Here is a 57,671-nt window from a genome sequence, read left to right on the forward strand (position 1 = left end):
AGAGCATATTGTGCAGGCGTGGGAACAAATTAAACATGACTATAATATCAGTCCTATAGAGACGATATATTTTACTAGTTATGATTGGCACGATGAAGATCATCAAACAGTTCAATTTTTAAGAAGCTATTGTTTAGATCAACCAACGGATTATATAGGTATACAAGATATCGTTGTTGCAGATGATGGTATATATACGCAAAATGGTGAACGAATTCATTATTTATATAGACTATATCCAATTGAATATTTAGTTTCAGATACCGATAAAAATGGGAAAAGAATTGGACTTCAGCTTTTAGATCATATGGCGCAAGGAAGAGTGGAAATTATTAATCCACCTGCTGCTTTTCTTATGCAAAATAAAAGTGTACTTGCATTAATTTGGCAACTTTACGAAGAAGGAGTCTTCTTTGAGGAAGAAGAGAGAAGAATCATTCAGAAATATTTCCTACCAACATATTTTACAAATAAACCGTTTATAGAACGAAATGAATCATATGTTTCTAAACCTTTATACGGCCGTGAAGGCGGAGGGGTATCTATATACGAAAATGATGAACTATTAGCTGAAGATAAAACGGAGTATTACTTTGAACAACGGAAAATATATCAGCAATACATAGAAATGCCTGACTATACAATTGACACATGGGATGGTCCGTATACTGGTAAACTATTAGTTGGTTCACACTGTATTAGCGGGAGAGCCGCAGGGTTATTTTTACGTGTAGGCGAGAAAATAACGGGAAACTTATCGATGTTTACAGGGGTTACAATTGAAGGGTAATTAAAACGGAAGAGCTTATCAGTTGTGATGGGATCTTTCGTTTATATATAGTGTTTGTATTGTTTTGACGTATCACTTTTATTTTTCTTCATACTGAAAAAACGTATGCAATTAAGCAAATTAGTTCAAATAGTAGAAAAGGGAATAAAGTTTTTTTTATTTATCTGCTATTGTTATTTGAGATCGATAAATTGTCATTTGATTATTATGCATGTGAATATATAACCTTTTTTTGTAGTGACAGAAATGATTAAGTTAAAAATTAAGAAAAATATGATAATATATGTATGTATTAGTTTTAAAAATGGGGGAACAATCGTGAAAATGAATGACATAGTGGCAAGTACACAATTGCCAAATACAATCAAAACAATTACAAATGATTTAAGAGAATTAGGGTTAGAAAAAGGAATGACGGTTATTGTGCATTCTTCGCTCAGTTCTATTGGCTGGGTATCTGGCGGAGCCGTTGCGGTAGTAGAGGCGTTAATGAAAGTTATTACGGAAGAGGGAACAATTATTATGCCAACTCAATCTTCGGATTTATCTGATCCGAAACATTGGTCAAGACCACCTGTACCTGAAGAATGGTGGCAAATTATTCGAGATAACGTCCCGGCGTTTGAGTCACATATAACACCAACAAGGGCAATGGGAAAAGTAGTTGAATGTTTTCGTACATATCCGAATGTAGTACGTAGCAACCATCCATTAGGAAGTTTTGCTGCATGGGGGAAACATGCGGAAGAAATAACGATGAATCAGTCGCTATCAATGAGTTTAGGAGAGGAATCTCCATTAAGAAAAATATACGATTTAGATGGATACATATTATTAATTGGTGTTGGATATGATTCCAATACGTCTGTACATTTATCTGAAGTACGTACTGGTGCATGTGAGTTAATAAAAGTAGGGGCACCAATTATAGAGAATGGTGCAAGAGTATGGAAAGAGTTTGTTGATATGGATTACGATTCTGATAAGTTTGTAGAAATCGGTGTAGAGTTTGAGCGAAAAGGAACTGTAACAAATGGAAAAATAGGAAATGCAACGTGCCGTCTTATGAAGCAACGAGATATAGTTGACTTTGGAACAGAATGGTTTCGTAAGAAAAATCAGTAAGGGATGGTTACAATGAAGGGGAAAAAGGTATTAATTACGAGTGGTGGTTGTTTAGAAAAATGGGACCAAGTGCGTGGTCATACGAATATGGCAAAAGGAACAATTGGTAGAATAATCGCTGAAGAGTTTATAAGTAAAGGAGCACATGTTATATATTTACACGGTTATTTCGCTGAGAAACCGAACGATGTAAACAATCAATTAGAATTACACCCATTTGAAGGAATTGTTGATTTACAAGATAAAATGAAAAGTATAATTACACATGAAAAAGTCGATGCGGTCATTATGGCAGCGGCTGGATCAGATTGGGTTGTAGACAAAATTTGTGATCAAGATGGTAATGTTCTTAATATGAATGGGAAAATTTCAAGTGATATAGCGCCAATTATTCATTTTCAAAAGGCTCCAAAAGTATTAAAGCAAATAAAAGAGTGGGATCCAGAAACCGTACTCGTTGGCTTTAAACTTGAAAGTGATGTAAATGAAGAAGAATTGTTTGAAAGAGCGAAAAATAGAATGAAAGAATCTAAGGCAAATGTAATGATTGCAAATTCACCACATTCTTTATATTCACGCGGAGCGGTGCACTACGTAATTGGACAGGACGGTAAAGGGAAGTTATGTAATGGGAAAGATGAAACGGCGAAAGAAATTGTCAAAAGGTTAGAAGTACTATGTAATCACATTACTGCTTTATAATTTTAAGTATTTGGATAAGAGTGAATCCGCATAGTATATATAGGTAAGCGAAACTTTAATTTATGGGAATTTTACTTTTACACAAATGTTAACCATTCAAGATGGATACATAAAATAATTGGTGAGGAGTGGATTCTATGGAACATTTATTAAAGCAAGCGATTAAACTAAGAAATGAAAAGAAATATGCGCAATCTAGAGAGATACTTATGGGGTTAACCAATTTTACGCGGGATGCAGAAGTGCTTTTTCAATGTGCCTGGATACATGATGTAATGGGACTTGAAACAGACGCTGTGCCGTATTATGAACAGGCAATTGCAAATGGTCTTGATGGGGAGTCACTTTGCGGTGCATATATCGGTCTTGGTAGTACATATCGTTGTATAGGTGAGTATGACAAAGCAATTACTGTTTTAGAAACAGGTTTGCAGCAGTTTCCGGATAATGCCGTGATGAAAGTATTTTTGTCATTAGCAAAATATAACGTTAACGATTATGAATCCGCGATGAAATTATTACTTGAAACGGTTATAAAAGTAGACGAAGTTAAAGAATTTGAACGTGCCATTACATTTTATAAAGATCATTTAAACGAGGTTTTTAAATAGAGGAGTGAACGTATGAATGACTCACTATCGCGAAGGCGAAAAGGTATTTGGGTTGGACTCGTATCTTTCATCTTGTTATCAAACTATTTATTGTATGCCCTTCCGATTGTACCAGCCGCTCCGAAAGAAGTAGTGCTTGGTTCTTTATTAGATTGTATGTTTGTAATTCCGGTTATTACATATTTCTTTATTATTCGAAAAGGATACTCGCTAACGTATATATTTCCTGTCGTAATAGCTGGATATATATTTGCGAGATTTATTATTCCAAGTGACTATTTACAAGCTTTTTCAAACGTTTCTTATATTATAGTTGCGGGAGAAATTGCTTTTGTAGGTCTAGAATTATTCCTTCTCTATAAAATCGTTAAAGTGCTTCCTGAAACAATCAAACGATATAAAGAATATAGAAGAGAATATTCTTCATTTTCTTATGCGATTGATGCAGCGTTTGATGCTACTATAAAAAGAAATAAATTAGTAGATATCATTGTAACAGAGTGTAAGTTAATCTATTATGCATTTTTATCGTGGCATATAAAAGTACCGGAAGGTGAATCCGTATACTCATATCACAAAAAGACAGGTGCAATAGGTGTATATATCATGATCATTCATGCGACCATAATAGAAAGTATTGGTTTTCATTATTTACTTCATCAATGGAATCCAGTAGTAGCATGGATTTTACTTATTTTAAACGCATACGCAATGTTTTATTTTTTAGCTGAAATACAAGCAATGCGTAAAAATCCAATTATTGTTACAGAAGAACGAGTAATCATTCAAATCGGATTAGGAAAGAAAATTGTTATACCATTTACACAAATTGATAAAATTGCGTTTTATAAAGGCAAACCTTTAAAGAAAGAAGAAGAGAAAGAGGTTCTTGACGCAACTGTGATGGAATTTATAAAGGAACCTCCAACATTTGAAATAACGCTAAAAGAGCCAGTGAAAGCACAATTGTTATATGGATTTTCTAAAACAGTAAGTCGTGTTCACTTAAATGTTGATGAGGAACGGAAGTTTTATGATGCGGTTATAGAGAAGTTGAAGCATGAATAATGCTACTAATTTTCATCGTGCGTTTGGTGTGTATGGCATTTGTATCGAAAACAATAATTTATTAGTAATTGATAAAATAAAAGGTCCATATAGAAATCGTAATGATCTACCTGGTGGTAGTTTAGAAGATGGAGAATCATTATTAGCTGGACTTCATAGAGAGATTAAAGAAGAGACTGGGCTAAATGTAACGGTAGTAAAACAAGTAGGTACAATTGATTTTCAATTTCCATCAAAATTTAAGGAGTACACACATGTACATCATATCGCAGTTTTTTACTTTGTAGAAAGGTGCGGAGGTGAATTCAAAGTACCGGAACAATTTGGAGAGCAAGATTCATTAGGAGCTAGATGGATTCCAATAGAAAGTATTACTGAAGATAATTCATCTCCTCTTGTATGTAGTGCTGTAGAGTGGTTAAAAGAATCTAAGTTTAGTTTAGAAGTAAAGGCTTACAAATCATGGGTTATAAAATAATAATAATAATAATAATACTGGAGTTCCTTCTAATTTAGAAGAGGCTTTTTTGTGAAGTAGAAAATGAGATTATATAAATATTAACTTAAAAAAATGAATGAATTGACTGAACGCTTTCTTAATGGAAATATAAAGGGATATAATGAAAGAACTAAAATAAAAGGGGAAATAAAAAATGAGTTGCTTACGTACGTCAGACATTGAAATTATTGAAAGGAAAATCCGATATGATGGTACAACTATAGATCATGCATGTTTACTAATAGAAGCGCAGCAGGACAAAATTATTTTATATCATGAAGTACAGTATTCTTTTACAATGGCAGCAAACGATAAGAAGTTAACAATCCCGAAAGGAAGTTATACAGTTGCATATTACTGGGGAAATCGTCCATATAATTTATACGTTTGGAGAGATCAGGATGGGAGGTATCTAGGTTCGTATTTTAATATTGTAAAGAATACATGTATAACGGATGAAGTGGTATCCTTTGAAGATTTAATCCTTGATATTATGATACTTCCAAGTGGAGAATTTTTTATATTGGATGAGGATGAATTACCTAAGTCGTTAGAACGATTTGAAGACGGGTATGTAGAAAAGGCTCTTCATACAGTCAAAAACACAATTCAAGAGTCACTTCCAAAAATCATTTCAGAAACTGCTACTCTTTATAAAAAAATAAATATCGTTCATTAAAACCTAGTTGACTCATCGGAAATATTTGTATAATATGTAGTTAATTCTATAACGTTTAGCTGATTGGAAAAACCAAAGGCATTTTATCTATTGATAAAATGCCTTTGGTTTTTTTATTATACAAATGCTGAATCTATTCATTTAAATGAATCATTTCAAGGAGGGGAAGAAGTGACTGTTTCAATTGATGGGGTATCAAAATATTTTTCGAAACAAACCGGTACGGTTCAAGTATTAGAAGATATTAATTTTCAATTAGAGAAAGGGGATTTTGTCACTGTAATTGGACCGAGTGGTTGTGGGAAAAGTACACTTTTGAAAATTGTTGCGGGATTAGATAACGAATTTGAAGGTGAAGTTATCATCGATGGAGAGAAAATTGTAAAACCGAGTAAGAAACAAGGTTTTATTTTTCAAGAACATCGTTTATTTCCGTGGTTAACAGTTGAAGAAAATATTGCTGCAGATTTGTCGTTAAAAGATAAGTATGTAAAAGACAAGGTAAAGGAATGGGTTGAAATCGTTCGATTAGATGGTTTTGAAAAATCATATCCGAAAGAAATTTCAGGCGGAATGTCACAACGTGTTGCGATTGCGAGGGCTTTATTAAGAGATCCGAATGTATTATTACTTGATGAACCATTTGGGGCACTGGATGCTTTTACTCGAAGTCATTTGCAAGAAGTGCTGCTGAACATTTGGGAACAAAAGAAAACGACAATGATATTTGTTACTCATGATATAGACGAGGCGATATATCTTTCAAACCGAATTATCATCATGAGTGCAAATCCTGGGAAAATACATAAAGTTATTGAAAATAGTTTACCTTATCCGCGAAATAAAACTTCTCAATCGTTCCAACAACTTCGAACGAAAGTGCTACATCAGTTTGAACACGGGGGACTGATTCAAACAAGTATATAGGAAAAGGGTGGATTATATATGTATAAAAAATGTAAGGTTCTTTCTTTTGCACTAGTTATATCTTTATTTTTATTGGGATGTGAAAAAAGCACTGCAAGTAGTAAGAAAGAAGAGGTCACAATACAAATTGGTATACAGCAAGGATTAAGCCCGCTCTTACTGGCACAGAAAAAAGGGTGGTTTGAAGAGGAGTTAAAAAAAGAAGGAGTTAAGGTGAAATGGACAGAGTTTCAAAGCGGACCTCCTTATTTTGAGGCAATCGCATCAAATCGGTTGGATTTTGGTGAAGTGGGGAACTCCCCAGTTATTTCAGCGCAAGCTGCAGGTATTGAATTTACTGAAATTGCCAATACAAGTTATGCGAGAAAAGGAACAGGGATTCTTGTACAAAAAGATAGCAAGATTATGAGTGTAAAAGATTTAAAAGGTAAAAAAATTGCAGTAGCAAAAGGAAGTAGCGCATTTAATTTATTATATCGAGCATTAGAAAAAGAAGGTATAAATGCGAAAGATGTAAATGTCATTCAACTGCAACCAGATGGAGCGCAGCCGGCATTTGAATCCGGATCAGTAGATGCATGGGCCATTTGGGATCCATTCATTTCACTACATACGTTAAATAAAGGGGCAAAGGTTATTGCAGATGGTGAACTATTAAATGTTTCTTCACCAGAGTTTTTAATTGCGAGAACAAAATTTGCGAAGGAACATCCAGAATTAGTTGAGAAATTCCTTAAAGTTTATGAAAAAGCACGTGTATGGCAAGAGTCAAACTTAGATGAAGCGATAAAAATATATACTTCTGCAAAGAAAATAGATGCCGAAATTGTAAAAGAAGTGTTTGATCACGACAAACCAATTTTAGTTCCGGTAACGAAAGAAATAATAGCCGAACAGCAAAAGACAGCGGATTTTCAATATAAGCTCGGCTCTATAAAGAAAGAAATCAAAACAGATAAAGTTGTAGATAATTCTTTCGTAGAAAAAGCATTAAAGGCGAAATGAAAAGAGGTTTTGTAAATTGGAGAATACGAAAGCTGTTATGAAAAGGGCGAGTATAACGATTGGAAAAAACAATGTAAAGAAAGTGCGAAAGACGAATGTAAAAGTGCTAGTAAGAGCGATTACTATACCGATTATCGTATTAATTATTTGGCAGTTAGCCGGCGTATTCGATTTAGTTTCTAAAACAGTTTTACCAACGCCATTAGATATATTACTAGCTTTTCAAGAACTTATTAAAACAGGAGAGTTATTCGGTCATTTAAGTATCAGTGTATTTAGGGCTGCGGCTGGTTTCTTTATCGGCGGGAGTTTAGGAATTATTTTAGGAACGATTGTTGGATTTTCAACGAGAAGTGAGCAATATTTAGATCCATCTGTACAAATGTTAAGAACTGTACCTCATTTAGCTCTTGCGCCACTTTTCGTATTATGGTTCGGTTTTGGAGAAACATCGAAAGTATTATTAATTGCGGACGGTGCATTTTTTCCTCTATACGTAAACGCGTTTTTAGGGATACGAGGTGTAGATTCAAAGTTATTCGATGTTGCCAGAGTGTTAGAGTTTAGTAAAAGAAAATTAATTACAAAATTAATTTTACCAGCAGCATTGCCGAACCTATTACTAGGAGCAAGATTATCATTAGGAGTTGCATGGGTGAGTTTAGTAGTAGCAGAACTTATGGGGTCTACAGAAGGTATCGGCTATATGATTATGGATGCAAGGCAATTTTCAAATACAGATATCGTATTTATCGGCATTATTATTTTTGCATTCGTTGGAAAGTTTTCTGATTCACTCGTACGTTTACTAGAAGTGAAGTTTTTAAGATGGCGAGATAATTTTAAAGGAGAGACAGGGAATTAACATATAAAGTGAAACTTTAATCAGTAGGGGACATCCCCCACTGATTATCAGTCCTCACCAATCGGGATCTTACTGCCCACAAATAGCGGGGGAAATTATTAGGGGTAATTTATATAGAGTATGTTAGTATACGTTTCAAAATAAATAAGGGGTGTGTAAAGATATGGAATTATTATGGTTTATTCCGGCTTATGGAGATGGTCGATATTTAGGAACGACAAAAAGAGGAAGAGCAGCTGAATATGGTTATTATAAGCAAGTTGCACAGGCAGCTGATTATTTAGGATATACTGGTGTATTACTTCCAACTGGTCAAGGTTGTGAAGATCCATGGGTGTTAGCATCAGCTCTTGCGGCTGAGACAGAGAAATTAAAATTTTTAGTAGCAGTTAGACCAGGGTTAATGTCACCGACAGTTGCAGCGAGGATGGCATCTACATTTGATAGAATTTCAGATGGGAGATTACTTATTAATGTAGTAGCTGGAGGAGATCCTGTTGAATTGCAAGGTGATGGATTGTATCTTGAACATGATGAAAGATATGAAGTTGCAGATGAATTTTTAAAGGTTTGGAAGTCAGTATTACAAGGTGAAACAATCTCTTTAGAAGGAAAACATATTAAAGTTACGGAGAGTAAAGTTGTATTTCCTCCGGTTCAAACACCGTATCCACCAATTTATTTTGGCGGATCGTCCGCTGCAGGTAAAGACGTTGCGGCTGAACATAGTGATGTATATTTAACTTGGGGAGAGCCACCAGAGCAAGTGAAAGAGAAAATAGATGAAGTAAAAAAACTTGCGGAAGAGAAGGGGCGTAACGTACGATTTGGTATTAGACTACACGTAATTGTAAGAGAGACAGAAGAAGAAGCATGGGAAGAGGCTGAAAGGTTAATTCAATATGTAGATAATGAAACAATTGAGATCGCTCAAAAAACATTTGCAAGATATGATTCAGTTGGACAAAAACGAATGACACATTTAAATAAAGGAACGAGAGAGTCGTTAGAGATAAGTCCTAACTTATGGGCTGGAATTGGGCTTGTAAGAGGTGGTGCTGGTACTGCGCTTGTTGGAGATCCGCATACAGTAGCAGAAAGAATAAAAGAATATGAAGCGTTAGGAATTGATACGTTTGTATTATCGGGATACCCCCATTTAGAAGAGGCATATGAAGTGGCAGAACTGTTATTTCCTTTATTGAAAGACGAGAAGAAACAAGAAAAAAAAATTGTTGGTGAAATGATAGCTGATGCATATGCATTAAAAAAATAGTGAGAAATAAAGTTGAACCAATCGGCCATTAACAGGCAGTTTCACCTATATTTTGCTTCATTTTGTTTACTGCCTGTTAATACGGGATAAAAAAACTCGCAAGCATTTCACTTGCGGGTTTTCGTCGTAAACTATTAGAAAATATGGTAAAATTAAATAGTAACTTAAGGTACGGTTGGTTGTTCAATTATCACTTCTCCAAATAGGAGGGGGGTGATAATACGTGAGTGAAATAGCGTTGCTACTGCAGGGTGGACTGTTTCTCGTTGCATTGTTAACGTTCGTCGTCGTTTTAATAGACAAGCTCAAAAAATAACAACCCACCTATGCCAATAGAATGTGGGTTGTTTTGTTTGTAAGAAACAAATAGGATAAATGAACAATCCAATCTGCTAAGTTACGTGGACTAGTGTGTAGCCGCACACTGGTCTTTTTTATTTATTTACAATTAATAATTGGTTTATGTGATTGTATTGTTCTTTTCATACTTATTATAACACAGTGTCTTTTCGTCAAGAAAGGAGACCGTATGTTCTGATTTCGATTAAATAGTAGGTTTTTTTTCTTTAAATAGCCCATCCATATACTGTTTTAAAGTTTGGACATAAAATTCCTGCCTATTTACATCATTTACGCCGACAATTGGAGATGAAAGTTCATATCTTTTTTCTGATAAATGAACGACAACGTCAAATATATCAAATAGACGAATGAAACAGAACAGGCCATCTTTATCACTTAATAAAATAAAGTAATGGTTCTCGCTATTTGTATTTAATGTATTCCATAAAGAACTTTTACTTAAATCGCGAACTATACTTTTTTCTTTTAATTCCATAAAATCGGCATTTGATAGAATGTTAGAAATAACAATCGCATCTGGATCTTCAAAATAGCCATCAACAGCTTGTACAGCGAAAGTATAAGCTGTTTTTAATACACTCATTTTGTATTTACGGTTATCTAAAAGTAATTCACGTTGAATAGAGCTAGCTACTTTCGTTACACGTTCTTCTTTCCAAATTTCATTATGTAGCGAAATATCGTGCTTTTTACATAGTTTCATAATTAATGCATTGGAATAAAGTATTTCATCACTTACTTCAACAACATCTGTCTCAGCAGCCGCAAGTTCCTCACCATGTTCATTCGTATAGAGCGGGGAATCAATTTGTTTTTTCATTTGCTCAATCTTAAATTGACTTAATTTATGCCGAATTAAGGGGCGATCAATATTTGTTGTCATTTGTTCATGGCAAGTATCACAAATTGAGTTTGTGAAATAATATCCACATAATATTTCGGGGATGACATATTGTTCACTAAGTTCTTTCGTATCTTTTCTGCATATGATGCATTGTGTCATTTTTATCACCTTTACCTGCAAATTTGTATGTAATCTCATTGTAGTGTATTTATTGGTATTTTGGAATATTGTAAAGGAAAATATTATGTGAAATTCTTGCTTATTTTGGTACAATGAAGAGAAGTGCTAGTTTAAAGGAGGACGTTTTTTTGAAATCGAAAGTGCACTTTTGGACATTAGAAGTGCTAATGGTTGTAGCGATCATATTTATTTGCACAAAAATATCGTTTCTATTTCAACCGATTGGTATCTTCATATCAACGTTGTTTTTCCCAATCTTAATCGCGTTATTTTTATACTTCATATTTAACCCATTGTTAGTCTTTTTGGAGAATAAAAAAGTACCTAGAAATTTAGCGATTTTACTGTTATATCTTTTTATTATAACATTAACTGCAGTTGGAGTTGGGGTAGTTGTTCCAACGATCTCGCAACAGTTAATGGATTTAGTAAAAAATATGCCCGGTTATATTAAAGAGGGAAAACTATACATACAAGATTTATCCCATCACAGATTATTTGAATGGTTATCTACACAAAACTACGTTTCCATTGAAACAATTGAGAAAAACGCTATTGAATACTTAAAGGATATACCAAACACGATTACGTCGAGTGCAACGGCTTTATTTGGTATTATCACAAACGTTGCATTAGTTATCTTCACAGTACCGTTTATTTTATTTTATATGTTTAAAGATGGACATGCGTTTCCAGGGAAAGCAGTTAGTCTATTACCTGAGTCTTACCGTGAAGAAGGACTTCGTATCATTAAGGAAACGAACGAAACATTATCTGCATATATTCAAGGGCAAGCGCTCGTTTGTATATTTGTAGGTGCTTTTACTTTTATCGGTTATTTAATTATCGATTTACCGTACGCTTTCGTTTTAGGAATTATAGCAGCATTTACAAATATCATTCCTAACTTAGGTCCATTTATCGGTGCAGCACCAGCTGTTATTGTAGGTCTGTTCGTATCTCCGATGCAAGCGTTGTACGTAATTATTATCGTAACAATTGTACAACAGTTTGAAAGTAACATCATTTCACCGCGTATTATGAGTTCAAAATTAAATATCCATCCGTTAACAATTATTATTTTAATTTTAGGGGTAGGTAACTTTGCGGGAATTATCGGAATGATTTTGGCAGTACCAGTTTATGCAGTAACAAAAACAGTTGTATCGAACTTAGTGAGATTGTTTAAGACGAAACGAAGTAATCGAAAATAGTATAAGTTGAGAAAGATACACCGCTTTTTAAGTGGTGTATCTTTTGTTTGTTAATCAATGTAAAAAAGTGTATGCATAAACTATTATTATATATTTATTACATATCAAATATAACGATAAACTTGTATGATATAGCCTCTATAAAACTATGTGGAATCCCTCTGAACTATCCAAATCATTTCCTTACAGCGTGCTAGCAACATCATAATCGACCCCTTTCAAATTTTATATTTTTAAAAGATTATAGATGAGAGTAGTACTTGCTTCTACGATCTCGAATTTCGTCTATAACCTGTTTATATTGTTGTTCTTGTTTTAATTCCGCATCAGAATAGTTTTTTTTCTGAATTGTAATTGTTAAAAAGAAAAGGTGAAACTTCATGATACATTCCTCCTTTCGAAAGGAATTATAGATGGCTACAGTAGTGACTTTGACGTTCTTTTACATCCTCCATAGCTTTATTAATTTGATGGTCATGCAATATCTCACTGTCTGAGAACTTAGTTTTTTGAATGGTGATCGTTAAAAAGAATACTTTAAATTTCATTTGTTTTTTCCCCTTTAAAAGTTATTTAGAAAAGACGGCTATAATAAGAGGCTTGACGCTCTTTCACTTCGCCCATAATAGTTTGAATGTGTTGCTCACGCAAAATCTCACTTTGAGAAAGCTTACGTTTTTGAATGGTGATTGTTAAAAAGAATGCTTTGAATTTCATGAAGGTATTGCTCCTTTAAAATATATTTTTAATACATTTGCGTATAGTATGAACTTTTAATGTCAGTCATTTTATCAGTCAGTTGTTTTAATTGTTGTTTACGAATGATTTCATCTTCAGATAAAGTGTTTTTCTGAAGTACAGTTGTAAAAAAGAAAATATGAAAAGTCATAAATGAATTCCTCCTTTCGAAAAGGAATTACAGGTGATCACAATAAAGCGCTTGGCGCTCCTTAACATCATTCATAGCTTTTTCAATTTGCTCATTATGAAAAATTTCATCTTTGGAAATTGTATTTCTTTGAATCGTAATACTTAAAAACAATACGCTAATAGTCATCGAATGTTGCTCCTTTCTTTAAAAAATAATATAAGAAGCTAAAAAATCGCACAAAAAAGCCACAGGAAGATATAGTTCTCCTATGGCTGGGCGTCAAAAAGCCACAGGAAAGTATACGACCTCCTGTGGCGAATTTATGAATTAATAGAAATAAAGTGCGATTTTCAATTCTCCATTAGGGTGGTCGAATTCATATTTAATTGTCCGAAAAACAAAGGTGCAGTTAACGCTAAAGTTAAAGCATGTAATTGTAATTTCATCATTTCCTTCGACCTCCTTTTAGAATTTTTTCTTACGTTAGTAAGTATATACAATTAATGGATAATTGTAAACATAAAAATTGAAAATTTTTAATTTTGATTAAAATGCGTATATTTTAAAGGGTTTTGAGAAGAAGTATTGTAATGAACGAAATATCGATAAAAATGGGGGATGCTAAATGAAATATATGCATCGTATTGTGGTTGTTATGCTAACAATTTTTTTATGTATTACTGCTTGTTCTAGCGGAGAAAGAATAAAAGAAATATCTGATGTTGAACCTGGTGACTTTAAGAAATATGCTGGGACATACGTTGGTAATAACTCAGATGTAGTTGCAATTGTTAATCATTTACCCGGTGGTGATACATTTCAAAGTATTAGTTTGGAGAATGAAAGTATAAAGGTAAACTATGGTGCAAATGGAACTCTGACAGAAGACATGGTTGAGACGTATTGGCTTGATGGCAAGGACAAAATGGAGAAGAATTTTCTCTTTAACGTTATTTATCTAGCGATTTTAGTACCAAATACGAAAAGTTACGAGTTTCAAGTAGAAAATAAAAATTTCACGATAAAAAGAGAAGATATACTATCAATCTTGTATGAAAAATTTGATGATTTTCCAAAAGAAAATGATATATGGGATAAAAAGAAAGTAGTAAAGTTCCTTAACGATAATAATGAAAAAATTACAATGCTTATAAATGAGAAAGAGTTTCGGAAATCTATATTTGTTAAATATCCAGTGCAGTAGTTGAAATGATAGGAGGAGAAAAGGTGGAAGTAGTATACAAAATTATCTATCATAGAATGCAGGATCATTATTTACCTAAGCTAGTACATGCAATAAGGCTCATTAATGAAGAAGATTTGTGGAAACAAGGGGACTCTATTAATTCAATTGGTGGAATCGTACTGCATATTTGTGAACATTTACAGAGAAATACAAAACATTATAAGAATCCAAATATAGTATTTGAAAATGGAATGGAGGAGTATTTTCCAGTAAAGCGACAACGTACTGAAGTTTTGCTACAGTACGTTGAAGAAGTATTTGATGAATGGAGAAAAGCATATTTACAAGCATGCGAAGAAAAAAAGCATATGGATCTTCATAGCTTATTACATTTAGTGGAGCATACAAGTTATCATTTAGGGCAAGTAGTAGATCGTACAAAGTCCATAAAGGGACAACAACTTAACTTTTGTCAAAATGGTATAAATGAAAAAAGTTTGAGAACAAGAGTTGAAAACTCGAAATTTTAGTAAGAGAGTCACTCTTAAACGAATGACTCTCTTTTTTTGTAAAAGAAATTTATGGAAATAAATAATTTAATGTGATATGGTTAATTACATAAGTAATGAACCTATGAACCTAAGGTGGTGAAATTGTGAAACCTACTCTGGAGCAAAATAAATTAATATACTTACAAATTGCAGAAACGATTGAATCTGATATTTTAAAAGACATATTACTTGAAGAAGAACAAGTACCATCAACAAATCAATTTGCGAAGATGTTACAAATAAATCCAGCTACTGCAGCTAAAGGGGTAAATGTATTAGTGGATGAAGGGATTCTATATAAAAAGAGAGGGATCGGGATGTTTGTTGCAAAGGGAGCGAAAGAAGTTGTACTAAAAAAAAGACAAAATACTTTTATGACCGAATATTTACCTAAAGTATGGGAAGAAGCAAAAGTATTAGAAATATCCAAAGACGAATTGATGGATATGATTCAAAAAATTACGAAGGAGGGGAAATAGGGATGATTGCACTTGAAACAAAAGACGTAACGAAAAAATATAAAAAGAAAATAGCAGTAAATGAAGTGACGATTTCTTTGGAAGAGCATAAAATATATGGTTTGCTCGGTAGAAACGGAGCAGGAAAAACGACACTATTAAATTTACTTGCAGGTCAAATTACTTCAAGTAGTGGAAGTGTATCAATATTTGGTGAAAATGTTTTTGAAAATAGTAAAGCGATGCAAAATATTTGTTTTGTTAGAGTGAAAGAAGAAGCGCATTTAAGCTATAAAGTAAAAGAAATTTTTAAGATGTGTAGCATGTTTTATAAAAACTGGGATCAAAAGTATGCTGAAGAACTTGCGGGTAAATTTCAGCTTAATATGAAAGAGAAATATCATAAACTATCTCATGGCATGCAAACAGTTGTAGGCATTATTCAAGGTCTAGCAAGTCGAGCAGCAATTACTATTTTTGATGAACCGACTACAGGTTTAGACGCAGCACATCGGGAGTTATTTTATAGTTTACTGCTTGAAGATTACGGTGAATATCCACGAACAATTATACTATCAACACATTTGGTAGAAGAAGTAACCCATGTTATTGAAGATGTAATTATCATAAAAGAAGGAAGATTAGTTGTTCAATCATCGGTGGAAGATTTATTGCAACAAGCTCATATTATTTCAGGGAAAAAAGATAAAGTAGATGAATTTTCGATTAATAAAAAAGTAATAAATCGAGAAGTTTGTGGAAATAAGGGGATTGCTGTTATATGGGAAGAGTTTACTAATGAAGATTATTACTCTCTTGAAAAAGAAGGTTTAGTAATTGATAGAATTACATTACAAAAACTATTTATTCACATAACTGGTGGTGAAGTGAAATGACGATGTTAATGAAGCAATTGAAGTTACATATAAATTTTCATTATAAAGCAATTATAATATTTTGGATTGTAGCTTTATTAATAAAAGGGGCTTTAAATGCTGCTCATTTAAATGGAGCGAACATTGGTTATTTACCTGAAATTATAAATAACCCTTCAATAGCAATTATGTTATTTATAGTAGGGAGTGTTTTCATCATACAAGATGAGCTATTTCGTTTAGCAGTTTCATTCGGTGTAACGAGAATACAATATTTCATCGGAGCAATTTGTTACATTGTACTTCAATCTGCATTATTTTCATTTCTTCAAGTTATACTTTTACAAGATTTAAAATATAACTTAGTAAATGTTAATTTTGGGCAGCAATCGGTACAACAATTTATTTTGCAATTTTTATTTTATGTTACAACAGCATGTTTCTTCCAAGTGGTAGTAGTTTTTAAACAACGATTTCAATGGATCGGTCTTATGATTGGTGGATCCCTTTTCTTATCAACGAATAGTGTGCTTTATGGGGAAGCAGGGGTAACCGGTTTATTATTTACGAGTGATGGATCTTTAGTAGATATTCCATATTTTACTGTTATTTCAATTGGATTAACTGTTCTTTATATCATAACTAGTAGTGTATTTATTCGTAAAGTATCATTCGAAAAATCGATTTAAAATATTATTAGATTACTATAGAGAGAAGGATAGCAAATGGGAGACACATCTTCACTCATTACAGTTTTTTTATGCATTGCACTACTAATCTTTTGGCGTCGTTATCGATCTATGTATAAACCTATAAAGGGAACCGGGCTACGTATTTTGTGGCCATTATTATTTTTAACACCGGGTGTTTTATGGTTTTTTGGTCCCGTACATCCAGCTATAGTACAAGTAGTTATAGCAGTATCGATTGGAATTCTTCTCGCCGTACCACTTATAGTTTTAACAAATTATGAACGAAGAGATGATGGGAATATTTATACGAAAAAAAGTGCAGCTTTTTTAATTACTTTTATTGCACTTGTCTTTTTAAGATATGGTTCAAGACAATATATTGTTGACTTAGATCAACAAACAATTGGTTTATTATTTTATGTTGTTGCTGTTTCGTATATTATTCCTTGGAGAATTGCTTGTTATATAAAGTTTAGGAAAGTTTGGCGGGAAAATAATAATCATGCTTTATAAGAAAAAATTTTTCTTTTGAGAAGTTTTTTCTTTTTATATGTAATTGAAATCATTTGTTGAAGTGCAAGCTACCATACAATATGATGAATATAAAAAGAGAAAGTAGGGGATATAAAAATGCGTACAATTTTACTTTTTCTAAACGACATGTCTATTAATGAAATAGAGGACATTAGGAAAAAACATAATCCTTTATTTGGTTTAATCCCACCGCATATTACAGTTGTATTCCCATTTGAAAGCTCGATTTCAAATGATGAGCTGAAATTACATATTTTAAAATTATCAAAAGGGATACAAGAGATAGAAATTGAATTTGCGAATCAAATTACGGGTGAAGGGGAATATTTATTTTTACGAGTTGAAAAGGGGCAAAAACAAATAGAAAAACTACATGACTTGCTATATAGAGGAGCCTTATTACAATTTTTGAAAGAAGATATTCCGTATATACCGCATGTAACAGTCGGGAGAAAAGAACGTACTGAGTTAGCTACTGAAGCAGCTAAGGATATGCATAGTTTCCCTGAAAAGTTACAATGTGTAATTGATAGAATTAGTGTAGAGCGAATTGGAGAGAACGGGGAATCAATTATTGAATTTGAAGTACCGTTGCAAAAAAGCTGACAAAAGTCAGCTTTTTTTATTCGTAACATGAAGTAAAGCACCAATCGCACCGCTATTACCACCATCTCGTAAAAAGATTGGTGTTTTATTTTGATATTTTGTGTAGTTACTAATAATATTTTGAAGGTGTACGTTATTACATAGAGTGGAACCAATATAAATAATATGGTCAATGTTTTTTGTTTCGGCGAATTGAAGGCTTAATGCAGTAACGACTTCACCGACAAGTCCTTGCACAGTTGCTAGTATATCAGCACTACTAAAATTTGAATCTGTTTTGGTAGCTTTACCAAAATTGCTTGCAGTTAAGCTATTATCAATAGGAGAGAGAATGCCACCATAAATATCACCGACCGTAATATCTAGTTCTTTTCTAGAACCTAATTTGGTTAAAGGAATCACATCTTCAAAATGATCTATATTTGTTAACAATTTTGAAAGCCCCATAATAGTACCACCGCCAACACCCGTTCCACCAGCTCGAATATATTTGTCATTATAAACGTAATGAATGGAAGTACCTGTACCTATATTTGTTAAAATAAAGTTGTTTATATCATATTGCTCTTCTTTTAATATGTATCGGACACCTACAAGAGTAGCTTCAAATTCGTTTAGTTCTACTATATTATATGAGTCTGAAAGTAGTTGCTGTAATTGTTTTGCTTTACCACCTGTTATACATATTTGTTTTATACGAGTGCTTTTCTTAAGCCAATCTATTATTTTATCTTGTTCATTTGAATAAAATTTTTCAAAAGCTAATTGCTTTTGTTCGTTCAAATAAGCAATTTTCGTTAATGTTCCACCAGCATCGATACCGATAGTACTTTCCATTTTCCTGCTCCTAACCAAGTAATTTGTTTACTCTGTTCATGTTGGTGAGACGAATTTGTAGGAGGGAGATATCCTGACGAATTACATCGTCTCTATTCTGCTTGATATATTAATAGCTTTTCTATAGTTACAATCGGCTGATCGTTAATAGTTGCAGTACCTTTACCGAGAATAAAACCTCGACGATTGCGAGTAAGCTTATAATGTAAATCAAGTTTATCACCGGGATATGCGTTTCCGTGGAATTCAACCCTATCCAACGAAGAGAGGAAGCCTAGACCTTCAGAGTCACTTGTATTTACAAATGCACTAAGTTGAGCAAGTGCTTCTACAATTAACATATGAGGCATATGTTTTTGATTATCATTTATAAACCACTCATTATTTGAAATCAGTTTATATCCCGTAACGGATTCACCATGTTTTACATTTGTTACTTTATCAATCATTAAAAAAGGATAACGATGAGGAAGAGTGTCTTGAATATGCATATGAAAGTACCTCCAATAAATAATACCCCTGCTACAGTTAAGCAGGGGAGTTATCATTAATTTTTAACTAATTCATTTACTTTTTCAAGAGAAAAAATACCGCTATTTCTAATGTTTTCAACAACTTGTTGTAACACTTCTTTATCTTGAACAAGTGCAATACGTACAAAGCCTTCTCCATGAGGTCCAAATGCATGACCTGGTGTAACAACGACATTCGCACGATCCATTAATGCATAAGCGAAATTTATCGAAGTCCAGCCTTTCGGAATTTCGGCCCAGACGAACATACTACCAGCTGGTTTATCAACATTCCAACCAAATGTTCGGAATCCATCAACTAAAGTATCTCTACGTTCTTGATAAATACCGCGATTTTTCTCACAAAACGCAGCGCCATTTCTTAGTGCCGCTGATGCCGCTTTTTGAATTGGTAAAAACACACCATAATCTGTATTTGATTTAAATTGAGTAAGTGCACGAACAATTTCTTCGTTTCCAATCATATATCCAATACGGCTACCTGCTAAACTATAACTTTTTGATAAAGAGTTGATTTCTACTCCAACTTCTTTAGCACCAGGTACAGAGAGGAAGCTAATTGGTTTATTGCCATCAAAATAAAATTCAGCATAAGCAAAATCATGGACAACAATAATGTTATGCTTTTTCGCGAATGCAATTACCTCTTTAAAGAAATCTGCATGAGCCATTGCTGGAACCGGATTCCCTGGGAAGTTTAAAATCATCATCTTCGCTTGATCGGCAATTTCTTCAGGAATTAGCTCTAAGTTAGGTAAGAAATCATTTTCTTTCTTTAATGGCATGTAGTAAGATGTTGCACCAGCCATTTGAATTCCAGTTTCATAAGCTGTATATCCTGGATCCGGAACTAATATAATATCTCCCGGATTTGCATAAACCATAGGTAAATGAACGAGTCCGTCTTGTGAACCCATTAATAATAAAACTTCTTTATCGGCATTTAATTTAACGTTATGAGTGTTGTTGTAATATTCAGTTACAGCTTGGTGAAATTCTTGAATACCACTTAATGTGTATCCATAGCTTTCTTTTTCACTTGCTGTATGTACCATTTCTTCTCTTACGAAGTCAGCAGGCGGCATATCAGGATTCCCGATACTTAAATCAATCATTTTGTGACCTGCTGCAATTTTTTCTTTTTTATAAGCCCCTAATTCACTAAATATAGAAGATTGGAATGCTTTCATTCTAGTTGCTAACGTGTAAGTCATCAAAACCCCTCCTAAAAACAGTGTTTTCTTTCTGCGTTTTTAATTATTCTGAAAACACATGTTTATATTTTATCATTTTTTTATGAAAATTAAAACGATTGACAAATTTAGAGGGAGGATAATAAGGAGAAACATAAAAAACGCAGAAAATATTTTCTGCGTCTTATATGAAGTGTAATCATTTCTTTTTATATGTACATAACTTTTCCACTGCATAAAAGTATACATTTAATTTGCCATCGACAACTTTTAAAGTTTGATCCGATGTAAATGAGTTACCATAATCAATGTGATATACATTAGAATTCTTTACAAATGAGCCTTTGTATAAATCTTCTTTTTCCTTTGATGTTTGCATCTCCACTAAATATTGAACAATTTTTTCTTTCTTTTCTTCTTTTACAACTGTTTCAAATTTATAAGATGCAGGGCAAAGACCATTTTTGTTGTCAACGACTTCCCAAGAACCGTATATATCATTATTGCTACATCCGCTAAGTAGAACGATGAATATTGGAATAATTAATAGAACCTTTTTCATTTTGTACTCCTTTCTTTTCATTTTTAATAAACGTGCGAATACGATACGAATATTGTAATAAATAAAGTTTAAATTTTTATAAAGAATTATTTAATTTCATATAAAAATTTAGGTGGAATTGAAAAAGCATGAATCTAGTGTAAAGTCAGATCCATGCCGAGTACAGTAGCCTATGTTATGTCTCTTTTGAGGAAAAATAAAGAGGAAAATAGGATTACTATCCCATTTAAAATATATATAATTGCAACAATGAAGGCTAGCCCACCTGCGCCAAATCCAGCTTTATCAAATATAGAAGCGAATGCTACGGTAGCAAAAAAAACAATAGGAGTTAGTAGTAAAAAAATGAAACCTGCCATAATTCTTCTTTTAAGGTTACTAGATAAGGAAATTGCTAAAAAGTCTATGATGCTAAACAGAGCTAATACAAAAATAAAGATACTAAATAACTGCATACCATCAGACAATTTCGCACCTCCTGTATATATCATGTTAGTATACTGTATTCGAAAGTGAAAGAGGGTACTCCTTTAAATAATTATAATAAGCGTAATAAATAAGGCTTTATATAACAAAGACGCATGGATTAATCTAATATGGTCCATGCGTCTTTATTTATGCTATAAATTCGCAGATTGCGAAGGTTGTTTTTCATATTGTTTCTGTTTAGATAATGAAATGAAAATAATTAATAATGAAATCACACCGAAAATGAGAACCATATATTGCAATCCAATCGTATCTAAGAAGAAGCCTGTGCCGAGTAAGACAATTTGGAACATAACTCTCTCAAACATATTACGGAATGAGAAGAGACGACCATGATAGCTTTTTTCCACTTTCGTTTGGAAAATTGTCGACATAATAGGGAAGAAGCAACCAACACTAAAACCAAATAAACCAAATGATGTAAGAGACATCCATTTTATATCGCTAAAGAACAAGGAAAGGTGTGCAAAAGCGGTACAAACAGCGAAGAAATATAATAATTTTTCAGGTTTGAAATGGTCAGATAAACGTTTAATAACGAAGGCCCCTAACATAAATGCGACGCCTTCAATGGTATATATAAAGCCTTTAATCGTTGGATCATGTTGCATTTCACTAATGTTGATTACCATTAAATTAAATCCGGCTATAAATAATAGAGGGATAATACTTAATATAAGTGCTGTAAAAGCAATAGGAATTCCTTTTAAAATACGAAATACTTCCATAAAGCTATTATCTTTCGCAGCTTGTTTACTTGGTGTTGTTGATTTCTTATCTTCGAATTGTAGGAAGAAAGTTGAGAGGAATAATAAAGCGTATGCTGCCATTGAGAAGGCATACATATACTGTAAACTCATTACAACTAAAAGAATTCCACCTAGTGAAGTACCTGCAATACGAGCGATTGTACCTACATTCATATGTACACCGTTCATCTGTAATAACTCATGCTCATGTACGATGAGTGGAATTACAGATTGTAATGCAGGGAAGTAAAATGCTGCAGAAATTTGAAGAGCAACCATAAATGCAATCATGAAGGCAATACTTTCAAATTGGATAGCGAAAAACATAAAAATAACACTAATAACGCGACCGAACCCAGCATAAAGAAGAACTTTTTTCTTTTCATACTGATCGATAATACGACCAGCCATAGGACCAACTAGTACACCAGCTAATAGTCCGATAAATAATATAACTGATTTCATAAAATCAGAAGGGACATACTTTTGCATAAATTCAAGGTTGCCAAGAATACCAAGCCATAGCCCTAGACCAGCAATAAACTCCCCAATTAACACAATCCAAACATTTTTATTACGCCACATAATGTAAAACCTCTCCGTCTTTTAAAATGAAAAAATCGTATATAAAACCTCCTTATTTTATGTATAATTTATAACGAACTTTTTTAGAGTCAGAGTCTATATTACGTGTTTCATGAGTGGATTTCAATCTTTTTGATTTGTTAAAAATTTGATGTGTTAATAGATGAAACAAGTAAGTCGAAATGTATAAAATCAATGATTACATATTCAGTGAAATTAAGGATAAATAAAATAAAAGCATCAAGAAAATATCACTATTAAATGATATTTTTCTTGATGCTTTTAATACATCAGGCCGAATATTCTTCTTTACGTACTTCGAAAAATTCATTACGACGTAAGTAATTATAAACTTTCTCGGAAACCTTTTCTTCTTCAGACATTAAGAAACGATGATCAAAAGCATAGAATGATTGACCTTTAATTAATTTTACGTAGTATATTTTACACGCCTCCTCTAGCATAATTGGAACTTAATTAATATTATGATGGCCTATATGCTTGTGAATCATACTTGGAGTTTCAAAGGATAGAAACTAAACAAATTACAAAAGATTACAAAACTGTAATGTTGTTGTCACGTTTTCCGATAGTTAAAAATAACCAATCTCTTCTATACTACAAATAAGTTATATAAAATAAGGGGGAAAAAAGATGGATGAAGTAATTGGAGAAGTTGTAGCAGGTATTTGTGAATTTGTAGTTGAAGTAACGGCAGATGCTGTTGGAAATTTAGTTTCTAGAAATAATGAGGAAAAAGAAACGATATAAAAATATTTGTTTGTTAGGATGGAGATGAAACCAATATAGGAGGTAATTAAAATAAATATGCCGAGTTTGGGATTAGATTTATCTAATTCTCGTTTAATTATGGCGAATGTAGACGAAAGGGAATATCATTTTATTATACGTGAACATCCGATTTTAGGGAAAATTATATCGCTACTTGAAAATGGAAAAGAATACGGCTTAATGGATAAACAAATCGCTAATAAAGATAAATTTATAAAATCGGAGCTTATTAAATTAGATTATTTTAACATAGATGTTCTACAGCATACACCTGGATGGATATGGATTGGTATGGATCAATTTGGTTTACATGCTCGTGAGGCTACTTATAACGAAGTAGACGTTATTATGAAGTTGAAAGAGGATTTATATTATATAGATGTATATGAAAAAGTAAAAATGTAATAAATATTTAGTCAGGTTAGGGGACAAGTTCCCGTAGCCTTTTTTGTTTAGTAATAAAACGTAAAATTAATATTATATTGATGATAGGACAGCATGATAAGAAGAAAGCTGAAAAGAGGATTTGAAAATACATAAAGAGAACTTTAATTATTATATGAATCCTATATGTAAATAACAATAGAAAGCAGATGATAAAATGAGTAAAGAAGAGCTTGTAAAACAACAGTTTGGTAATAATGCGGAAAAATATGTGAAAAGTAAAATTCATGCTAATGGACCAGACTTACAATATGTAGTTCAACAAGTTGAGTCTCGTCATAATAATCGTCTTCTTGATATTGCTACTGGCGGTGGACATGTTGCGAATATATTAGCTCCATTGTTTAAAGAAGTAGTTGCCTTAGACTTAACAGAAAAAATGTTAGAGAATGCGAAAAATTTTATTATCAGTAATGGACATGAAAATGTATCTTTTGTTGCTGGAAACGCTGAAAGTTTACCGTTTGCTGATGTTTTTTTTGATACAATTACGTGCCGAATTGCAGCACATCATTTTACGAATCCACCTCAGTTTATATATGAAGTAAATCGTACGTTAGAACATAATGGATTGTTTATTTTAATAGATAATGTTTCACCGGAAAATAATGAATACGATACATTTTATAATTTTATAGAAAAAAAGCGAGATCCGAGTCATGAACGAGCGCTGAAAAAAACAGAATGGATTACCTTGTTAGAAAAAAACGGTTTGCAAATGCAGTCATGTCTTACTTTTGACAAGAAATTTGAATTTGACTGGTGGTGCGATATGATGAATGTACCTTTGCAGAAACGTATGAAATTAACAGAGTGTATGATGAAAACACCAGTTGAAATGCAAGAATTCTTTAATATTCAAATTGAAAATAATAAAATAAATTCGTTTTATACTGAAATGGCATTGTTTGTATGCAAAAAAAGCGCGACATTAAAAAGATAAATTTCTTGCAGTCTTTTCAAAGTACGTTATACTTAGTACAGAGAAATTGAGAATTGAGGAAATATAATAATGATTCGCGTACGTATTGAAGGAACTGAAGAAGAAATGCTTGAATTTATGGAGAAAATGCCGGACATTCCTGGATTTGAAAAAACACATATGAGAGAACCGAGAAAAGGAAATAATCCAAAATACGATTCAAGTAAAAATGTACTAGCATATTTATCTTATAAAAAGATTGAAGTCGCCAATAAATAGGCGGCTTTTTTAGTTTGCACTGTTTCACAGCCTTGTCTTTTTCACATAATAATAGTAGTAGATTATGCTGAAGAGGGGTGAGGATAGTTAATAAGAAAATCATCTTTTTTGGAGACTTTGGTATTGACGATGCTGTGGCGTTAATTTATGCAAATAAAACATGTAAATTAGATATTATAGGTATTGTTGCTGAATATGGGAATGTATCGCGAGAAATCGTAACAGAAAATGTGTATTTTTTAGAAAGATACTATGCTACAGAAGTGAAAATCATTGAGGGTGCAGCTAGACCAATGACAGCTGAAGAACCATTGTTCTTCCCCGAAATTCATGGGGATCATGGTTTGGGCCCAATTATTCCACCTGATATGAGGATTTGTAAACGGGAAAATTTTTGTGAATTAATTAAATTAATTGAACCTTGTCCAGAAGATATTATTATCGTAGCGACAGGACGATTAACAACTTTGGCGACGTTATTTTTATTATATCCAAATGTAATGGATAAGATATGTTCTTATTATATTATGGGCGGTGCGTTTTTATTTCCTGGTAACGTTACTCCTGTATCAGAAGCAAATTTTTATGGAGATCCAATTGCCGCAAATATTGTAATGAAATATGCAAAGAATGCGACTATTTTTCCGTTAAATGTAACGCAAGAAGCCCTCATTACTCCTGAAATGGTGGATATTATTAATAAAGAAGGAACAGGACAGGCGAAACTTATTAAACCGATGATTGATTTTTATTATGAGAACTTTTATAAAAAAGAATACCCGGGTATTGCTGGAAGTCCGATTCATGATTTACTTCCGTTCATTTCCTTTATTAATGATGATATTTTTGAATATAAAAAGTCAGCAGTTTGGATCAGTACGACAAATGACGTAACTAGAGGACAAAGTGTGGCAGATTTTAGAAAAATAGCCGAGCCAACAACATTTGATAATAGACCAATTCAAAAAATTGCAGTTGGTTTTAACTATCCTGCATTTAAAGAAGAGTTTATGCGGACAATATTAAAGCCTGACTGTCCTTAATATGTGTATTACGAATAACATCAACCTCGAGTCGAAAAACTGGCCGTTCATTATTTTGAAATAATCTAGTAGTTGATCTGTATGAATAACTATTGAAAAATGTAACATAACTAATGGTAAGCAATTGTTTCTAATTATATTTTGATTGGTAAAATATAAAGGAGGTTATCATATGATTTGGTCTTTAATCGTCGGTGGTATATTAGGATGGCTTGCGAGCTTAATTACTGGAAAGGACGTACCTGGTGGTGTAATTGGTAATATTATTGCTGGTATTATCGGTTCTTGGATTGGTTCGAAATTACTTGGTAGTTTTGGTCCAGTCATTGGCGGATATGCAATTATTCCAGCTTTAATCGGTGCGATCGTTTTAATTTTCATCGTAAGCTTCTTATTACGAGCAATGCGAAAATGAATGTAAGGACTGTTTACATTTGTAAGCAGTCCTTTTTATATGTTATGCTAGTATTATACAATCAGGAGGTGTCAGCATTGAAAACATTTACAGTAAATTTCCATCAAGAAGATAATGCTAAAGCGACAACAGTACATAAATTAAGTGAAGAGGACTTCAATAAAGCAACAGAAAAAGGCACTCGTCATCTATTTGATTTAGATACAAACGTTGGATTCTTCGTATTCTTTGACGCAGAAGATGCAGAAGGTAATGATCAATACTTAATGTTACAATACGAAGGGGATCATGAAGAGCCAACTGCGTGCTACGGATTTGATTTAAAACTATACTATCAATTTTTAGCACTATACTTAAATGATCTTGAATTCCACGGTGAAACAGATGAGGAAGAGGAAGAGTATGGCCCAATTCATCATTTAGCTCACTTACTTTATCATATTGTTGAAGATGGTAAGTCAATCGAAGTGTAAAAATACATATGTAAAGCTGTCCTTTTTGGACAGCTTTTTTTATTATTATGATGAATGTTATGGTTTGCATTATGGTAAATGGATTTCTGATGGTGATAAATGGTTTGATTAAACAGAAAAAGCAACAAAGAAGACTCATCTTTCTTTGTTGTTTTTTCTACGTTTCAGGAAGGATTGCAGTGTAAATGGCGAGAAGGGATATATAAGGAGATGGAAAAAATGATAAATAATACAATTCCAAGTTTTTTAAAATTATGGGAAAGTAACGATGTAGAATTAGCAGTCCTCAACCAATACTTTACTTCGCATCCAGAGATATTTGAAGAATACTTTAAGTATCATTGTCCACATACGAGAGAACGAGTTTCTAATGCCATTAAACGATATCCCGCAAAAATAGAAGAAATTCGTATCATTGCAGAAACATTACCGACTATTATTCAAGAGATAACGAATGAATATCATTATAAATATAACTTTGATGTAAATATGAATTTTCATCTATTTGTTGGAGGGTTTGGCTCTAATGCATTTGTAGAAAGGGAAATTATTGGGGACATATTTTTTGCGGCAGAAAAATTATCTCCAGATGTAAATCACCTTCGTGTTATTGTCGCTCACGAAATAGGACATATATATCATAATGTTATGTTACACAATGATGGAATGGATTGGACGAAAGCTGAGTGGACTGACGCGGCAGTTACTTTGTATCGTGAAGGTGTTGCAACATATTTATCAAAGCAAATTATAAAAGGCGTAAATGAATCAGTGTACTACTCATATAACAATGATGGTGAACGTTGGTTACAATGCTATATAGAAAATGAAAAACAAATAAAGAATCGTTTTTTGGAAGATTATATAGAAGGATGGACGTTCGAAAAAGAGAAAGAGTGGTTCCGGTTATCGGGAGGACAGTATTTTGGATACAACCGACTCGGTTATTTTTTAGGAACAGCTTTTGTAGAATATGTTGTACAAGCATTGGGAGAGAGTGAAGTATTTATTTTTTGGAACAAACACAATTTGAAAAGTGGTGTCATGGATTGGTTATCGAAAGGAATAAGATTATAATAGGGGGCTGAAATGTATGAAAGTGTATGTAAAGATAGCTATGTTATTTCTCGCTTTTACATGCATATTTGCATTAGTAGCATGTAAAGGGACAGACGAAAAAAAGGAAACAAACCCAACCTCTGAAAATAGTAAAAACGAACAAAATAATTCTTCTGAAGAAAAGAAAGAGCCTGAAGCAAAATCAAATAATGAAGGATCAGCAAAACCAAAGACAGATTCAAGCACGAAAGATACAGTAATAAATCAAAAATCAATTAACCACATTAAAGATTTGTTTGAACTAGCGAAAGAAGGAAAAGTACCTAATGTTCCGTTCGCAGCTCATACAGGAGATATTGAAGAAATAGAAAAAGCGTGGGGAAAAGCAGATAAAACGGAACAAGCAGGTAACGGAATGTACGCTACCTTTACAAATGAAAATGTTTCCTTCGGTTTTAATAAAGGATCACAAGTTTTTGATGTACGCTCCTATCATGCAGAGCTAAAATCAATTACATTACAAGAAATAGAGAAAGCATTAGGAAAACCAGCTTTAGTTAAAGTAAATGGGGAAGATAAAATATACGTATATAAAGTAAACAATCAGTTTGAGTTGAAATTCATTATTCCAAAATCAACTGGTAAGGTAAATCATATTTCGGTATTTTCACCAGAAGATAGTATTAATAAAATGGCAGGGTGATGAAGAAGGATGTCACAAAGTCTTAAAACTTTGTGACATCCTTCTTTTTACTGTTAAAAGGAAAAGGAAAGCAGCTTATAAAATATGAGGGGTATGCTCCGAAACGTCTTTATTTATTTTATTACGTTCTACACTTTGAACAAACAGCGCTTGCATAATGCCTCCAGCTATTAAGAAACAAGTACAAATATAAAATAGTATACTACCGTTAAGTTTACTTAATAAAACCGCACCAATAACAGGACCGCACGTACGAGATATATCCCAATGTAACCCGTAAATTGAAAAATACAATCCACGCTTATCTGTAGGAGCGATTTCTGAAACGAATCGAAGTAAATGGTTTAAGGCGATACTTTCCCCAATGACTAAAAAGAGTAATGTGAAGAATAGTGACGTGATTGTTGCTGAAATCCCGTAGCCAATTGCAGCTATTGTATAGCAGGTGTAAGAAATAAGAATAATTTTCGCCATAGAAAATCGTTCAGACCATTTCACAAGGAAAACTTGTAGGAAGATTTCCATTGTAGCCTTGCATGTTGAAATAAAAGCGAGCATGAATACGAAATCTGGAAATATATCTTTAGCGAAAATGCGATAATTTGTCTCAGTTTGAGCATAAAAAAAGCTAATAGGGAGTGTAGTAATCATAAGTCCTAAAACGGCGTAATGCTTGCTTACAAATTGTTTTGAAGATGATACTTCAACCTTTTGCTTTGGCTTTGTAAATACTGGAGCGGTTTCTGGAAGCAGAGTCCATACAACTACTGCATATATCATAAGTGTAATGCTTTGCATTATAAATAAATATTCAGGGTGAGTATGATAAAAGATAGCACCAATTATTGGACCGATTACGGAACCAATTGCAGCCATCGTATGCAAAAGAGCAAAAATTTCTGCTTGTTGTTTTTGTTTTGTTAAATCAGCAATTTGTGCACGTTGAGCGGGAATATATAAGGAACGGCCAACCCCATTTATGACGTAAAGCAAAGCAAATATAAAAACAGATTGAGCAAAGACGAAGCTGCCGATTGCAACGCCTTGTAGCAATAAGCCGAGTAACATAATTTTCTTTCGCCCATATTTATCAGTCACTCCTCCAGCAATAAGTGTAAATACAATGTCTGAGAGAGGTTGTAGTCCGAAAATGAGCATAGTTATTATTATATTACCGTTTAACATTTTATTAACGTAAATAATCATAATGAGAGCTAACATAGATTCAGTTGTTCGGGTTAATAATTCGCCGCACAGTCTAATAATAATGGGTTTATTATAACGTAGTATGAGATTGTTCAATATTAATTCCTCCTTTCTATATTGAAATGATAAGATGAAAGGAGAATTGGAAAAAGGGTAGAAACAAAAGGGGTTATTTTTCACCTTTTAGGGGGATTATGATGTTTATTTTAAATCAATATATTGAACTATGGTGTGCCTATGGTAAAGGTAGACAAGAAGGAGAACAATTAGAAGTTACCGTACAAATGATAGCAGAAACATTATTTTGTACGGAGCGTAATAGTAAATTAATAATAAAAAAATTAGAAGAGTTAAATTGGATTGCTTGGTTTCCAGGGCGGGGGAGAGGGAATCGCTCTAAATTAATATTTCAAAAGCAACCGATGACATTGATTTTAGACAGAGGAAAAGAACTAACGAAAAAAGGGGATGTGAAAAGTGGAACCTCATTTGTGGAACGCTACAGCTCACAATTTCCATTAGTAAAGAAAGAGTATGAAGCTTGGGTAGATTCCATATTTGGTCATAAAATAGAAAGGACACCTGAAGGAAGAAAAGATGTCCTTCGGTTGCAAGTACAAATGAATCTAGACATCGCTTTAGATCCGGTCTACGCTACGATGCGCTCAGAATGTCATATGGTTAAACATATTTTTGATACACTCGTATATGTGAATGAGGAAACAAATTGTATAGAGCCAAGACTTGCTTTTCACTGGCAATATAATGACGCCGAAAAGGTTTGGACATTTTATTTAAGAAAAGGCGTTCATCTTCATAATAGAAAACAACTTACCGCACATGATGTTATACATTCATTGAATCGATTTATGAAAGCGGAAAACAACCCACACGCATGGATGTTGCAACATGTTGAAAATGTCCGTGCAGTGGATGAATTTGTTGTTGAAATTCAATTACATACGGAAAATAGGATGTTTTTACATATGCTAAGTGCAGAACAGTGTTCTATCGTAAATGAAGATGAAGCAGGAAACTTTATTGGTACAGGACCTTTTATATTACGCGAGAAAAATGCACAATTATTTGTATTAGAAGTGCATGATTTATATTATCGTGAAAGACCTTTTCTTGACCGAATTGAATTAATGAATGTAGAGAAAAATGTAAATACGTATGACGTGTTAGTAAAGGCGCAATATAAAGATAAAGAAAAGCCTAATAAAGAGTTGTCTCGGCTTGAATCGAACGTGACATATGTAACGTGCAATCTTGTAAAAGAAGGACCAATGCAAGATGAGCTGTTTCGAAAGGCACTACATAAAATCATTCATGGCGATAGGATTGTTCAAGAACTCGGCGGAGAACGTGGAGAAGTGGCAAAGAAACTAATATTAGCAAATGAAAGAAAAGTAGAGATTAAGGAAGAGATAGAATGTTTAGTGAAAAGGAGTATGTATCATCATGAAGTGCTACAACTCTACACATTTACAGGACAAGATCATGTAGAAGATGCACAATGGATTCAGAAAGAGTGTACGAAGTATGGGATTCGTGTAGAAAATAATTTTCTTGAAGTTGAAGAGTTATTGGAAATCAGTACGATACAAAAGGCTGATATGATGCATGATAGTGCAACAATTAGCGAACGAATAGAAGATAGTCTGCTATATATGTTTCTTACAAAAAATAGTTTTATTCATGGGCAAAGCAGCATGGACTTTCATAAAAAGTTCTCCCCTTATTTTAAAGAAGAAGATTTAGAGAATAGAGTTACATTGTTACGCGATATTGAGGACACTTTGTTGCGTCACATTCATATTATTCCTTTATATCGTAACAAACAACAAGTAACTTCTCACGAAAAAGTACAAAATATAATGATTAATTCACAAGGGTGGATTGATTTTTATGAAATATGGTTTACATGTTGATAAATAAGGGTTTTTACGCATTTTACATGATGTGTAAGAGCCTTTTTTTCGTGTGTGAAACAGGTTTGTTTTACACATTGTTACGCTACTTACGATAAAAGCCTATTTACAGCGTAACAGTGTTATGTTACATTGTTATCAGGAAGGAGTGTTATACAGTTGAGTACAGATTTAATTTCAAAAAAAGATTTATTAGAACTAACTGGTATTTCATACGGACAGTTATATAGGTGGAAAAGAAAAAATTTAATACCGGAAGATTGGTTTGTACGAAAGTCAACATTCACGGGTCAAGAGACATTTTTTCCGAAAGAAAAGATATTAGAGCGTATTGATAAAATCCAAACGATGAAAGAAGATTTATCACTTGATGAACTAGCAAATATGTTTTCACCGAGTGTTAGAGAAATTCTTTTAACAAAAGAAGACGTCTTACGTAAAGGAATTGCAACAGAGCCAGTTTTACAATTCTTCATAGAACAAACGAATAAAACAACAGAGTTTCAATTTGTAGATATTCTTTATGTGTATATGTTAGAAGAGTTACTACAATCGGGAGAGATTAGTTTAGAAGAAGGAAAAATGGTCTTGCAAGTTTTACGTGAAAATTATGAAGCAATTAAGCATAAAACTTGTGACTTAATCATCGTCCGAAAGTTAGGGATTTCTACATGTTTCTTAGTTTCAAACGTGGACGATTTAATTTTTGAAAAAGGTACCAAAATTGTTTTACGCGAAGCGATTATGAAATATACCGAAGCATTAAAAACGAAACTGTTGTAGTGGAGGAGAAAGTATGCGTACAGATAATTTGATTATAAATGGTTACGGTTCATCGAATGGCGGCGAGTTTCATAAAGTGCAATTAAATGGAAAAGGGACTGTTAATGGAAATATTGAATGTGACCAATTTGAATGTAACGGATATGGTGCTGTTACTGGAAATTTGAAAAGTAGCAATGCAAGAATTAGTGGATCAGGTAAAGTTGATGGTACAGTTATTGCGGAAACGATGCGAATTGATGGAAAAGCAACAATTACGCAAGATGTGAAGGCGAACAGTTTAAAAATTGCAGGAAAAGGTACAGTAGGTGGAAATGTAACTGGTGAAGAATTTAAAATCAACGGTCAAGCAACGGTTGATGGGAATTGTGAAGTGGATACTTTTTCTTCAGAAGGACAATTTACAATTGGTGGATTATTAAGCGCCGATGAAATAAATATTAATATTCACGGTACATGTCGAGCAAAAGAAATTGGTGGTCAAACGATTAAAGTAAAACATAGACTAAGTACTTTTAGTAGACTGTTTAAATCAGTATTTGGTATGCAATTAGAGGCTGAACTATTAGAAGGTGACAATATCGATATTGATTATGCTCACATAAAAACGGTAAGAGGAAACAATGTTACAGTAGGAGCTAACTGTGAGATTGAACTGATCGAATATACGGGTGTTCTTACTGTTGATAAAAGCGCAAATGTAAAAGAAATGAAGCAGATTTAATGGAAGGGAGAAAGTAATATGGAAGATCAAAATAGTCTTACTGTTAATGGTTCTGGTAGTTCAGCAGGCGGGGATTATAACAAAGTGAAGATTCGCGGTGAAGGAACGATTTCTAATGATATGAGCTGTAATGAATTTAAAACGTACGGCACGAGTGAAGTGCGCGGTAATATGAAAGTGAAAAATTATGTCGTGTATGGAGATAGTGAAGTACAAGGAAATGTAGATGCGGAATATGTAAAAGTATACGGAAATACACAAATGAATAGTGATGCCCATATTGAAAAAACGAAAGTAAGAGGTATGATAGAAGTTAAAGGGAAGTTTACTGGTGATTTCGTAGATGTGAAAGGCGCTTTAAATGTGAAAGGAGATATTGAAGTTGAAGAACTATCACTAACTGGTGGCCTTGAAAGTGATGGATTACTTAATGCTGAAAATATTGAAATTTCACTTCGTTATGAAGGCAGCAAAGTGAGAGAAATCGGCGGTAAAAAGATTACCGTTCGTAAAAAAGCGAGATTTATTCCATTTACAAGTCATGCTGGAAGCCTCCAAACGTCTATCATTGAAGGAGATGAAATTTATTTAGAGCATACGATTGCTGAAGTTGTAAGAGGAAACAACGTTACCATTGGTCCAGGATGTGAAATTAGTGTTGTAGAATATCATACTAGTTTTAACCAAAAAGGTAATGCAGTCGTAAAAGAACATAAACAAATATAAGTAGTACGAGGGAGAGCAAGGTTATGGTTGAGAAGAATAATAAGCTCGGCTTTGTTGTGGCGGGCTTATTGCTAGGTATTTTAATGGCATCAATGGACAATACCATTGTCGTAACAGCGATGGGAACGATTGTTGGTGACTTAGGAGGTCTTGAAAACTTTGTATGGGTCGTTTCTGCCTATATGGTCGCAGAAATGGCAGGTATGCCGATATTCGGAAAACTATCAGATATGTATGGTAGAAAGAGATTCTTTATTTTCGGTTTAATCGTCTTTATGATTGGTTCGGCACTTTGTGGTACTGCTGAAAATATTACACAGTTAGGTATTTATCGTGCCATTCAAGGTATTGGCGGCGGGGCATTAGTGCCGATCGCGTTTACTATCGTTTTTGATATTTTCCCTCCTGAAAAGCGCGGGAAAATGGGTGGATTATTCGGAGCAGTATTTGGTTTATCAAGTATTTTTGGTCCGCTGCTTGGTGCGTATATAACAGATTACATAAGCTGGCACTGGGTATTTTACATTAACTTACCGCTTGGCGTTTTAGCACTTATTTTTATTACATTCTTTTATAAAGAATCACGAGTTCATAGAAAGCAAAAAATTGATTGGTTTGGCGCAATTACTTTAGTTGGTGCAGTAGTTTCTTTAATGTTTGCCTTAGAGCTTGGCGGACAAAAGTATGATTGGGATTCTAACTTTATTTTAAGTTTATTTGGCGGATTCGCTATTTTAATTATTGCATTTATTTTTATTGAACGTAAAGTAGAAGAACCGATCATTTCATTTGAAATGTTTAAACAACGTTTATTCGGAATGAGTACCATTATTGCATTATGTTACGGTGCTGCGTTCATGTCAGCAACTGTATACATACCGTTATTCATTCAAGGTGTATACGGTGGTAGTGCAACAAACTCAGGATTATTACTTTTACCGATGATGTTAGGATCAGTCGTAACAGCTCAATTAGGTGGATTTTTAACGACGAAGCTTAGCTACCGAAACATTATGATTATTTCTGCTGTTATTATGCTAATTGGACTATTCTTATTAAGCACATTAACGCCAGAAACAAGTCGTATATTATTAACGGTTTATATGATTATTATTGGATTTGGAGTAGGTTTCTCATTCTCTGTACTAAGTATGGCAGCTATTCACAACTTCGGTATGGAACAGCGCGGATCTGCAACTTCAACGAGTAATTTCATTCGTTCATTAGGAATGACACTTGGTATTACAATCTTCGGAATGATTCAAAGAACAGGTTTCCAAGATTCATTAGAAGAAGCTTTTAAAGGTATGAGCGAAGGAATGAATACAAACGCTTTAGGAGATTCAAGAGCTATTCTATCAGAATCGGCAAGATCTCAAATCCCGCCGCACATATTAGATAAAATTATTGACGCTCTTTCTAGCTCCATTGTTCAAACATTTATGTGGGCATTAGTACCAGCAGGTCTAGCATTCATATTTATTTTCTTTATGGGAAATGAGCGTATGGTAATTGAGAAAAAACAAACGAATAAAAAGAGTGAAACATCAAAAGCGTAATGAAAAAGCTCCTTTCCAATTGGAAAGGAGCTTTTTCGTATGTACGGATTTAGATTAGCCTTCGATAATTTCGTATTCTTCGTCTGCTAATAATAAAATTTGTGTTTTCTTACCTTTGTTTTGAACTTCGATTACATCGTATGCACCTAAGTCTCTTAGTTTGTTTTGAGAAGCGTTAACCATAACTTCCATAGAATCAATTAAGATATCTTCTTCAATGTATGATTCAGGCAATGCCATATCTTCTGTTTCTAATACACATGCATATAGATTTTGTAAGTTTTCAGTAGTTGGGTTTTGTTCCTCAACATCAATGATGTTCTTTACTGCATCCATATTTTCTTCTTTTGCTTGGTATACTTTAATTTTAGCCATTGTTTTATTCTCCTTTATAACGTAATCGTAGAGGCTACACCTTATTATAACGTTTTTTTCATGAAAGATGAAATTGTTATATGTATTTATAGGGAAATTTATGTGCTGTTACTCATTATTGGCGTAATTTCATTATTAATGTGATAAGTAAGTACCTATATTCCTGAGTTAAAGTTATATTGTCCAAGCTTTTTTATACTCCGTTCATAGTATATGTATTAGATAAAACATATAGGGAAGGGATGGAGTGTAAGTGGGTTGTGAGCCGAAACGAAATTATCAATGCTGCCAAAATAGTATTTGTGAATTTTTGCGAAGTCTAGAGCCTTTTACAAAAGTTGAGAGTATTGTAATCGCCGGAAACGAAATTGTTGTATCTTATTTTCTTTCATTTAATAAGAGGAATGGTATCGTATCCTTCGTAAAAGAGGACAATGAGGTTATTTTTGTAGATTGCTCTAGGATTGATGCAATTCGAATAGGAAAAGTTTGTAGTTGTAAAACGAAAGGTGAACTACTCACCACTTAGCAAAGCTTGAAGTGGGAGCTTCTCAGTTCCACGACGAAAGCAACCTTTCGTCTCCCTGAGCGTTACTTCGGGGCGTTCCATCCCTAGATGACCAACGCTTGGATGTTCTCTTTATACGGTTGATATTTTACGCAGGAACCGAATGGCTTGGTTTTCGCACTCTATTTTCTTCCTGCAACCTTCTATATCAAGTTATCAAAGAACCTCATATAGCTGGTTTATCAAAATGTTTGGACTACTGTCAAAACGAAATTCATTTCCCACCTATCGTTGGGCTACGCCCTTCACACGCTTGAGGAAGGAGAATTCTTTCGGGAAATTCGTTAAACTAATGTAGAGGGTTTTTACATAATAAAAGATTTTAGATTGCGAATTATTATGAAGTATATTATCTGTAAACCTTTTTACTGGACAGTCTTTTACCTATTATTAGATGTTATAATAATTTTATATTTATGAATAATTTATAAATATATGGAGTGTAGTAGACTTTTTGCTTATATGTAGAATAAAAGGACTTATAAAAAAGTAGAAGTGCATTGATTCTAAAGAAAGCAGGAATGTAAATGATATATGAAGCGAATATACATACGAGAGAAAAATTAGTTACTATATTCGAGGATTTCAATAACGTTGTTTTACTTTCTTATTTACAAGGACATATGGGTACAGCGTGGGTAAATGATCTCGAAAATCCGACAGTAGCGCAAGTTACGGTAGGGATTTTCACATTTTACGCTGGGGATTCAAAGGTGAAAGAAACAGAAGAATTGCTTCGAAACATCCCTGATAGAATGTTAGTCATCGTAAATAGTGTAGAATGGAAAAAGCGTTTAGAAACATGTTACGAAAGAAAAATAGATAAGTTTTTACGCTATAAATTTAAACGTAATGCAGAAGTTTTTGATCGTTCAAAATTACAATCTTTTATATCAGCGCTTCCAAATGAATACGAGTTACGAAGAATAGATGAACATATCGTAAATAACCCTACATTACATAAAGTCTCTGAAGATTTTACAACTCAATTTCAATCAGTGGAAGATTATATAAACCGAGGTATAGGATATAGTATTTTGTATAAAGGAGAAGTTGTATGCGGTGCATCATCATATAGCATTTATGATAATGGGATTGAAATTGAAGTGGCGACTGATCACAATCATAGAAGAAGAGGATTGGCAACTATAGTTAGTGCGGCGTTAATCTTGGACTGTCTAGAAAAAGGAATATATCCAAACTGGGATGCTGCGAATACTACATCTGCTAAACTAGCAGAAAAGCTAGGATATGTTTTTGATAAGGCGTATGATACTTATTTTGTGGATAATAGGTAAATGAATGAATTTGTACAATTGTACAACAGAAAAAGTCTAGAAAATCCTATAAAATTCATATTAATTACTCTTTTTTAAAATTACAAATTGGTATAAAAATCGACTTGAAAAAGTCGTTTTTTATTTTTTAACAATAAGGTGCATCCAATATTAATTTGCTGTTGCATAGATATTTTGGAATGAAGAAATTAACAAAATTAATTTTATTTGTCTTAATAAATTTAAGAATAGATTTTTGAAAGTTTCTTCGAAAATATGGTTATCCTTTTTACTATTGAACTTAATCAACATATTATGGTGTGTTTCCGCGATAATAGTTAAGAATTTTTAAATAGGTAAATATTCATAAAAACTAATTATATTAAACTGTGTGTATTTGACTATTAAAGATAGAATACTATCTTTAATTGCAAATGATAAAAGTGACTATGATACAAACCCACGCAATAATAGAAAAAGTACATATACAGTAAAGAGAGTTAAAAAGCTCTAATTTTTTTATAAAGGAGATTATAAAATATGAGTGAACAATGCCCAATTAATGTACCATGTCAGGTAGCAGGACAAACTCAAACACCATTAAGTGATGCACCTGCAACGCCAATTACTACTCCAGGAGCACCAATTGTAAAAATACCAGTTGTATTAGCAGAAAGAACGATTCAAATTGTTGTAGAATCTGATATTTCATTAGATCCTCCAGCAGTTGAAATTAAACGTATCTTAAAAAATGCATTTTTAACACAATGTAAGTTAGTTCCTGTAGCATTCGAACCAGTACCAGGTACACCTTACCGAAGAGTTACAAGAGCAAAGTTATTTGTACAAGGATATATTCGGAAAAATATTGAGTATGCAAATGATGAGTGTAATGGAGTGCTATATGACCGTATTGCAAATGTTCCATTTTCTGGTTTTGCAGATTTAACAGAAGCTGATTTTCTATCATTAGCTATAGTAGCTGCTTCCTCAGATACTACTTCTCACTTTATTAATCCTAAAAATGGTGATCTACCACGTTTAGACAAATACTTCTTCGAAAATACAGTTTTTTATAACGAACAACCATATTGCGAGTTAGTTAGCGCTCAATTTTTCGAATTAGACTTTTCGCCTTGTCCAACAGATCTAAATGAACCATTTGATACTCTTCGTGAAAAAATTGTACTAGATCTTACTTTAAAAGTTTTACAAGTACAACAAGTGCAAGTATAAAACTAAAAAAGCATTGTCTTTGATAAAAAGACAATGTCTTTTTTATTATTATAAAACATATATAATGCTGAAAATGAATACGTGTAAAATAACATATTTTCCTGAATTTTATTAGATGGGGGGATGGTGATGAATAAGCCATGGATTGGTAAGGCGCTATGGGATGAAATTCACAAGTATAAAGATCTGAATAAACAAGATAATTCACGAGAAAGAATAGTAAAGAAAGAAGAGGAAGTATCTGAAGTAAAGAAAGAAGAGGAAGTATCTGAAGTAAAGAAAGAAGAGGAAGTATCTGAAGTAAAGAAAGAAGAGGAAGTATCTGAAGTAAAGAAAGAAGAGGAAGTATCTGAAGTAAAGAAAGAAGAGGAAGTATCTGAAGTAAAGAAAGAAGAGGAAGTATCTGAAGTAAAGAAAGAAGAGGAAGCATCTGAAGTAAAGAAAGAAGAGGAAGTATCTGAAGTAAAGAAAGAAGAGGAAGTACCTGAAGTAAAGAAAGAAGAGGAAGTATCTAAAGTAAAGAAAGAAGAGGAAGTATCTGAAGTAAAGAAAGAAAATGCAACATCTGAATCACAAATAGAACCTTCAGTACGTTCAATGGTAGTGAAAACACCATTTTCTATTATTTCTGAAGTGTCTAGTTTTAAAATATTTCCAAAAATAAATATAAAAAATCAAGAAGAGTTTGTTTTTCAAAATGAAAAAGATGTAGGTAGACGTGAATTAGATTCTAAGCTATTAACTACAGTACAACAGTATCATTCGGAGGCTTATTGTGAAATAGTTTCTTTTAATCTTCATGAAAAGAGAGTGCTTATGGAATTATATAATAAAAAAGTCATAGGGAATATTGAAGAGAATAAGGTAGAGACATCTTCATGGACTCCTATACATAGCATAGTAATAGAGGGGGAAAATGAAGGAGAAATAAATAATGTTATAACAGCCAAGCTACCAATAGAAATAGGAAAATATAAAGGTGAAATTATTTTACGAGAAAAAGTTGTATTTAAAGAAAAAGTCATAGGAATAAAAGAGGTGGAACAAGAGATTGTTTTGACAAAAACTGAATTCTTAGTGCCAAAAGTAATAAAAAATCGACAAAATACATTTACAGTTGAAAAAGGAAGCTTATTTGTAGAAGGTTATATTTATCAATGTATTGAATACATTTCAGAACAAAGTACATTTCATAATAATGTGTATCAATTAATGCAAAATATTGTACTGGAATTAGTCGTTCAAGTAATACAAGAACAGGAAGTACAAGTACGAATTAATTAAAAATGAATATATTCCCTAAATGCTACAAATGGTTTTTTCTCAATAAATTCAGTGTAATATTAATGAATACTAATTTTTGCTAACGGGGATAGTTACTTTATAAAATGAATCTATTTAGGTCTATGAAAAAATAAGTGCTAACATGTTTGAAAACAAACTTATTAACACTTATTAAAAACAGGCATAAAATTTGGATTATATGTGGTTTGATTTAAGAATTTAATAAAAAACATTGATAATTACCTACTATAAACTGATGTGTAAAATAAAGTGTATTCACTTTTTTTTTACAAGACTCTCAATTTGAATAGTAATACATGTTTATCATAATTTTCTAAACACCAATTATATTTTTTTAGAATAATTGGATGGACAACTTCTTTCTTCATATCAACTTCAATAAAGCCATATGTTTTATAAAAACTTTCTAGTTCGTCAAAAGGAATACAAAATACGCTTTGTATTTCTAATGCTTTCGCAGTCTGTACTAAGAATGAAACAAGTTTCCTAGCTAATTGTAGACCTCTAAATTTAGGGAGAATAAAAATTCCACCCATTTCAATAGTACCTTCATCTATTTGGACTAATCGACCAACACCTGCATAAGCATTGTCGTATGTAATGATTGCTACCATATCTCGATTTAAATCACTTCGTACAAATCCTATAGCGTCATATTGTTTATTAACCCATTCTAAATCATTAGAGGTGGCTAGTTGAATACTCATTTGTATCAATCCTTTGGAAAATTCGATATATTTTTATTATACAGAATGTAAAGCGGTTAAATTTAGATGATTTTAATAACAGTTCAAATTTTGAAGAATAGTGCATACAATATAAAGTCTTTTCCTTTCTTCATTTAAGTTTTACGTATATAATTTAAAAGTACTATTTTTATTTTATATTTTTTATATTTATAACAGAATAGAGGTTTAAAAATGGGTGTTAAAATCATTACGGATAGTGCGGCGGATTTACCGGTAGAATTGCTGCAAGCATATGATATTGATTTAATTCCACTCCGTGTTTATGATGAAGCAGAAACAGAGTATTTAGATGGAGTTACATTAGAGTCAGTTACATTATTGCAAAACATGAGAGAAGGCGCTGTTTATAGAACGTCATTGCCTTCGCTTGAAACTTTCCAAGAAAAATTTGTTTCTTATGCAAAAGAAGGTAATCCTTGTATATATTTAGCTTTTTCATCTGAACTATCTGGTACATATCAATCGTCAGTTGTTATTAAAGAAGAAGTGAAAGAAACATATGCTGATTTAGATTTAGAAATTATTGATACAAAATGTGCTTCGCTTGGCCAAGGGCTTGTCGTTTTAGAAGCTGCTAAAATGGCGAAAGACGGCGCATCAAAAGAAGATATTTTAAAACGTGTTGATTTTCTAATGAACCATATAGAACATATCTTCACAGTAGCTGACTTACAGTATCTTGTTAGAGGTGGGCGTTTAAGTAAAGTCGCAGGATTTATCGGTGGTTTACTAAACATAAAGCCGATCTTAAACGTGGAAGAAGGAAAGCTTGTACCACTTGAAAAAGTACGAGGGAAAAAGAAAGTACTTGGCCGAATTGTAGATATTATGGAAGAGCGCGGAAAAGACCTTAAAGGTCAAACAATCGCTATGACTCACGGTGCTGACTTAGAAACAGCTGAAGCTTTAAAAGCATTAATTACGGAAAGATTTGGCTGTGAAGTATTTATCGTAAATACAATTGGAGCAGCAATCGGTGCACATACAGGACCTGGCGTTATAACGCTATTTTTCTTAAATGAAGTAGAGTAAAGGATTGATCTTTTGATCAATCCTTTTTTTCTTCAAGGTAATGCTACTATTTCTGTAGCAGATGAGCTGAAAAAATTTAAGGAATTATTAGATATGGGCGTTATTACAGAAGATGAATTTAATGCGAAGAAAAAGCAGTTACTAAATATATAAATTAGTTTTTTATGAAATTAGTATGAAAATGCTAAATATAAGATGTTAAAAAGATGATTCTGTTGTGGACAGAATCATCTTTTTTATGTGTTGAAGTATTTTGTTTATAAAAATCTAAATATTTCAAGATATTAAAATTTATTTATTTCATATATAATTGTGTAGGGAGAAATATCTGTAACTATTTGTAAAAATAGGGGGCGGCTATAAAATGCATGAAATTGCTAGATGGGATTTAGATCGATTATATACGTATGGAGACATTATACTTCCAATATTGGAGTTAAAAGAGCAATATATGGTGACAAAAGATGTAGAAAACCTTTCAAAACTTATACAAGCTATTGAAAAAGCAGAATACTATTTGTACTGTCGATCGGTTGAAGAAAGTATTATATCGGATATTACTAGATTGACTGTGAAAGTAAAGGAATTAAAAAGTGAAGTGCAGCAAGTAATACAACAAAGTGAAGTGGAAATTACCGATAATACTAGGCTAATAAAAGATGAACTTAATGCGTGGGAAAATATGTACATACAATTAAGGGATAGGATAGAAATAGAGCACAATAATAAGCAATTATCATTTGGACAAGCAAATAATATTGCAATGAATAGTGATAATGAAAAGGAAAGAGTAGAAGTATTCGAGTTATTAACAAATGCCTTACATAAGGAAAAAGAAATTTTTGCTACTGTATTAAATCAAATAGGGAGATTACGTAATACAAAGAGTAATGAATTAGAAGAAAGAGAGATTTTAACGCAATCTCTACATGCTAATGGTATTACTGAAACTGTATTATTACAAATGTGGAATGCGACAGAAGAAAATCTTGATACATTAGTAAGTGTTTTAAACGTGTATAAGAAGGGGGAAGCTTCGATTACATGGCATGAACTTATGACCGTAAAGGAAAATAATGAGATTAATATCCCTTTTTCAGTAGCAGTTCAAAACATATACGATGCGTTTGAAAATATAGATAAAGAATTAGCAGAATTTGCACGGAATGCAATAGAGAGTGGATGGGTGGATGCGGAACCGAGAGATAATAAACCACCTGGTGGATTTTGTGCTCCTTTTTTCAGTGAAAAAGAATCACGAATCTCTATGCGTTATGACGGAAGTATCGATAGTGTAAGAGTACTTGCGCACGAACTAGGACATGCTTGGCATTTTTATAATATGAGTTTTGAGCAATCTACTTCTTTTTTAGATGATTATTTGCCAATGAGTACGGCTGAATCGGCGTCTATTTGCTTTGAAACGGTACTCTTAAACTATCTAATTCAAACAACAGATAGTATAGATATGAAAAAGTCATTGCTTAGTTGGAAAATAAGAAACTGTTTTAATTATGTAATGGCAATTCGAGCATCATTTGAATTTGAGAAGAATTTTTATGAAAAGTGTAAAGAAGGTCCATTAAGTGCTGATGAAATCGAGAAATTATCTATAGTAGCGCAAGAAAAAGCATATGGGCATGCGTTATCAGAATATCAGCCGTTTGTTTGGATGAAATACATTCAATTTTATATTGCAGATGTTCCTTTTTATAATTATCCATACACATTTGGGTATTTAGCTAGTTTTAGTTTATTAGAGAGGGCTCAAGAAAGTAAAACTACTTTTCATCCGAAATATAAGGAGTTTTTACGAGAAACAGGAAAAGCTCCAGTGGAAGAACTTATGAAAAAACATTTTGAAATCGATATAACAAGCTATGTATTCTGGTATAAAGCTTTTAGACAAATTTCGAAAGATGTTGATGAATATTTGAGGCTTATGTAAGGAGAGAGTATAGTGGATCACCAACTTATAAAGGGAATACCTTTTTCAACTTTAGAATATGAAAAAGCTATAAGTTTATTAAAAGGTTGGCTACATGAACAACAAGAGAAACCAAGGTTTGTAGTAACTGCAAATCCTGAAATTGTTATGTCTGCAAAGGAAAGCACGGCTAAATCAAAGCAGTTTAAAAAGATGTTACTTTCTGCAGATTTAATAACAGCGGATGGGATTGGCGTCATAATAGGCTCGAAAATATTAAAAGGAACTTTGAAAGAACGTGTTACTGGGGCAGATATCACTCACGATTTAATAAAATATTGTAATGACAATGAATATCGTGTCTTTCTTTTTGGAGCTGCGCCAGAAAGTAATAAAAAGGCACTAAAAAAATTAAATGAGCAGTTCCCAGGAGCATAGTTTAAAGGACAGCATGGATTTGTAAATGGCGAAGAAATAGAAGAAGTAAAAATGAAAATTAAGCAATTCAAGCCGCACTTACTACTAGTAGGACTAGGTTCACCAAAACAAGAAGAATTCATCTATGAAAACATACAAACATTAAACGTGCCGCTATCTATTGGTATAGGAGGCATGATTGATATAATATCTGGTACTGTAAAAAGAGCACCAAAAATTATGAGGGATACAGGAACTGAATGGCTGTATAGGTTACTTTCGCAGCCGAAACGGTTAAAGAGACAACTCGTACTTCCGAAATTTTTATTGTCGGTTATGTCTGAAAGAATTAAAGGGATTAATTAATAAAGGAGACTACATTCATGAAAAGAATCGGCATTATCGGAGCAATGCAAATTGAAATAGACTTACTTTTAGAAAAACTAGCTATACAAGAGGAACAGAAGATTGCGGGAATGCCTTTTTACATTGGCGAATTCATGGGAACAAAAGTAATTATTACACGTTCTGGTGTAGGGAAAGTAAATGCAGCCGCATGTACGCAAACATTAATTCATAAATTTCATGTAGATGCTATCATCAATACAGGTGTTGCTGGTGGATTACATCCAGATGTAAAAGTTGGTGATATCGTTATTTCAACGAATGTTACCCATCATGATGTAAGTAAAACTCAAATGAAAAACTTATTCCCGTTCCAAGAAGAATTTAATGCAAGTAAGGAATTAATAGAGTTAGCACGTACAGCATGCAATAGTAGTAGTTTACATATGGAGATTCATGAAGGAAGAATCGTCAGCGGTGAATGTTTTGTTGAAGATTCAAAACTAAAAGCGAGATTAATAGACGAATATGCGCCGCATTGTACTGAAATGGAAGGTGCAGCAATTGGCCATGTTGCTTACATAAATGAAGTACCATTTCTCGTTATAAGATGTATTTCTGACAGTGCAGATGATGAAGCGCAAATTTCTTATGACGACTTCGCGAAAACTGCCGCAAATTATTGTTCAGAAATTATCGTTGAGATGCTGAAAAATATATCGAGTAAAACTTATAGTTCAAAAGGGGAGAATGACATGTTACAAGCATTAATTTTTGATATGGACGGAACGTTATTTCAAACTGATAAAATTTTAGAATTATCGTTAGATGATACATTTGATCACTTAAGATCACTACAATTATGGGATACGGTAACACCTATTGAAAAATACCGTAAAATTATGGGTGTGCCTTTGCCAAAAGTCTGGGAAGCTTTATTACCGAATCATTCTATTGAAGTAAGAGAACAAACAGATGCATATTTTTTAGAAAGATTAATTGAAAACATTAAGAGCGGAAAAGGTGCTTTATACCCGAACGTAAAAGAAGTTTTTACATACATAAAAGAAAATGATTGTTTAATTTATATTGCTAGTAATGGTTTAACTGAATATTTACGAGCAATCGTATCTTATTATTCTTTGGACCTGTGGGTTACTGAAACGTTTAGTATTGAACAAATAAACTCTCTTAATAAAAGTGACTTAGTAAAAAGTATTTTGAACAAATATGATATAAAAGAAGCAGCGGTAGTTGGCGACCGTTTATCTGATATACGTGCAGCGAAAGATAATGGCTTGATTGCGATTGGATGCAATTTTGATTTTGCACAAGAAGATGAACTTGCGCAGGCGGATTTAGTAATAGATGATTTACTTGAGTTGAAGGGAATATTGCCTACTGTGCAGAGATTATAAATTCATTTAAAAAATCATATAATATTTTAAAAATCCTTCTTCCACGAATGGAGTAGAATTCATTTGTGATAAATTAGTAATAGTTTGATTTTTAAAAAAACTGAGTAGAGGATTATAAAGTGTGTGCAGTTTTTTGCCAATTCCTATATATCTTATTCCACGGAGGAAATATGCTTAAAGATAATTTTAACATTAGTAATATTCCCGCGGTTTTGTGGGGAGATAAAAGTGAAAAAGTTTTTATTGCAGTACATGGAAATATGTCAAATAAGGAAGATACAGTTATTCAAATATTAGCTGAAGAAGCTAATCAAAAAGGTTATCAAGTATTAAGCTTTGATTTACCTGAGCATGGAGACAGAAAAAATGATAATACTCCTTGCAAAGTACAGTTTTGTATTAGTGAATTATCGATAATTATGAATTACGCAAAAGAACATTGGAAAAAAGTAAGCGTGTTTGCATGTAGTATAGGAGCTTATTTTAGCCTTTTAGCTTATCAAAATGATGTGATAGAAAAGGCATTATTTTTATCACCAGTAGTTAATATGGAACGAATTATCGAAAATATGATGAAATGGTTTAATGTAACACCAGAGCTTTTGCAAAAAGAAATGACTATAGAGACACCGATTGGTCAAAAGTTATATTGGGATTATTTATGTTATGTAAAAGAACATCCTATTAATACATGGAATACAGATACATATATTATGTACGGATCCAAGGATGAACTGTGCGAATTTGAAACTATTAACTATTTTACAAAAAAACATCGTTGTAAATTAGAAGTCATGGAGACAGGTGAACATTATTTTCATACTGAAGAACAGTTCAAGATATTTGAACAGTGGTTACACAAACGTATCGATTAACAAATTATAATTTATCTTGAACCTGTTAGAGAAGAATAGTGAATATATAAACTAATATTATATTTGAAAGATATTATAAATGTAAAAGTATTCACTTAAACAAACAATTGCCTTAGTTCAATAAGAATTAAACAACTTTATTAATGATTTTTGAGTACAAATATCTTTATATGTATAGAAATTAAACAACTATATTATCGATTTACATCTGAAGTGAAGAATACGCACACTACGAATTAAATAAAATAACAACCATAAAAATGCTCAGAATAAATAATTCTTGAGCATTTTTACGTATTTTTATATTAAGGGGGAATTTACTTGAAAGATATACATATTCAACAAATTGAAGATTTAATGAAATACGAGCACGATTATCTTGTTCAAGAAAGCAAAGAAGAGGGATTTAATTTCTTAATAAAACTAATAAGTGAATATGAAAATAAAATAAACATATTTAATAAAACTGGAGAATGTTTATATGGTATTTTTCAAGGGGAAAAGTTAATTGGAATAGGAGGGTTAAATGAGGACCCATACTCAGAAAATAATAAGAATGGCCGATTAAGGAGATTTTATATTTCAAAGGACTACCGTCGTGTAGGGCTAGGTAACTTGTTATTAAACCGATTATTATTACATGCAGAAAAGTATTTTAAAGTGGTTGTTCTACATACAGATACAAAGCAAGGTGATGCGTTTTATAGTGCAAATGGATTTGTGAAAGAGAAATTATTTAAAGGATCTAGTCATTACAAATTGTTAGAGAAGTAGCTGTGCAAAGAATTATTCTGAACAGCTATTTTAAATTTTGTTTTTTGTTGGTAAATCGATACATTTAAAAATTAATAAAATAATTTCATTTGCTGAATTATTGATACAATTAAAAGAGACCTCAGCTTTAAAAATAAACTTATGAGGTCTCTGATTTCTAGTCAATTATGTTTTAACATTCATTTCTTTCAATAATCCCTTCGGATCACCTTTTACATAATAAAAATGCGGAGTATTTTCATCATCGTAAAGCATAATATAAGGCTTTTCATTAAGCGGGAGGAGAATAAGTACTTCATCAATTGTTGTATGTAACCATTGATTTGTAATAGAAATTGGTTTAGATAATGGGATTTTTATCATGTGACCATCTTTTGGAACGACGTTTAAGTTTTTGAACGGGCCAGTAATGGATTTAGCGTATTGAACAGCTTCTTTTTGAATAGCTGGATCTAAAGATTGTTTTTGAACGACCATTTCTTTTTGACAATCAAACACTTCAATTTGTTGTTTTGTATTTGCGAACACATTTGTTGATAATAAGAAACAAAGAAGAGTAATAACCCCGATTTTTTTAATCATAATACAACACCTCGTTTTTACTATACCCTTAAAACGTTCAAATATTTTTCTGTCACATTGATGTAACAAAGAAGTTGTATAATACAATTGGTTTTTGTTTAATAGCAATGGAGGATAATGTATGAGAGTATTAATAGCAGATGATGAACAAGATATGTTAAGGATTTTAAAGGCTTATTTCGAGAAAGAAGGCTTCGAAGTTTTATTAGCAAAAGATGGAGAAGAAGCACTTCAAATATTTTATGATGAAAAAGTTGATTTAGCTGTTTTAGATTGGATGATGCCGAAACATAGTGGTATTACTGTCTGTCAGGAAATAAAAAAGAATTCAAGCGTAAAAGTGTTAATGCTTACAGCGAAAAGTGAAAGTGAAGATGAATTAGCAGCACTTCAAAGTGGCGCAGATGAATATGTAAAAAAACCATTTCATCCAGGCGTATTAATAACTAGAGCGAAAAAACTTATACAGCATGATGATGTCATTCAAATTCAAGATTTGAAAATAGATTTCACTAAAAATAAAGTTTATAAAAATGACAAAGAGTTAGATATTACAAAAACAGAGCTAGAATTAATAAAGTGTTTTTTAAATCATAAAGGCATGATTTTAACTCGTAAAAAATTGTTAGATATCGTATGGGGGTTTGACTATTTCGGAGAAGAGCGAACTGTTGATACACATGTAAGAAGATTACGTAAAAAAGTAGGAGAAAATATTATAAAGACGCATCGTGGTTTAGGATATAGTTTGGAGGAGCAGAGTGAATAAACTTGGAAAAAAGCTATTTCTCAGCATTTCTTTAACTGTTATTCTTATTTTTACAATCTCTTTATTATTAATTAACTATCTTTTACCGAAATATAATATTTACAAAACGCGAGAAAGTTTAGAAGGTATTACAGCACAAATACAGTCCATACCGAGCAAACAACTGGATGAAGCAATTACTAGCATTGAAAATAAAGGAAATGTTACGATTGCGTATACATCAATTAACAATTCGGAAGATCGAATTAATGATGAGTTACGTATGCAACTTACAAGGAAAAGGGTTGCCCTTAATAAACTTTGGATTACAAAAGAAGAAGTAATGAAAGTAAAGAACTTCGGGCAAGCGAATAAAATATATGATCAAGAAAAGATTAAATCTAGTTTTTTTGTGAAATACATTGCGAAAGACGATATGTTAATTTTAGTAGGAGTTTCGATCGCACATTCTAATGAAATAATAAAAGCGTTAAATTCATTTTATTTTTACATTTTTGGCATTACGATTTTTCTCATTATCGTACTTGTATGGATACTTTCAACGACAATCACCAGACCATTGAAAGAATTAAGTAATGTTGCAGAAGATATTTCAAATTTGAAATTTGAACGAGCGAAAGTGAAAACAAATGATGAAATAGGGGACTTAGCTAATAGTATTAATATCATGAGTGAAAAACTCAATGAAGCGCATGAAGATTTAACAGATCGAAATGAACATTTAAAACGATTTATGGGTGATGTGACGCATGAATTAAAGACTCCAATTGCATTAGTGAAAGCATATTCTATGGGAATAAAAGATGGTTTAGATGATGGTACATACATAGATACAATCATTAAACAAACTGATCAAATTTCAAACCTAATTGAAGAGTTATTACGATTTTCTAAACTAGAAAGAGATGTTTTAGAAAAAGAAGAATTCGATATTAAATCACTAGTCCAAAGTATATTAGATAAGCATAAGATTGAACTGGAATCGAAAGAAATCAATTTGCAAGTGAACTATAATGTTAGCGATGCAGTTGTTAATGCTGATGTAAATAAAATGAAAATGGTCTTTCAAAATTTAATATCTAATGCGATAAAATATACAGCAAATCAAAATATAAAAATTACTTTAGAAGATCGAAATGAAAATATATATTTTCAAATTCAAAATGGTATGAATGCCGAACAAATGAAAGATATCGATAAAATTTGGGAACCTTTTTACGTCCTAGAATCTTCTCGTAGTAAAGACCATTCTGGTACAGGACTAGGTTTAGCGATAGTGAAAAGTATTTTAGAAAGACATGGTTTTGATTATGGAGTCTCTACAATAGAGGGAGATATAAGATTTTATATTAATATGAAGAATGACTAATTCGAAACTATAAAAAGCATCGTCTATTATTAGGCGATGTTTTTTTATGATTATATGAGAGTAGTAAATCAGAATATATAACCTCGAAGGCTCGTTTGAAGAGTGTTCTACAAATTTTTCAAGTTGTTGCATGAAATATAAACTGAATTTTCTGTTATTTTATTGTATAGTAAAAGGAGACATATATGGGGAGGAAAAAGTATGGGGAAAAAGAAAATAGCAATTACATTATCAACAATCTTATCTTTATCAGTCACATCAGGAGTTTCTAGTATGACTACGTATGCAGACAAGAAAGAAACAAACTACATAAATGAGAATGACGTGAAGTTAAATGGGAAAGGTGCAGAAGGACTACAATCAAATACGAAGATTGAATTAGAAAATGGGATGACAAAGCCGATCTACTCGCTTGATGAAGCAATTATCGAAAATTTATTTGTAGAGACGGAAGTTGATAGTGATCGAGATGGAAAAAAGGATCGTGTATCAGTAAAAGTTATGCGTCCAAAAACTGATTCAAATGTGAAAATTCCCGTTATATATGAAATGAGTCCATATCGATCTGGCTTAAAAGATGTTCCTGTATATAATGTAGATGAAGAATTGTATGCGTATGAAGGGAAACCGTATGGAGCTGTTAATCTTGGTTCATACGGAAATTATTATGTGCCAAGAGGCTATGCAGTCATTTTAGGTGAAAGTATAGGAACTGGAAAATCAGACGGATGTCCAACTACTGGGGATGAGCAAGAAATATTAGGGACGAAATCTGTCATTGATTGGGTAAATGGGCGTGCGAAAGCATATACAGAAAATGGTGAGGAAGTTAAGGCTGATTGGTCAACAGGAAATGTAGGTATGACAGGCGTTTCTTATAATGGTACGTTACCGAATGCAGTTGCGACGACTGGCGTGGAAGGGTTAAAAACAATTATTCCAATCGCAGCGATTAGTAGTTGGTATGATTATTATCGTGCAAACGGTGCAGTCATTGCGCCTGGTGGATACCAAGGAGAAGATACAGATAACATGGCAGAAGCAGTTCTAACAAGAGAAAATCCTGAAGTTTGCGGACAAGTAATAAAAGAGCTAACAGCTGGACAGGACCGGAAAACTGGTAATTATAATGATTTTTGGGATAAACGTAATTATGTAAAAGATGCTAAAAACGTAAAAGCGAGTGTATTTGTTGTTCATGGTTTAAATGATTGGAATGTAAAGACGAAGCAGTTTGCGCAGTGGTGGGAAGCACTTGGAGAAAATGATGTCCCTCGTAAAATGTGGTTACATCAAGGTGGACACGGTGGAACATCAACAAATGATTGGCAAAGAACACAAAATAAATGGTTCGATTACTGGTTGTATGGAATTGAAAATGGGATTATGAATGAACCGATGGTGGATGTACAACGTGAAAATAAAACTTGGGATAAAATAAAAAATTGGCCGGATCCAGCAGCTGTACCGTCAGAAGTTCGTATGTATTTAAGTAACAAAGCAGTTAATTTGCCATTAAGTATGGGCTCTGCAAATAAAGTTTTCTCATTCGTGGATGATGCAAAAATGAAATCAAATCAATTAATAGAAAATCCAGAATTAGAAGTAGCCAATCGATTAGTGTATACAATGCCTGTACTTCAAAAAGATACGCGTATAAGCGGTACACCAAAGATTTCAATTACAGGAAATATTGATCGATCTGTATCAAATTTAACTGCTTTACTTGTTGATTATGGTGGAGCAAAGCCGGAAATTGTAACGAGAGGCTGGATGGATCCACAAAACTTAAAGAGTATAGAAAATTCAACAGCGATTCAACCGGGCAAAGATTATACATTCACATGGGATATGCAGCCTGATGATTATGTATTTAAAGTGGGGCATCAAATAGGGGTCATTTTAATCGCTAGTGACTATGATTATACGATTAGACCGAAAGCGGGCACGAAGCTTACAGTAAAATTAAGTGAAGTAACATTGCCGATTGTGAAATAAATAGTTATGAATAAAGAGCTTACTGCATAGTAAGCTCTTTAAACTTTGAAATGGGGAGTTTAATGTGAATGTTTATTAGTAGATACAAAAAATGCTTACAACAAATAAAAAAATTGCATTCATGATCAATAGACCACTAAAGGTAAGCCCAGCAAAACCTCCAGCGAATCCATCTCCTACTTTTTCACCAATTACGTGCAAGGTGGCGAAGAAAACAACGGGAGAAGAAAGTATGAAAATACCACTGGCTATTTTCCATATTCGTTGATATTTCTTTGCTATAAAGAAAATGAGTGTATTAAAAGTGATAAGAAGAAAAATAAATCCAATTAATGAATTCATCATATCCTCCTTTCAATATAATTCTGAATTTTCATATGTTCATTTTGAATGGAATATTATACAATATAATTATATTGTATGGAAAGCGAGTGATATATTATGACAGTCAGCTCTTTCGAATTTTTATTAAAAATAAAGGTACAGGAAGATTAATTGAATGAAAATCTTCCGTACGTATAAAACGGAGGAGAAAATAAATGTTTAGTTTTTATAGTACACTTTGCACGGAACTTTATGATTTCACTAAGCCTGTCGGTTATTCTTTAAATGGTGATATTGAGTATTACGAAGAACGTTTAAAAAATGGTAGAGGAAGAATTCTCGAAGCAGCGGTAGGATCAGGGCGTGTCATTATCCCGCTCCTTGAAGCTGGTTTTACAGTAGATGGGATAGATTATTCACCTGAAATGCTAGAATCGTGCCGCGTGCGATGTAAAGAGAGAAACTTACATCCTAATTTATATGAAGGAAGCTTACAACAATTTTCACTGCCACATAAATACGAGGCAATTATCATTCCAACTGGATCTTTTTGTTTAATTGAAAATCGTACAGATTCTATAAACGCATTGAAATGTTTTTATGAACATCTTAATCCAGGCGGGCGATTAATCGTAGATATTATGCTTCCGCATGACTGGAAAACAGGAGAGATTCATACATCGACTTTTTCTTTGCCGAGTGGAGACGGAATTACATTAGAAAATAAATCAATTGAAATAGATTGGCTGAACCAAGTTACTCTATCATATTTAAAATATGAAAAATGGAGTAAAGGGCAGTTAGTACAAACAGAACTACAACGCTTTGCGATACGCTGGTATGGAATAGAAGAGTTTAAACTTCTGCTAGAAAGTATAGGTTTCTCTAACATTACTTACTCCGCTGACTATGTTTATGAAAAAGAACCGTCAAATGCAAGTCAAATGTTTACTTTTGAAGCTGTGCGAAACGAAAAATAAAGAACTATGTATGAAAATAAGGTAATCGATATAATATCGGCTGCCTTATTTCAATTGTATATTACTTACATGGTATTACGTTCCGGTTGTCCAAGCATTCTTCTACTAACTACATATACTACTTATATTAAAGGCAGTTACTATTTCAAATAGAACTTTTATTTTTCTATAAATGATATTTTAGAGAAGTAGGGGATAAATTTGGAAAACGTAGAACAAGACAGAATTGAAAATCAAGTGTATTCCAATCGTGTAGTAAGATCAGAATTTGATGCGAATTGGGAAACATGTATATCAAAAAGTGGCTATGTAATTTATGTAGCAACAAGTAATAATGCTGAAGTAATAGTACTTCTTGCAGATGGTTCAAGTAAACTATTAATTTTTGAAAAAGGCGGTAAAGTAGTAGTAGGCGGTGGTGGTACAAGTCATTACAGTAAACCGCATATTGCAAGAAACATTTAAGGTAGAACATGATAATTGAGAAGAAGCTGGAAAACGGTTATTCATTCATGTTTAGAGTATGATAGACTAACCGTTTTTATTTGTTTATATTATTTTAGAAGAGCTCGATTGATTACAAATACATCGGTATGACCAGCAAAAATTAGGAGGAAATTGTACGGATAAGAATTCGAAATATAATGTAAGTTTGGAAGAAACATATAAGCAATTTTAAAAAGTATTTCCTATTTCGGGAAATGCTTTTTCTATGTTATAGTATAATAGTGTTTCGAAACGATGTTATTTTAATATACTTCAAATCTTGTTGTGTATTATTTTTATATTAAATTAGTTGTGCAAGTATTTTTTTATATAAGGAGTAACAATTAGAGAAATGAAAAATATAGACTTTATACTAGAAAGTGATGAGGCATTAAAACCGTCGGAACGATTAGTACTATTATTATTAGAGAAGCATAGAATGTTATATACGAACGATCTATTAGCGTTATCTAATTTATCATATAAAACATTAACAGATTCATTAACAGCGCTTGTTTTAAAATCATATGTGTTAAAGGAAACAGGTAAGGGAAGAAGACAGAATTGTTATAGATTAGTATGATAAGACTGCTTATTTTAGAGAATTTATATTGATATTTTTCGAATGTAAGGAGAAATAGAATTTTAATTTTCAAATGAAAAACGAACCACAATACGTACTTGGATATTTGAATTTCATTTTTGTTAATGATAATTTTATAATTATCGAAAATAGAAAAATAAAATAAACTGCATAAAAAAGAAATAAAAAAACAATCCGTTTTTAAAATGGATTGTTTTTTATTGGAATAATATTATTTGATGAATGGAAAACAGGAATGATTATTCTACTTCACTTGTGTACTTTTCAGGTAATAATTCCATTACGTTACATTTTACAAGTTCACCATTATAAGAAAGTATAACGTTCGTATTTTTTCCGTAATCACTTATTAATTCTCGACACATACCACATGGAGCAACAACCCAACATTTTTCTATGTCTGCATGAGGGTGTGGGTGAGCAACTGCTACAATGGTATCAAATTCATGATCGCCTTCTGAAATAGATTTTCCAATCGCCATTGCTTCACCACATACTGTTATCCTTCCAACATTCGCTTCAACATGCACTGCTGCATAAATATTACCTGTTTTAGTTCTTACAGCTGAACCGATATGATGACGGCCATATTTATAGTTTTGTTCAATTACTTTTTCAGCAGTTGTAATTAAATCATAGTCTTCACTATTTAAAGGCATTACTTTTAACATAATTTCTCCTCCGTATTAAACATGATTATTTTTGTTTTAACATAAATTTTTAATATTTAAAACAAAAGATAGATATTAGAGTGATAATATTATTATGTAAACTGTTATTTTAACAGGAAATTATAATAATCAATAGAACATATAGAAGAGTATACTTAAATATTTTGAAAGATGGGAGATTATTATGGCGATTTTACAATCAATAGTACAAGCTATTATAAGTGGTAATAAGGAAGAAGTGGTGGAGTTTATAAAGACGAATCCAAGTGCTGTTAACGAATTTAGTGACGATGGTTGGACTCTACTTCATTTATCGGCTTATTTTGGACAAAAAGAGATAGCAAGTTTTCTTTTAGAAAGTGGGGCAGATATACATATTAGAGCAAAAAACGAAAATGAAAATACACCTTTGCAAGCGGCCATAGCGAATAAACAAAGTGAGCTTGTTGCTTACTTAATTGAAAGTAGATCAGATGTAAATGCTATATAAAGTGGGGGTTGGACAGGGTTACATGAAGCAGCACTATTAGGAAGTGAAGAAATAGTTATGTTACTTCTTGAAAATGGAGCTAATAAAGCGATTAAGAAAAATGATGGAAAAACAGCGTATGATATTGCGTTAGAAAAAGAATATGATCACCTTTTACACCATTTAAAACAGGAAGTGAACGTATGATAAATAAGTGGAGCGTAGGCATATTTTTATTTAACGAGGTAGAAGTGTTAGACTTCGCGGGGCCATTTGAAGTTTTTTCTGTAACCGAAGTGAAGGAAGAAAAACCATTTACTGTTTACACAGTTAGCCAAAATGGAGAAATGATTACAGCAAGAAATGGATTAAAGGTAAAGCCGGATTATAGTATTGAAGATTTACCACCAGTTGATATTTTAATCATTCCAGGTGGTAAAGGTGTTCGGGAAAATGAAGTACAAAATGATATTATAATAAATTGGGTTCGTCAGCAAATGAAAGAAGTAAAGCTAATGACTTCAGTTTGTACGGGTGCGCTATTACTTGCGAAAGCCGGTTTACTGGAAGGCTTAAAGCAACAACGCATTGGGCTAGTCTTCAAACTTTCAAAAAAGATTTTCCGAATGTAGAAGTAATGGAGAATGTGAAATTTGTAGATGAAGGACACATTATTACATCGGCAGGTATTTCAGCTGGTATTAACATGTCATTTCATATTGTGACAAATTTGTTAGGTGTGGAGGTTGCTGCGGAAACAGCCAAAAGTATGGAATATGATATTGATTTGTAAAATAAAAAAGCCCAATTTGGGCTTTTTTATTTAGCAAAGTTTCTTAACAGGTGATCTATGCTCAAAACTTTAGTTCAGAAACAGTAATTTCAGTTTTAGCGAATATACGACAATTTATCTTTTTTCTCCTTGTAAGCATGTTATTACAAGGAGAAATTTCGTATGTAAAAAAACTCTTCTACAATAGTAGAAAAAGAATAACAGAAACTACTATTTTATGGCAGCATACATAAAAAAATTCAATGTAAATATGGAAATGTCGTCGAATGCTATCTTTAATTGGTTAATTTGTGAGATATTTTTGTGAAGGAGCTTATTTTATAAGAATAGAATTAAAGTTAGTAAGAGATTATGCCGATGGTAGTGAAAATATATGTGTTAGGGGGATTTCAAAATG

67 protein-coding genes and 5 pseudogenes (2 of these 72 running past the window's edge) are annotated in these 57,671 nt (G+C 32.6%); 53 read left to right on the forward strand and 19 right to left on the reverse strand.

Annotation, left to right across the window (positions count from 1 at the left end; all coding sequences use genetic code 11):
- The 12 genes from QCI46_RS13040 to QCI46_RS13095 form a co-directional block, all read left to right on the forward strand.
- On the forward strand, window positions 1-790 hold the 3' portion of the coding sequence (locus tag QCI46_RS13040) for a glutathionylspermidine synthase family protein (RefSeq protein ID WP_353840465.1). The gene continues 458 nt to the left of window position 1, outside the view; only the last 790 of its 1,248 coding nucleotides appear in the window; the start codon falls outside the window, past its left edge; it ends in the stop codon at window positions 788-790.
- A gap of 324 nt (window positions 791-1,114) precedes the next feature.
- Window positions 1,115-1,915, forward strand: a complete 801-nt coding sequence (gene aacC / locus QCI46_RS13045; protein WP_353841869.1) for a BA2930 family N-acetyltransferase — start codon at window positions 1,115-1,117, stop codon at window positions 1,913-1,915.
- 12 nt (window positions 1,916-1,927) lie between these two features.
- On the forward strand, window positions 1,928-2,617 hold the full coding sequence (locus tag QCI46_RS13050) for a phosphopantothenoylcysteine decarboxylase domain-containing protein (RefSeq protein WP_048566190.1): 690 nt from the start codon (window positions 1,928-1,930) through the stop codon (window positions 2,615-2,617).
- Window positions 2,618-2,754: 137 nt separating this feature from the next.
- Window positions 2,755-3,228 (forward strand): tetratricopeptide repeat protein, encoded by a 474-nt coding sequence (locus QCI46_RS13055; protein WP_141545766.1) that lies wholly within the window; start codon window positions 2,755-2,757, stop codon window positions 3,226-3,228.
- Between the two features lie 12 nt (window positions 3,229-3,240).
- On the forward strand, window positions 3,241-4,296 hold the full coding sequence (locus QCI46_RS13060) for a hypothetical protein (protein ID WP_353840466.1): 1,056 nt from the start codon (window positions 3,241-3,243) through the stop codon (window positions 4,294-4,296).
- Window positions 4,289-4,774, forward strand: coding sequence for an NUDIX hydrolase (locus QCI46_RS13065; RefSeq protein ID WP_098201490.1), 486 nt, complete (start codon window positions 4,289-4,291; stop codon window positions 4,772-4,774). The genes QCI46_RS13060 and QCI46_RS13065 overlap by 8 nt, the downstream gene beginning before the upstream one ends.
- Before the next feature lie 175 nt (window positions 4,775-4,949).
- Window positions 4,950-5,474, forward strand: a complete 525-nt coding sequence (locus QCI46_RS13070; protein WP_353840467.1) for a DUF402 domain-containing protein — start codon at window positions 4,950-4,952, stop codon at window positions 5,472-5,474.
- A 171-nt stretch (window positions 5,475-5,645) separates the two neighbouring features.
- Window positions 5,646-6,401: an ABC transporter ATP-binding protein gene (locus tag QCI46_RS13075; RefSeq protein WP_353840468.1), complete on the forward strand. Its 756-nt coding sequence runs from the start codon at window positions 5,646-5,648 to the stop codon at window positions 6,399-6,401.
- A gap of 18 nt (window positions 6,402-6,419) precedes the next feature.
- Entirely contained in the window at window positions 6,420-7,406 is a 987-nt protein-coding gene (locus QCI46_RS13080; RefSeq protein ID WP_353840469.1) for an aliphatic sulfonate ABC transporter substrate-binding protein, read from the forward strand.
- 16 nt (window positions 7,407-7,422) lie between these two features.
- On the forward strand, window positions 7,423-8,271 hold the full coding sequence (locus QCI46_RS13085) for an ABC transporter permease (protein WP_353840470.1): 849 nt from the start codon (window positions 7,423-7,425) through the stop codon (window positions 8,269-8,271).
- A gap of 163 nt (window positions 8,272-8,434) precedes the next feature.
- Window positions 8,435-9,547, forward strand: coding sequence for an FMNH2-dependent alkanesulfonate monooxygenase (gene ssuD / locus QCI46_RS13090; RefSeq protein WP_353840471.1), 1,113 nt, complete (start codon window positions 8,435-8,437; stop codon window positions 9,545-9,547).
- A gap of 223 nt (window positions 9,548-9,770) precedes the next feature.
- A complete protein-coding gene (locus QCI46_RS13095) occupies window positions 9,771-9,863 on the forward strand; it encodes a putative holin-like toxin (protein WP_001289320.1) in 93 nt (30 codons plus the stop codon).
- Between the two features lie 228 nt (window positions 9,864-10,091).
- Here the strand turns inward: QCI46_RS13095 and QCI46_RS13100 are convergent, their stop codons facing one another.
- Window positions 10,092-10,913: an HNH endonuclease gene (locus tag QCI46_RS13100; RefSeq protein WP_000189705.1), complete on the reverse strand. Its 822-nt coding sequence runs from the start codon at window positions 10,911-10,913 to the stop codon at window positions 10,092-10,094.
- 149 nt (window positions 10,914-11,062) lie between these two features.
- On the opposite strand from QCI46_RS13100, the gene QCI46_RS13105 reads away from it, so the two are divergent.
- Complete coding sequence (locus tag QCI46_RS13105; protein WP_000837880.1) at window positions 11,063-12,148, forward strand: AI-2E family transporter; 1,086 nt, start codon at window positions 11,063-11,065, stop codon at window positions 12,146-12,148.
- Between the two features lie 241 nt (window positions 12,149-12,389).
- Here the strand turns inward: QCI46_RS13105 and QCI46_RS13110 are convergent, their stop codons facing one another.
- From QCI46_RS13110 to QCI46_RS13130, 5 genes are read right to left on the reverse strand one after another with little or no spacing between them, the layout of a single operon-like run.
- A complete protein-coding gene (locus tag QCI46_RS13110; protein WP_064473550.1) occupies window positions 12,390-12,530 on the reverse strand; it encodes a YrzI family small protein in 141 nt (46 codons plus the stop codon).
- A 25-nt stretch (window positions 12,531-12,555) separates the two neighbouring features.
- Window positions 12,556-12,696: a YrzI family small protein gene (locus QCI46_RS13115; RefSeq protein WP_000669812.1), complete on the reverse strand. Its 141-nt coding sequence runs from the start codon at window positions 12,694-12,696 to the stop codon at window positions 12,556-12,558.
- 25 nt (window positions 12,697-12,721) lie between these two features.
- Window positions 12,722-12,865 (reverse strand): YrzI family small protein, encoded by a 144-nt coding sequence (locus QCI46_RS13120; protein ID WP_098111721.1) that lies wholly within the window; start codon window positions 12,863-12,865, stop codon window positions 12,722-12,724.
- 28 nt (window positions 12,866-12,893) lie between these two features.
- Window positions 12,894-13,037: a YrzI family small protein gene (locus QCI46_RS13125; RefSeq protein ID WP_000142721.1), complete on the reverse strand. Its 144-nt coding sequence runs from the start codon at window positions 13,035-13,037 to the stop codon at window positions 12,894-12,896.
- 27 nt (window positions 13,038-13,064) lie between these two features.
- Window positions 13,065-13,205, reverse strand: coding sequence for a YrzI family small protein (locus tag QCI46_RS13130; RefSeq protein WP_000156189.1), 141 nt, complete (start codon window positions 13,203-13,205; stop codon window positions 13,065-13,067).
- A 439-nt stretch (window positions 13,206-13,644) separates the two neighbouring features.
- On the opposite strand from QCI46_RS13130, the gene QCI46_RS13135 reads away from it, so the two are divergent.
- From QCI46_RS13135 to QCI46_RS13165, 7 genes are all read left to right on the forward strand, one after another.
- Window positions 13,645-14,223 (forward strand): DUF4825 domain-containing protein, encoded by a 579-nt coding sequence (locus QCI46_RS13135; RefSeq protein WP_353840473.1) that lies wholly within the window; start codon window positions 13,645-13,647, stop codon window positions 14,221-14,223.
- A 23-nt stretch (window positions 14,224-14,246) separates the two neighbouring features.
- A complete protein-coding gene (locus tag QCI46_RS13140) occupies window positions 14,247-14,735 on the forward strand; it encodes a DinB family protein (RefSeq protein WP_353840474.1) in 489 nt (162 codons plus the stop codon).
- Window positions 14,736-14,860: 125 nt separating this feature from the next.
- Window positions 14,861-15,235 (forward strand): GntR family transcriptional regulator, encoded by a 375-nt coding sequence (locus QCI46_RS13145; RefSeq protein WP_000805192.1) that lies wholly within the window; start codon window positions 14,861-14,863, stop codon window positions 15,233-15,235.
- 2 nt (window positions 15,236-15,237) lie between these two features.
- Entirely contained in the window at window positions 15,238-16,110 is an 873-nt protein-coding gene (locus QCI46_RS13150) for an ABC transporter ATP-binding protein (RefSeq protein WP_353840475.1), read from the forward strand.
- Window positions 16,107-16,778 (forward strand): DUF4052 family protein, encoded by a 672-nt coding sequence (locus tag QCI46_RS13155; protein WP_353840476.1) that lies wholly within the window; start codon window positions 16,107-16,109, stop codon window positions 16,776-16,778. Before QCI46_RS13150 ends, QCI46_RS13155 begins: the two co-directional genes overlap by 4 nt.
- A 36-nt stretch (window positions 16,779-16,814) precedes the next feature.
- Window positions 16,815-17,294 (forward strand): CcdC family protein, encoded by a 480-nt coding sequence (locus QCI46_RS13160; RefSeq protein ID WP_353840477.1) that lies wholly within the window; start codon window positions 16,815-16,817, stop codon window positions 17,292-17,294.
- A gap of 117 nt (window positions 17,295-17,411) precedes the next feature.
- Window positions 17,412-17,921, forward strand: coding sequence for a 2'-5' RNA ligase family protein (locus tag QCI46_RS13165; RefSeq protein WP_353840478.1), 510 nt, complete (start codon window positions 17,412-17,414; stop codon window positions 17,919-17,921).
- A 6-nt stretch (window positions 17,922-17,927) separates the two neighbouring features.
- On the opposite strand, the gene coaW is transcribed toward QCI46_RS13165, so the two are convergent.
- From coaW to QCI46_RS13200, 7 genes are all read right to left on the reverse strand, one after another.
- Window positions 17,928-18,758 (reverse strand): type II pantothenate kinase, encoded by an 831-nt coding sequence (gene coaW, locus QCI46_RS13170; RefSeq protein ID WP_353840479.1) that lies wholly within the window; start codon window positions 18,756-18,758, stop codon window positions 17,928-17,930.
- Window positions 18,759-18,850: 92 nt separating this feature from the next.
- Complete coding sequence (locus QCI46_RS13175; protein WP_353840480.1) at window positions 18,851-19,249, reverse strand: 3-hydroxyacyl-ACP dehydratase FabZ family protein; 399 nt, start codon at window positions 19,247-19,249, stop codon at window positions 18,851-18,853.
- A gap of 56 nt (window positions 19,250-19,305) precedes the next feature.
- On the reverse strand, window positions 19,306-20,505 hold the full coding sequence (locus QCI46_RS13180) for an LL-diaminopimelate aminotransferase (RefSeq protein WP_353840481.1): 1,200 nt from the start codon (window positions 20,503-20,505) through the stop codon (window positions 19,306-19,308).
- Window positions 20,506-20,683: 178 nt separating this feature from the next.
- Complete coding sequence (locus QCI46_RS13185) at window positions 20,684-21,046, reverse strand: hypothetical protein (protein ID WP_061673347.1); 363 nt, start codon at window positions 21,044-21,046, stop codon at window positions 20,684-20,686.
- A gap of 170 nt (window positions 21,047-21,216) precedes the next feature.
- A complete protein-coding gene (locus QCI46_RS13190; protein WP_353840482.1) occupies window positions 21,217-21,513 on the reverse strand; it encodes a hypothetical protein in 297 nt (98 codons plus the stop codon).
- 153 nt (window positions 21,514-21,666) lie between these two features.
- A complete protein-coding gene (locus QCI46_RS13195; protein WP_353840483.1) occupies window positions 21,667-22,869 on the reverse strand; it encodes an MFS transporter in 1,203 nt (400 codons plus the stop codon).
- 290 nt (window positions 22,870-23,159) lie between these two features.
- Window positions 23,160-23,312: a YqbF domain-containing protein gene (locus tag QCI46_RS13200; RefSeq protein ID WP_071723536.1), complete on the reverse strand. Its 153-nt coding sequence runs from the start codon at window positions 23,310-23,312 to the stop codon at window positions 23,160-23,162.
- Between the two features lie 385 nt (window positions 23,313-23,697).
- On the opposite strand from QCI46_RS13200, the gene QCI46_RS13205 reads away from it, so the two are divergent.
- From QCI46_RS13205 to QCI46_RS13240, 8 genes are all read left to right on the forward strand, one after another.
- On the forward strand, window positions 23,698-24,066 hold the full coding sequence (locus QCI46_RS13205) for a hypothetical protein (RefSeq protein WP_060487118.1): 369 nt from the start codon (window positions 23,698-23,700) through the stop codon (window positions 24,064-24,066).
- A gap of 196 nt (window positions 24,067-24,262) precedes the next feature.
- Window positions 24,263-25,048 carry a class I SAM-dependent methyltransferase gene (locus QCI46_RS13210; protein WP_353840484.1) on the forward strand — a complete coding sequence of 262 codons (786 nt, stop codon included), beginning with the start codon at window positions 24,263-24,265 and terminating at the stop codon, window positions 25,046-25,048.
- Between the two features lie 69 nt (window positions 25,049-25,117).
- Window positions 25,118-25,306: a DUF3970 family protein gene (locus QCI46_RS13215; protein WP_000621879.1), complete on the forward strand. Its 189-nt coding sequence runs from the start codon at window positions 25,118-25,120 to the stop codon at window positions 25,304-25,306.
- A gap of 77 nt (window positions 25,307-25,383) precedes the next feature.
- Window positions 25,384-26,349 carry a nucleoside hydrolase gene (locus tag QCI46_RS13220; RefSeq protein ID WP_353840485.1) on the forward strand — a complete coding sequence of 322 codons (966 nt, stop codon included), beginning with the start codon at window positions 25,384-25,386 and terminating at the stop codon, window positions 26,347-26,349.
- 172 nt (window positions 26,350-26,521) lie between these two features.
- Entirely contained in the window at window positions 26,522-26,764 is a 243-nt protein-coding gene (locus tag QCI46_RS13225; protein ID WP_000638305.1) for a GlsB/YeaQ/YmgE family stress response membrane protein, read from the forward strand.
- A 77-nt stretch (window positions 26,765-26,841) separates the two neighbouring features.
- The gene (locus QCI46_RS13230) at window positions 26,842-27,237 is read left to right on the forward strand and encodes a hypothetical protein (protein ID WP_000847586.1); all 396 of its coding nucleotides are present in this window, start codon (window positions 26,842-26,844) and stop codon (window positions 27,235-27,237) included.
- A 219-nt stretch (window positions 27,238-27,456) separates the two neighbouring features.
- Window positions 27,457-28,314 (forward strand): gluzincin family metallopeptidase, encoded by an 858-nt coding sequence (locus QCI46_RS13235; protein WP_060487115.1) that lies wholly within the window; start codon window positions 27,457-27,459, stop codon window positions 28,312-28,314.
- A gap of 16 nt (window positions 28,315-28,330) precedes the next feature.
- On the forward strand, window positions 28,331-28,999 hold the full coding sequence (locus QCI46_RS13240; RefSeq protein ID WP_353840486.1) for a YjgB family protein: 669 nt from the start codon (window positions 28,331-28,333) through the stop codon (window positions 28,997-28,999).
- 75 nt (window positions 29,000-29,074) lie between these two features.
- Here QCI46_RS13240 and QCI46_RS13245 read toward each other — a convergent pair whose 3' ends face one another.
- Entirely contained in the window at window positions 29,075-30,301 is a 1,227-nt protein-coding gene (locus tag QCI46_RS13245; RefSeq protein WP_353840487.1) for an MDR family MFS transporter, read from the reverse strand.
- Window positions 30,302-30,402: 101 nt separating this feature from the next.
- On the opposite strand from QCI46_RS13245, the gene QCI46_RS13250 reads away from it, so the two are divergent.
- From QCI46_RS13250 to QCI46_RS13270, 5 genes are all read left to right on the forward strand, one after another.
- A complete protein-coding gene (locus tag QCI46_RS13250; RefSeq protein ID WP_353841870.1) occupies window positions 30,403-32,139 on the forward strand; it encodes an ABC transporter substrate-binding protein in 1,737 nt (578 codons plus the stop codon).
- 159 nt (window positions 32,140-32,298) lie between these two features.
- Window positions 32,299-32,922 carry a YhbD family protein gene (locus tag QCI46_RS13255; protein WP_327961300.1) on the forward strand — a complete coding sequence of 208 codons (624 nt, stop codon included), beginning with the start codon at window positions 32,299-32,301 and terminating at the stop codon, window positions 32,920-32,922.
- A 13-nt stretch (window positions 32,923-32,935) separates the two neighbouring features.
- Window positions 32,936-33,646 (forward strand): bactofilin family protein, encoded by a 711-nt coding sequence (locus QCI46_RS13260; protein WP_172553299.1) that lies wholly within the window; start codon window positions 32,936-32,938, stop codon window positions 33,644-33,646.
- 18 nt (window positions 33,647-33,664) lie between these two features.
- On the forward strand, window positions 33,665-34,372 hold the full coding sequence (locus tag QCI46_RS13265; protein WP_353840488.1) for a cytoplasmic protein: 708 nt from the start codon (window positions 33,665-33,667) through the stop codon (window positions 34,370-34,372).
- A gap of 23 nt (window positions 34,373-34,395) precedes the next feature.
- A complete protein-coding gene (locus QCI46_RS13270; protein WP_353840489.1) occupies window positions 34,396-35,931 on the forward strand; it encodes an MDR family MFS transporter in 1,536 nt (511 codons plus the stop codon).
- 54 nt (window positions 35,932-35,985) lie between these two features.
- On the opposite strand, the gene QCI46_RS13275 is transcribed toward QCI46_RS13270, so the two are convergent.
- Window positions 35,986-36,306 carry a hypothetical protein gene (locus QCI46_RS13275; RefSeq protein ID WP_046954336.1) on the reverse strand — a complete coding sequence of 107 codons (321 nt, stop codon included), beginning with the start codon at window positions 36,304-36,306 and terminating at the stop codon, window positions 35,986-35,988.
- Window positions 36,307-36,559: 253 nt separating this feature from the next.
- Here QCI46_RS13275 and QCI46_RS13280 point away from each other — a divergent pair.
- From QCI46_RS13280 to QCI46_RS13295, 4 genes and pseudogenes are all read left to right on the forward strand, one after another.
- Window positions 36,560-36,814, forward strand: a pseudogene (locus QCI46_RS13280) (BC_2878 family exosporium-associated protein); the annotation flags it as partial.
- A 587-nt stretch (window positions 36,815-37,401) separates the two neighbouring features.
- Window positions 37,402-38,172, forward strand: a complete 771-nt coding sequence (locus QCI46_RS13285; protein ID WP_353840490.1) for a GNAT family N-acetyltransferase — start codon at window positions 37,402-37,404, stop codon at window positions 38,170-38,172.
- Between the two features lie 519 nt (window positions 38,173-38,691).
- The gene (locus QCI46_RS13290; RefSeq protein ID WP_001294980.1) at window positions 38,692-39,387 is read left to right on the forward strand and encodes a CsxC family protein; all 696 of its coding nucleotides are present in this window, start codon (window positions 38,692-38,694) and stop codon (window positions 39,385-39,387) included.
- 129 nt (window positions 39,388-39,516) lie between these two features.
- Window positions 39,517-40,671 carry a BC_2427 family protein gene (locus QCI46_RS13295; RefSeq protein ID WP_353840491.1) on the forward strand — a complete coding sequence of 385 codons (1,155 nt, stop codon included), beginning with the start codon at window positions 39,517-39,519 and terminating at the stop codon, window positions 40,669-40,671.
- 287 nt (window positions 40,672-40,958) lie between these two features.
- Here QCI46_RS13295 and QCI46_RS13300 read toward each other — a convergent pair whose 3' ends face one another.
- Window positions 40,959-41,399, reverse strand: coding sequence for a GNAT family N-acetyltransferase (locus tag QCI46_RS13300; protein WP_327961551.1), 441 nt, complete (start codon window positions 41,397-41,399; stop codon window positions 40,959-40,961).
- Between the two features lie 213 nt (window positions 41,400-41,612).
- Here QCI46_RS13300 and QCI46_RS13305 point away from each other — a divergent pair, with 213 nt between their 5' ends.
- The 7 genes and pseudogenes from QCI46_RS13305 (at window position 41,613) to QCI46_RS13335 (ending at window position 48,229) form a co-directional block, all read left to right on the forward strand.
- The gene (locus QCI46_RS13305) at window positions 41,613-42,473 is read left to right on the forward strand and encodes a DegV family protein (protein ID WP_353840492.1); all 861 of its coding nucleotides are present in this window, start codon (window positions 41,613-41,615) and stop codon (window positions 42,471-42,473) included.
- A 12-nt stretch (window positions 42,474-42,485) separates the two neighbouring features.
- Entirely contained in the window at window positions 42,486-42,626 is a 141-nt protein-coding gene (locus tag QCI46_RS13310) for an SHOCT domain-containing protein (RefSeq protein ID WP_000609635.1), read from the forward strand.
- Window positions 42,627-42,837: 211 nt separating this feature from the next.
- A complete protein-coding gene (locus QCI46_RS13315; RefSeq protein WP_353840493.1) occupies window positions 42,838-44,421 on the forward strand; it encodes a M3 family metallopeptidase in 1,584 nt (527 codons plus the stop codon).
- 12 nt (window positions 44,422-44,433) lie between these two features.
- Window positions 44,434-45,183, forward strand: a pseudogene (locus QCI46_RS13320) (WecB/TagA/CpsF family glycosyltransferase).
- 17 nt (window positions 45,184-45,200) lie between these two features.
- On the forward strand, window positions 45,201-46,580 hold the full coding sequence (locus QCI46_RS13325) for a 5'-methylthioadenosine/adenosylhomocysteine nucleosidase (RefSeq protein WP_353840494.1): 1,380 nt from the start codon (window positions 45,201-45,203) through the stop codon (window positions 46,578-46,580).
- A 170-nt stretch (window positions 46,581-46,750) separates the two neighbouring features.
- On the forward strand, window positions 46,751-47,455 hold the full coding sequence (locus QCI46_RS13330; RefSeq protein ID WP_353840495.1) for an alpha/beta hydrolase: 705 nt from the start codon (window positions 46,751-46,753) through the stop codon (window positions 47,453-47,455).
- Window positions 47,456-47,776: 321 nt separating this feature from the next.
- Window positions 47,777-48,229 carry a GNAT family N-acetyltransferase gene (locus QCI46_RS13335; protein WP_353840496.1) on the forward strand — a complete coding sequence of 151 codons (453 nt, stop codon included), beginning with the start codon at window positions 47,777-47,779 and terminating at the stop codon, window positions 48,227-48,229.
- Window positions 48,230-48,394: 165 nt separating this feature from the next.
- On the opposite strand, the gene QCI46_RS13340 is transcribed toward QCI46_RS13335, so the two are convergent.
- A complete protein-coding gene (locus QCI46_RS13340; RefSeq protein WP_353840498.1) occupies window positions 48,395-48,811 on the reverse strand; it encodes a hypothetical protein in 417 nt (138 codons plus the stop codon).
- Between the two features lie 121 nt (window positions 48,812-48,932).
- On the opposite strand from QCI46_RS13340, the gene QCI46_RS13345 reads away from it, so the two are divergent.
- From QCI46_RS13345 to QCI46_RS13355, 3 genes are all read left to right on the forward strand, one after another.
- Window positions 48,933-49,580, forward strand: a complete 648-nt coding sequence (locus QCI46_RS13345) for a response regulator transcription factor (protein ID WP_001264414.1) — start codon at window positions 48,933-48,935, stop codon at window positions 49,578-49,580.
- Window positions 49,573-50,949 (forward strand): sensor histidine kinase, encoded by a 1,377-nt coding sequence (locus QCI46_RS13350; RefSeq protein ID WP_353840499.1) that lies wholly within the window; start codon window positions 49,573-49,575, stop codon window positions 50,947-50,949. The genes QCI46_RS13345 and QCI46_RS13350 overlap by 8 nt, the downstream gene beginning before the upstream one ends.
- A gap of 201 nt (window positions 50,950-51,150) precedes the next feature.
- Window positions 51,151-52,947, forward strand: a complete 1,797-nt coding sequence (locus QCI46_RS13355; protein WP_353840500.1) for a Xaa-Pro dipeptidyl-peptidase — start codon at window positions 51,151-51,153, stop codon at window positions 52,945-52,947.
- A gap of 59 nt (window positions 52,948-53,006) precedes the next feature.
- Here QCI46_RS13355 and QCI46_RS13360 read toward each other — a convergent pair.
- A pseudogene (locus QCI46_RS13360) lies at window positions 53,007-53,292 on the reverse strand (hypothetical protein).
- Between the two features lie 194 nt (window positions 53,293-53,486).
- On the opposite strand from QCI46_RS13360, the gene QCI46_RS13365 reads away from it, so the two are divergent.
- The 3 genes from QCI46_RS13365 to QCI46_RS13375 all read left to right on the forward strand — a co-directional run bounded on the left by QCI46_RS13365 (window position 53,487) and on the right by QCI46_RS13375 (window position 55,320).
- Window positions 53,487-54,251 carry a class I SAM-dependent methyltransferase gene (locus QCI46_RS13365; protein ID WP_353840501.1) on the forward strand — a complete coding sequence of 255 codons (765 nt, stop codon included), beginning with the start codon at window positions 53,487-53,489 and terminating at the stop codon, window positions 54,249-54,251.
- Window positions 54,252-54,452: 201 nt separating this feature from the next.
- A complete protein-coding gene (locus QCI46_RS13370) occupies window positions 54,453-54,716 on the forward strand; it encodes a hypothetical protein (RefSeq protein WP_000432423.1) in 264 nt (87 codons plus the stop codon).
- A 373-nt stretch (window positions 54,717-55,089) separates the two neighbouring features.
- Window positions 55,090-55,320 (forward strand): hypothetical protein, encoded by a 231-nt coding sequence (locus tag QCI46_RS13375; RefSeq protein WP_000789031.1) that lies wholly within the window; start codon window positions 55,090-55,092, stop codon window positions 55,318-55,320.
- 260 nt (window positions 55,321-55,580) lie between these two features.
- On the opposite strand, the gene QCI46_RS13380 is transcribed toward QCI46_RS13375, so the two are convergent.
- Window positions 55,581-56,012, reverse strand: a complete 432-nt coding sequence (locus tag QCI46_RS13380) for a cytidine deaminase (RefSeq protein ID WP_353840502.1) — start codon at window positions 56,010-56,012, stop codon at window positions 55,581-55,583.
- A gap of 184 nt (window positions 56,013-56,196) precedes the next feature.
- Here QCI46_RS13380 and QCI46_RS13385 point away from each other — a divergent pair.
- The 3 genes and pseudogenes from QCI46_RS13385 to QCI46_RS13395 all read left to right on the forward strand — a co-directional run.
- Window positions 56,197-56,688: pseudogene (locus QCI46_RS13385) on the forward strand (ankyrin repeat domain-containing protein).
- Window positions 56,685-57,274: pseudogene (locus tag QCI46_RS13390) on the forward strand (DJ-1/PfpI family protein). The pseudogenes QCI46_RS13385 and QCI46_RS13390 overlap by 4 nt, the downstream one beginning before the upstream one ends.
- 394 nt (window positions 57,275-57,668) lie before the next feature.
- A protein-coding gene (locus QCI46_RS13395) for an FtsB family cell division protein (protein WP_353840503.1) crosses the window boundary here: on the forward strand, window positions 57,669-57,671 show its 5' portion. 354 nt of this gene lie beyond the right edge of the window; only the first 3 of its 357 coding nucleotides appear in the window; it begins with the start codon at window positions 57,669-57,671; its stop codon lies beyond the right edge, outside the window.

This window comes from Bacillus cereus group sp. RP32 (assembly GCF_040459735.1).
Lineage (GTDB): Bacteria > Bacillota > Bacilli > Bacillales > Bacillaceae_G > Bacillus_A > Bacillus_A wiedmannii.

Bases quoted from the DNA above. Each gene is read 5' to 3' on its own strand.
- QCI46_RS13330 (WP_353840495.1), top strand. From the start codon at position 46,751: ATGCTTAAAGATAATTTTAACATTAGTAATATTCCCGCGGTTTTGTGG.
- QCI46_RS13155 (WP_353840476.1), top strand. From the start codon at position 16,107: ATGACGATGTTAATGAAGCAATTGAAGTTACATATAAATTTTCATTAT.
- QCI46_RS13235 (WP_060487115.1), top strand. From the start codon at position 27,457: ATGATAAATAATACAATTCCAAGTTTTTTAAAATTATGGGAAAGTAAC.
- QCI46_RS13355 (WP_353840500.1), top strand. From the start codon at position 51,151: ATGGGGAAAAAGAAAATAGCAATTACATTATCAACAATCTTATCTTTA.
- QCI46_RS13375 (WP_000789031.1), top strand. From the start codon at position 55,090: ATGAAAAATATAGACTTTATACTAGAAAGTGATGAGGCATTAAAACCG.
- QCI46_RS13050 (WP_048566190.1), top strand. From the start codon at position 1,928: ATGAAGGGGAAAAAGGTATTAATTACGAGTGGTGGTTGTTTAGAAAAA.
- QCI46_RS13285 (WP_353840490.1), top strand. From the start codon at position 37,402: ATGATATATGAAGCGAATATACATACGAGAGAAAAATTAGTTACTATA.
- QCI46_RS13060 (WP_353840466.1), top strand. From the start codon at position 3,241: ATGAATGACTCACTATCGCGAAGGCGAAAAGGTATTTGGGTTGGACTC.
- QCI46_RS13210 (WP_353840484.1), top strand. From the start codon at position 24,263: ATGAGTAAAGAAGAGCTTGTAAAACAACAGTTTGGTAATAATGCGGAA.
- QCI46_RS13195 (WP_353840483.1), bottom strand. From the start codon at position 22,869: ATGTGGCGTAATAAAAATGTTTGGATTGTGTTAATTGGGGAGTTTATT.
- QCI46_RS13380 (WP_353840502.1), bottom strand. From the start codon at position 56,012: ATGTTAAAAGTAATGCCTTTAAATAGTGAAGACTATGATTTAATTACA.
- QCI46_RS13205 (WP_060487118.1), top strand. From the start codon at position 23,698: ATGCCGAGTTTGGGATTAGATTTATCTAATTCTCGTTTAATTATGGCG.
- QCI46_RS13100 (WP_000189705.1), bottom strand. From the start codon at position 10,913: ATGACACAATGCATCATATGCAGAAAAGATACGAAAGAACTTAGTGAA.
- QCI46_RS13175 (WP_353840480.1), bottom strand. From the start codon at position 19,249: ATGCATATTCAAGACACTCTTCCTCATCGTTATCCTTTTTTAATGATT.
- aacC (WP_353841869.1), top strand. From the start codon at position 1,115: ATGAATGACATAGTGGCAAGTACACAATTGCCAAATACAATCAAAACA.
- QCI46_RS13080 (WP_353840469.1), top strand. From the start codon at position 6,420: ATGTATAAAAAATGTAAGGTTCTTTCTTTTGCACTAGTTATATCTTTA.
- QCI46_RS13225 (WP_000638305.1), top strand. From the start codon at position 26,522: ATGATTTGGTCTTTAATCGTCGGTGGTATATTAGGATGGCTTGCGAGC.
- QCI46_RS13295 (WP_353840491.1), top strand. From the start codon at position 39,517: ATGAATAAGCCATGGATTGGTAAGGCGCTATGGGATGAAATTCACAAG.
- QCI46_RS13325 (WP_353840494.1), top strand. From the start codon at position 45,201: ATGAAAAGAATCGGCATTATCGGAGCAATGCAAATTGAAATAGACTTA.
- QCI46_RS13150 (WP_353840475.1), top strand. From the start codon at position 15,238: ATGATTGCACTTGAAACAAAAGACGTAACGAAAAAATATAAAAAGAAA.
- ssuD (WP_353840471.1), top strand. From the start codon at position 8,435: ATGGAATTATTATGGTTTATTCCGGCTTATGGAGATGGTCGATATTTA.
- QCI46_RS13260 (WP_172553299.1), top strand. From the start codon at position 32,936: ATGCGTACAGATAATTTGATTATAAATGGTTACGGTTCATCGAATGGC.
- QCI46_RS13120 (WP_098111721.1), bottom strand. From the start codon at position 12,865: ATGAAATTCAAAGCATTCTTTTTAACAATCACCATTCAAAAACGTAAG.
- QCI46_RS13240 (WP_353840486.1), top strand. From the start codon at position 28,331: ATGAAAGTGTATGTAAAGATAGCTATGTTATTTCTCGCTTTTACATGC.
- QCI46_RS13115 (WP_000669812.1), bottom strand. From the start codon at position 12,696: ATGAAATTTAAAGTATTCTTTTTAACGATCACCATTCAAAAAACTAAG.
- QCI46_RS13270 (WP_353840489.1), top strand. From the start codon at position 34,396: ATGGTTGAGAAGAATAATAAGCTCGGCTTTGTTGTGGCGGGCTTATTG.
- QCI46_RS13110 (WP_064473550.1), bottom strand. From the start codon at position 12,530: ATGAAGTTTCACCTTTTCTTTTTAACAATTACAATTCAGAAAAAAAAC.
- QCI46_RS13345 (WP_001264414.1), top strand. From the start codon at position 48,933: ATGAGAGTATTAATAGCAGATGATGAACAAGATATGTTAAGGATTTTA.
- QCI46_RS13185 (WP_061673347.1), bottom strand. From the start codon at position 21,046: ATGAAAAAGGTTCTATTAATTATTCCAATATTCATCGTTCTACTTAGC.
- QCI46_RS13340 (WP_353840498.1), bottom strand. From the start codon at position 48,811: ATGATTAAAAAAATCGGGGTTATTACTCTTCTTTGTTTCTTATTATCA.
- QCI46_RS13300 (WP_327961551.1), bottom strand. From the start codon at position 41,399: ATGAGTATTCAACTAGCCACCTCTAATGATTTAGAATGGGTTAATAAA.
- QCI46_RS13290 (WP_001294980.1), top strand. From the start codon at position 38,692: ATGAGTGAACAATGCCCAATTAATGTACCATGTCAGGTAGCAGGACAA.
- QCI46_RS13250 (WP_353841870.1), top strand. From the start codon at position 30,403: ATGTTTATTTTAAATCAATATATTGAACTATGGTGTGCCTATGGTAAA.
- QCI46_RS13125 (WP_000142721.1), bottom strand. From the start codon at position 13,037: ATGACTTTTCATATTTTCTTTTTTACAACTGTACTTCAGAAAAACACT.
- QCI46_RS13265 (WP_353840488.1), top strand. From the start codon at position 33,665: ATGGAAGATCAAAATAGTCTTACTGTTAATGGTTCTGGTAGTTCAGCA.
- coaW (WP_353840479.1), bottom strand. From the start codon at position 18,758: ATGGAAAGTACTATCGGTATCGATGCTGGTGGAACATTAACGAAAATT.
- QCI46_RS13305 (WP_353840492.1), top strand. From the start codon at position 41,613: ATGGGTGTTAAAATCATTACGGATAGTGCGGCGGATTTACCGGTAGAA.
- QCI46_RS13275 (WP_046954336.1), bottom strand. From the start codon at position 36,306: ATGGCTAAAATTAAAGTATACCAAGCAAAAGAAGAAAATATGGATGCA.
- QCI46_RS13055 (WP_141545766.1), top strand. From the start codon at position 2,755: ATGGAACATTTATTAAAGCAAGCGATTAAACTAAGAAATGAAAAGAAA.
- QCI46_RS13180 (WP_353840481.1), bottom strand. From the start codon at position 20,505: ATGACTTACACGTTAGCAACTAGAATGAAAGCATTCCAATCTTCTATA.
- QCI46_RS13130 (WP_000156189.1), bottom strand. From the start codon at position 13,205: ATGACTATTAGCGTATTGTTTTTAAGTATTACGATTCAAAGAAATACA.
- QCI46_RS13215 (WP_000621879.1), top strand. From the start codon at position 25,118: ATGATTCGCGTACGTATTGAAGGAACTGAAGAAGAAATGCTTGAATTT.
- QCI46_RS13135 (WP_353840473.1), top strand. From the start codon at position 13,645: ATGAAATATATGCATCGTATTGTGGTTGTTATGCTAACAATTTTTTTA.
- QCI46_RS13365 (WP_353840501.1), top strand. From the start codon at position 53,487: ATGTTTAGTTTTTATAGTACACTTTGCACGGAACTTTATGATTTCACT.
- QCI46_RS13065 (WP_098201490.1), top strand. From the start codon at position 4,289: ATGAATAATGCTACTAATTTTCATCGTGCGTTTGGTGTGTATGGCATT.
- QCI46_RS13070 (WP_353840467.1), top strand. From the start codon at position 4,950: ATGAGTTGCTTACGTACGTCAGACATTGAAATTATTGAAAGGAAAATC.
- QCI46_RS13160 (WP_353840477.1), top strand. From the start codon at position 16,815: ATGGGAGACACATCTTCACTCATTACAGTTTTTTTATGCATTGCACTA.
- QCI46_RS13315 (WP_353840493.1), top strand. From the start codon at position 42,838: ATGCATGAAATTGCTAGATGGGATTTAGATCGATTATATACGTATGGA.
- QCI46_RS13165 (WP_353840478.1), top strand. From the start codon at position 17,412: ATGCGTACAATTTTACTTTTTCTAAACGACATGTCTATTAATGAAATA.